Source organism: Burkholderia sp. Se-20373 (assembly GCF_017104705.1).
In the GTDB taxonomy this organism is placed as follows: domain Bacteria; phylum Pseudomonadota; class Gammaproteobacteria; order Burkholderiales; family Burkholderiaceae; genus Burkholderia.
This window is the reverse complement of sequence record NZ_JAAGPH010000043.1, coordinates 1-55225: the sequence shown is the minus strand read 5'-3', so window position 1 is coordinate 55225 and position 55225 is coordinate 1. Positions and strand designations below refer to the sequence as shown.

The following is a 55225-nucleotide window of genomic DNA, read 5'->3' as shown; positions in this document are numbered from 1 at the left end:
TTTCAGCAGCAGAGAAGCGAGATTATGAACCGTGTTTCGCAGTTCGTCAACAACTTTTTACACTGCATCGTTGCGACTGCGGGGCTCAACTTCCAGGCCAGTGGCGCGCTCCAGACTCCAGCACACCATCAACCCTGCTTCCCTTCTCCCGCGCCGCGTTTCCGTTAGCGCGAAAGAGGCGTGATTCTAAGCACCCGCCCCCGTCTACGCAAGCCCCTTTGTGAAAATATTTTTGAAAAAGCCCCCGTGCGCTACCGCGCACGGGGGCTTCAGGCTCGGCGGGCCGCGTGACGCAATGCGAGCCACCCTCCATTGATGTGACGTATGCCTGTCGTCCCCCTATATATGAAGTCGCGGAACGGACAAGGAAGCGGGTGCCGTCGAGTATCATGCCGCGACCGAACCACGCACTCATATCCACGATGGACAGCACCACTCAATCCGGCGACGCCGACCTTCGCGACGAATATGCAGCGCTGCGCGAGCGCGCCATCACCCTGGAAGAACAGGCTCCCCCGCTTCTGCAACGCATCTCGGATGTATTGCCGCGGATCAGCGGTGAATCCGAACTGGCGGACGAGCATCGCGAGCGACTCGTCGGTGCGCGCAACGCAGCGATGGTCTCGATCGAAAACTATCAGCAGGCGATTCCTTTCCTGCAGACGGCCGACTCGATCATCGAGCAACTGGACAAGACGCCCGAGCGCGACGAAGACATCGAGTGGCGTGAGTCGCTGCTGCAACGGCTCGACGAGCTGATCGACGTCGCAGTCGTGATGATCGACGATGCCGAAGGCTACTTCGAACAGGCGGACGCCTGCGATCTGTCCAGCATACCGAAAGCCATCCTCGAGGATTGAGCGACGCCGCTCGGGATCGCGTAGCGCACCGGCATGATGTCGTGTTCGCCAGCCATCCCGATGTTTGCCGGCCTGCAGTCCCGGCCTGAAGCCTTCGCCGTCACGCGGGCCGCCGCCCTCCCGCAAAAGCTCACCTTTTCGCGCCCCCCATCGCCCGGGTCGCGCGACACGACTACAGTGCGCCGAGAACGATCGTCTCGCTCACGATCGGCACGCGGATATATCCGCCCTCCGCATCGCCATACGCGTGCGCATTTCCGTCGATGACGCATTGCGCCGTCAACGCGCAAAGGGTCGCGTCTCGCGCATCGACGGACTTCAGCGTCGACACGTCGACGCCCAGCCGTTCCAGCAATTGCCGGCGCTGGTTGCGTTTCTGCTTCGCCGATGCGACGGCCCTCCCCAGCATCGCGCAGGTGATCGCATAAGGATAAGTTTCGAAGCTCGCGCGCCCGCCCGCATAGCGGGCGCCGGTCAGCAGCGGATAGGCATCCGCGAGCGCGCGGTAGACCCGCTCTCCCATGAACATCCAGTCGAAGAAGCCTGACGTGCTTGCAACCGCCTGCTCCCGCGACGGCGTCGGAAAGCACGAGATCCGTTCGCGCGCGAGCGCCTGTTCGGCCGCGCGGCGCCCACTCCCCGTCCACCACAGGCTCGGTGCGTCGACACCCACAGCCACGACGTCATGGGCGAGGCACAGCGCAGGCACCGCCTCGGGTGCGATCCGGTCCTCGCGGCAGACGACTGTCCGTCCGCGCAGGATCACGAGATCGCACTGCTTCTTTTCGCCACCCACATCGACACCCGCCACGGCCGGCGATTGCCACGTCCCGGATCCGAAGGATCGAGCGGATCGCATGCGGGCGCCTCAGTCCGCCGGCCGTGCGTCGTAGGCGGTGTCGAAGATCGCCTCGAGACCGGGATGCACACCGCGCATCGGGTCGACGACCGACTTCGCCCAGTCGAAATACGCCTGCTTGCGCTCGAGCGGCCAGTCCGCGGGTGGGTGCCGCGCGATGTCGCGCAGGTTGCAGATCTTGTCGGCCAGCTTCACGAGCTTCGCGCGCCGGCTGATGGTCGCCGCATGCTCGACCTGCAGGCGCTTGCGCTCCTCCTTCGGCAACGACTTGTCGTCGGTGACTTCCATCACGATGTCCGCCACGTCCTTGCCGAACAGCCGCAGCAACTCCTGCTCGGTCGTCTCGGTATCCTCGACCGTGTCGTGCAGCACGGCCGCGACGATCACGCGCTCGTCCTCGACGCCGGCCTCGTTGGCCAGCACGTCGGCGAGCGCGATCGGATGATTGATGTACGGCGACGCTTCTTCGTCCTTGCGCCGCTGATTGCGATGCTTGTCCGCCGCGAACGCGATGGCGGCTACCAGCTTTTTCATATTCCCCCCTCGTGTGGCCTGACCCGCGACCGGCAGAACCGGCCGCGTGCATTTCGGAATCGCACATACTACCTGTTCGTGATGACCCCGCCCGCGCGCCGGCATTCACGCACACCCTGCGTCACGCGCCCACCGGTGCGCGCTGGAGCTCGACCACGTTGACCCGCGCGCCGAATACGTCCCTCACGAGCGGCAGCAGGTGGTCGTGGTGCGTCAGGAACAGCACCTGGGTTCGCGTCGACAGATCGCGCAGCGCATCGAGGCCGGCCTTCGCGCGCGCATCGTCGAAGTTGATGAACAAGTCGTCGGCCACGAACGGCAGCGCGGTCCGGCTGCCGAGCTGCAACTCCAGCGCCGCGATCCGCAACGCGAGGAACAACTGGTCGCGCGTCCCTTCGCTCAACCCGGCGACCTCGACCGACGCCCCCTGCGTCCGTCGTGCATACAGGGCGGGCGGCGTCCGTTCGGTATCGACGGTCAGCCGCGCGAACTCACCCAGCGTGAGCCCCGCGAAAATCTCGCCGGCCCGCCTGAGCATCGGCCCCTGCTTCTGGTCGCGATAGCGATCCGTCGCCCACTTCAGCAACCGGCTCGCCGTGGCCGCCTCCAGATACTGTTCGGCTGCTTCGCCCATCGCCGCCAGCGCTTCCTGTCGCTTCGATTCGGCAACGGCCGCGTTCGCCTGGCCGTCGATCGCGCCGAACGCCTGATCGGCCACGACCTGCTGCTGAGCAAGCTCGTTCAGCCGCTTGCCGACGTCGCCGAGCGACTGCTTCACCGCTTCGAGGTGTGTGGGTACGTCGGCGATGTCCTGTTCCGCGACTTCCGCTTCGACGGCGGACCGGGACAGGCCGTCACCATCGCGCACCAGTGCCTCGTGCGCGGCATCGACTGCCTGCCGAAGCTGGCGCTGGCGATCCGAGCGTTCGGCCAGCGGCAGCGCCGCGTCGATCGACGCCACGCCTGCCAGTTGCAGCAGCGGCTGGATGCGCGCATCGGCACCGGCCACCGCGGCGGCGGCATCCGCGACCTTGCCGTCGGCCTGCCGAACGGCTTCATCGGCACGACCGATCGCACGCGCGATTTCCTTTGCAGTCGAAAGGCGCATCGTCAGTCGGCGTGCGACGTCCGGCCAGTCGCCGCTCGCCAGCCATTCCGGCGCGAGCGCTTCGGCAAGCCGCCTTGCGCCCGCCTCGAGCGCGGCCAGCTCGGCGCGAATCGCGGCGATCCGGTTGCGCGGCGCATCGGCATCGGCCAGTTCGACCGTTACCGCGTTGGCGAGCCCGAGCGCACCTTCCGCGGCGGCCAGCGTAGCCGCGCTCGTGGACAACTTCGCCGCGCCCAGCGCGTCGCGCCATTGCACCTGCCACGCATCGTAGGGCGCCTGTGCGTGGTCGACGCGCGATTGCACCGTCGCGCATCCGCGTTCGGCTTCACGCGCACGATCCTCGAGGCTGTCCTGCTGCGCGAGTGCTTTCTCGGCCGACTGTACGAAGGTCTCGGCGATCGCGACGAGCGCCGCCAGGCCATCCGACTCGCCGCCTCGCGACACGGTACGCAATGCCGTGCGCAGCGTGGCTTCGGCACCCGCCCGCGCGGCGCGAATCGTGTCGAATTCGCGGCGCTGCCGGTCGAGGTCGGCCTGCGCGGCGAACACCGTGTCGCGCTTCGCCAGCCAGTCGCCCATCGCCGCCAGCGGCATGCCGGGCACCGCGCCCGTCGTCGCGAGCGCGGCCCATGCGTCGCGATGCGCGGCGAGCTCACGCTCGCGCTCGTCCAATGCGGCCTGCCTGCGCGTCACGCCGGCACGCGCGGATTCGACCTGCTGGCGCAGCGACTGCAATGTCGCCGCCGCCTGCGTCGCGCCGAGCTGTGCGTCGACGAGTTCGTCCGCCAGGCGGATCGCGTCGTCGACCGCAGGTGCGCCCGTTGCGAGATCGACCGCGCCGCTGCGGATATCGCCCCACGCGCCGTCGCGTCGCGCGCGCGCCGCCTGCACGTCGGCGGTCGTGACGACCTTGTGGTTCTCCGCGAAGTGCTTTTCCTGCAGTTCGAGCCGCTCGAGCTCTTCGAGTGCGCCGTCCCGCGCGTCGCGTGCAGCAGCGACGGCGCTCGCGCACGCGCTGTCTTCCTTCAGCAGCGTGCCGAGCCGCGCCGCCGACGGCACGTCGAGCGCACGCAGCGTATCAACCGGCATGCGCCACTGGCCGAGCGCATCGAGTGCCCCGGACAACGTGCGTTCGGCGGCGGCGATTTCCTGTTCGAGCGCCTGCTCGCGCTGGCCACTGTTGCGAAAGCCCTGCGCATCGGCCAGCGCCGCACGCAGCGCCTCCGGCACATCGACGGTCGACAGGCGCGCCTGTTGTTCCTGCACCTGCGCAAGCTCGCGCGTGCGTTCGTCGAGCGATTCGCGCGCGCCGGCAAGCGCCTGGTGCAGCGCACCGTGTTCGCGCAACAGGTTTGCGACGGTCTTCAGCGACAACGCGGTCGGCAGCGACGCACGCAGCGACGCTTCGTCCGTCGGCCAGCCGAGTTGGGCGGCCGCTGCAAACGCGGCGGACAGGTGCCGCTCGACATCCGCGCCGAGCAGCAGCAGATCCTTCGCGTGATTCATGCACGCGCCGCGCAGCCGGTCGAGCACTTCGATGTCGGCTTCGAGCGCCAGCGTGTCGGCGTCGGCTTCGATCGCATCGCGCGCCTGCCGTTTTGCAAGCAGGTCCGCACGCCGTTCCTCGAGCACCTTCTGTTCGGCCGCGAGATCGCCCTGCGCCTTCAGCAGGTCCGCATACGCGGTGGGCGGCAATTCGACGACCGGGCCCAGTTCCGCCAGCGCGGCGTCCTTGACCGTCAGTTCCTTCAGGTATGGCGCGAGCCGTCGCACACGTTCGAGCTTCGAGCGCAGCGCTTCGAGCCGACGCTGTTCGGCGCGTGCCTGCTCGATCTGCTGTTCGACCGCTTCGCGCGCGTCCTTGCGCTCGACCCAGTCGCGCGTGCGCACCTGAACCGTCTTCAGTTCGGTCACGGCTTCGTTGAACGACGATTCGGCGAGTGCAAACGCACTGCCGCTGCGGCGCGGCGCCCAGAGTTCGGCCGAACGCGCCTCGAGCTCCTCACGCACAGGCCCGAGACTGCCGACACCGGCAGCCGATTCGAACAGCACCTGGCCGAGCTTGTCGGACGCGTCGAGAATGCTCCGGCCGCCGTCGACCAGACGCCCGTGATCGAGCCCGAACATCTGTTCGAAGAATTCGCGCGTGGCGCCGTCAAGGACCGCGGCCAGAAAGTCGTCGGGCAGTTTGTCGTCAGCGGGTGTGCGCAGCGGACTGCGCCCGCGCGCGCGGTGGAACGCGAGTTCGCCCGTGCCGCTCTCCAGCACGCCGCCGATCCGCAGTTCGGGCGTGCTGTGCAGGAAATCAAGCGGTGTCTGCAGCTTCATCCCGAACAGCAGCTCCGACACGGCCGTGCGAATCGTCGACTTGCCGGCCTCGTTCGGCCCCACGATCACATGGAAATCCTCGCCGGCCGACGGGAAACGCAGCGTCTCGTTGGTGAATTTGCCGTACTTGATCAGATCGAGCTGGTTGATCCGCATCGCTTATTCCCCCCTCGCCAGCCGCGCGAGCAACGCGGGCCCGACCTGCTCGACGAGTGCGGTCAGCTCACCCGCGCGCGCCATCGTCAACAACGGCACCTCTTCCTTCACGTCGCTGCGCACCTTGCCGACGAACGGCTTCAGGTCGCGTTCGAGCAGTTCGAGGAAATCCGGGTCGCGCGCGGCGTCGGCCAGGATCTGCTTCAAGTCCTCCAGCGCTTCGAGCTGCTCGCTTTCGCCCGGCTGATGATCGGCCGCGGACGTCGCGAGCCGGACCTTCTCGAGCCACAGCCGCTCGTTGCCGATGATGCCGATCTGGTTCAGCACCTCCGCGCGCAACTGCGGCGCGCGGCCGAAAAAAAGGCCATGCGCGGGGGTGCGTCCCGTAACCGTCACGCGCACCGCGCGCGGCACATGGCCGTCGACGGTCAGCAGCGCTTCCAGCGACTGGCCGATTTTTCTCGAGAGGTCGGCGACGGTAAGGCAATCGGACGCGTCGACCGACACGGCTTCCCAGCGCAGCACGTCGAGATACAGGCGCTCGACCTGCGTGCGGCCCTGCTCGACCGTCACGAGCACCGCGCCGCGGCGGCCCGTCTCGCGGATATGGCGCCCCTGCAGGTTGCCGGGAAACACCACCGTGGACGGCCCCGACCATTGCTGGAATTCGTGCACGTGGCCGAGTGCCCAGTAGTCGTAGCCTTTCGCGTGGAGTTCGGCCAGCGTGCACGGCGCATAGTTCGCGTGCGCCGCATAGCCTTCGAGCGCCGTGTGCAGCACGCCGATGTTGTAATAACCGGGCACCGGATCCGGATAGCCGATCGCGAGATTGTCGACGACAGCCTTGTCCTTGAAGCTCTGCCCATGCAGCGCGACGTCGAATTCGGGCAGCTTGTGAGTTTCCGCCTTGCGGTGGCCGAACACGGTGACGTTGTCGGGCAGCGTCAGCTTCTTCGTCATCTCGCTTTCGGCATCGTGGTTGCCGCCGAGGACGAACGCGCGGATGCCGGCCTTGCGCAGGCGCCCCATCTGCTGACCGAAGAAGATGCCTGTGTTGTGGCCCTTCCAGTCGCCGTCGTACAGGTCGCCGGCGATCACGAGGAACGCGACTTCCTCTTCGATCGCACGATCCACGAGCTGCCGCAGCGCCTCGCGCGACGCGTTGCGCAACTGCGCGGCCGGCGCGTCGGGATAGGCGCTCAGGCCGTGCAACGGGCTGTCGAGGTGTATGTCTGCCGCGTGGATGAACTTCACGAAGATTCCTTTGTTTCATGACGATGGGGCCAGCGATCGATGTGCGGTGCCGCCAGCCGGGCCATCAATCGCAATCCTGGTAGCCGCCGAGTTCGCCGCAATGGATGCAGCGAAACATATACGCGGTCGGCGAGCCGTCCTTGTCGAGTACCGCGAAGAAGCGCTCCCATTCGGCGTCCTCGTCGAGTCCGGTTGATTCCCGAATCGACGCAACGGCCTGCGGGCCGAACGCGGTCAGTTCGCCTGCACCTGCCCGGCCAATGAACTGCGCGCCATCGCCGCAATGCGTCCACCACCGTTCCTGCTGCCAGCCCTGAAAGCCCGGCGTGCCGCAGGCGATTTCGTCGACGACCGCGTCAGGCACCTCATCCCATTCGCCGCCGCCGATGCCATAAGTGTCGGTAAAGACTGCATCGAGCCGCGCGTGTGCCGAACCGTCGGCGATGCACCACGGGCAGATGCTTCGCTCGTACTCGTCGACCGCATACACGGGGCCCGCGTACACGTCACCACGTGCATCGCCGCAACACACGCAGCGCGCGTCCGAGCGGATCACGCTGCCCGTTGCCAGCGGGTCGGGATGGTACCTGAAAGCGGGTAACGACATGAGGCTCTCCGTCGATCCGGATGGTGGGGGCGCACGCGATGCGAATTCGAACGGCCATTGTGCCGCAGCCCGGCCGCGTTACCGCGGAATCTCGGTCTCGACAAACGTGCCGTTCACGAAACGATAGACGCGATGCGTTGCACCGCCGTGAGAAAGAAATTCCCACTGGATGTCGATGCCGACCGGGTCGTCGCGCCACGCGATCGCCAGGTAGGGCGATTGCGCGCCACCGTCGGTGTCGAGCGAGAAACGCGGCACGGCATGGGCGCCGTGCAGCTCCAGCACGTACAGCGCCCCTTCTTCACCCGCGCCGTAATATCCTGTCGGGCGGCTGCTTGACTCACGACGCACGCGGCTGATCCACGAGGTGCCGTCACTCGCCGCGCGGCACCGGCGGCGGTGCATAGCCATTGTCATTGCCGGGGAACGGATTCGCGTTGCGGCGCAGCGCTTCCTCTTCGTTCTCCTTCTGCGCGAACACCGCGACACCGATCACGCCGACGTTCGCGGCATCGCCATACTTCGAATTCGCGACATAGCTGTCGGGCACCGCCGCGAAGCGGAACGCGGCGACTTCGTCGCGGCTCTTGCGGAAACCCTCGATCGTCAGCGTGCGGCCCGGATACAGCACGTAACCGCCGTTCGTATAGCTGCCGGGCCGCCCCGACAGCACGTCGAGCCCGTCGACGCTCGACACGATCTCGAACGTACGGCGCCCCTGGTTGCGCAGCACGATCATGTAGCGCGAACCTTCGACGCCCGCCATGTGCCAGCGGCCGTCGCTGCGCGCCAGACGCAGCGGCGCGCCCTTCTCGTCCGTGAACGACAGCGCGATGTCGCCGTTGGCGAGCGCGACGCGGGTCGGCAACCGGCGAACCAGGGACGCGGGAGGATGTCCGGGCAACGCGTCGTTGTAGTAGACCGACGCAAGATCCGTCGGCTTCGCCGGATCCGCGCGTTCGAAATCGACCTGGCGGGTTTCGGATCGCACCGACTCGCCCCATGCAGTGCCGAGCCCGCGGCGTTCGCTGGCGTCCGGTGCGGCGGCCGACGCGCTGGTGCTGCCGGACGGCGGGGGCGGCGCTGCGCAGGCGGCCAGCCAGAGCGCGCAGGCAAGCGCGAGAAGACGGAGCAGGATGGTCATGACGTGGTGCCTCGGAATGTTATCGGGCCGCGCCGGGCTGGCCGGAACGGCGTTTTGGTGTCGTCTGTCGCCTCGATGTCGATCGGACATGCTTGCCCGTGTCGGCCGGCGCCGCGATCGCGGCAGCCCGGCAACCGGGAGCCTCGCTATTTAAGCATGGCGGAAGGACGATGGGCAGGGGGCGCGCACGCCGCCCGCTGCCGGTTCGTGCGGGCGGGCATCAGGCCCGTCGCGTCGCCGGACGGGTGGCGAACGCCGACGCACCCCGGCATCGAGGACGGGTTGAACGGCGCGCCGCGCGCGCCAATAAAAAACCCGGCCCGCATCGAAGCGGGCCGGGCTCTGTCGGGAAGCGTGACGCTTACAGCGCGCCGCCTTGCGCCGACGCCGAACCCTTCACGCCGACCGATGCGCCACCCTGCACCGAGTTCGTCGCGCCTTCGAGCGCCTCGCCGGCCTTCGCCTTCGCGCCGCCTGCGACGTCACCTGCCGTCGACATCGCGCCTTGCGCATGGCTCTTTGCCGTGCCGGCGACGTGCTTCACGTGCGATTTCGTCGAGTGGACGGCCGATGCGGCGGCATCCTTCGCGGTGCCCGCTGCCGAACCGACCGCATGCATCGCACCGCCAACCGCGTCGCCGGCTGCCGAGCCCACGCCGCCGACCGTCTTGCCGACGCCGTTCAGCGCGCCGCCGACGGCGTTGCCCGCGCCCGAACGCGAGCCTGCCGCATTCGCGCCGGCACCGGCCTGTACGCCCACGCCGCCACCGAGCAGCGGCGTCTGAACCTGCGCGCCGACGCCTGCGGAACCCTGGGCGCCGGTCTGGGCCGTCTGTGCGAACGCAGCCGAAGTCGCCATCGCCGTCAGTGCAGCACCCACCAGAATCGTACGAATCTTGTTCATGGTCATTCTCCCCAAAGACTTTGTTGCTGCGGGCCGCCTTCGTGCGGCTTGTCGCATGCCTTGCCGCGACGTGCGGCAGGTGGAGCTAATGTAGCGGCGCGGACGCGCAAAACGACTGATTTGCGGGGACTGTTACTTCAGTTGCAAATGCTGACGATTGCCTCACATAGTTTGACAATCGGCGGCTTGCGGCGGGATTGAGCGGTGGACGGGGTGACGCTGGAGACGTGCCGCGCGGAGCATGACACGACGGCGACGCGGCCGATCGCGGCGGATCGCGGCGGATCAGGAAAACGGGCAGGGAAACCGGCCGCTTCGATAAGCATTCCAAAGAACGTGAATCGCCCAGCCGTCGGTGCGGCCCGACAACCAGCTCCTCGCGATAAGTTCGATATCGTGGAATACGCATGCCGCCACACCGGCGTTCCCCGCTGCGCCAAACGCGAGCTTGAACGCCTTTTCCCTCGGCGCGCTCACGGCCGGCCGGTCGACCGCCGTGCCTGGATCGCCGTCGACTTCATCGAACGACGCCATCCACTGCGCGTCGAACGGCTCGGCATCGCGACTGTCCCGCGCGCGATCGCCATCCAGGTCGCCGAGGAAATCGAAAAAGCCCGGCACCGACAGGATGGCGTCCATTTCAAGCAGATGCGCGTTCGTCATTGCGACGCCTTCACGATGCGCGGCCCCGACCGCCCGTTGATGCATGCAGGCAGTTCGGGGCCGCGCGTCCTGCCCGGTTACGGCCGGAACGTATCGCCGAGCACAACGCCTTCACGCCGCGGATCGGTGCCGCCCTGCAACGCGGGCGACTGGCCGACCGTTACACGCATCACGGTATTGACGCCGCTCGCCTGCGCGGACGTCGATACCTTGTGCCCGAGCGCGAGCAGCCCCGTGATCAGCGGATCGTTCGCCCCGTTGTTCGCCGGGTTGACGTTCGGGTGCTCGCCGCCGACCGTGGTCGTCGGGCTGTTGCTCGCGCCGAAGTCGACGAGCCCCGCCGACTGCTGCGCGTCGAGCCCCCAGTCGAGCGCGCCGACGAGCGTCTTGACCACATATTGCGGTATCGTGCCGCCACCTGGCGAACCGGTGGCCATCACGAAATCGCCGCGCGTACCGTCCGCGGCCTGCCCGAACACGATCGTCGGCGCCATTGAGCTGCGCGGCCGCTTGCCCGGCTGCAGGCGGTTGGCCACCGGATTGCCCGCGCTATCGACCGGGTTCGCGGAAAAATCGGTCAGCTGGTTGTTCAGCAGGAAGCCGTTGGTCATGTGGAACGAACCCATGCTCGACTCGACCGTCGTCGTCGCGCTCAGTACGTTGCCGTCACCGTCGACGATCGTGAACTGGTTCGTACCGTGCTCGATCAGCGTCGTGTCGACACCAAGCGGCACTGCACCCAGATTGCCGGGTTGGGCGGTGCCCATGCTCTTGGCCGGATCGATCAGCGCCGCGCGCGATTTCAGGTACGGCTTGTTCAGCAGCGTGTTCCACGTGCCGCCCGGCAGCGGCACGAAATCGGTATCGGCCACGTACTTGTCGCGGTCGGCATACGCAAGCCGTTCCGCCTCGGTGATGAGGTGCACGCCCGCGACGGTCGGCTTGCCGCCTTCGAGATCGATCGCCGTCGGCTTCAGCGACTTCAGGTCGTAATTCTCGAGAATGCCGAGCGCCGACGCGACCGCGATGCCGCCCGACGACGGCGGCGGCATCCCGCACACCCAGTAGCTGCGATAGGTCGTGCACACCGGATCGCGGCGCTTCGCCTGGTACGCGGCCAGATCGGCGACGGTCGTCTTGCCCGGCGTGAGCGTCGACCCGTCCGCGCCCTTCGTCGTCGCGATCTTCGCAACGATGTCCTGCGCGATCTGCCCCGTGTACAGCGCGTTCGCACCCGACTGCGCCATCTGCGTCAGCGTGCGCGCATAGGCCGGATTTTTCAGCACGGTGCCGAGCGTCTTCGGCGACCCATCCGCGTTCAGGAAATACGCGGCGGCCTCGGGGTCGCGCTTCAGGTTCGCGGCATTCGCCGCGATCGCGTCGGCGAGCCGGCCACCGATCGGGAAGCCGTTGGTCGCGAGCGTGATCGCATCGCCGAACAGGTTCTGCCACGGCAGGCGGCCGTGATCCTGCTGCAGCGCCTCGATCAGCCTCGGCACGCCGATCGTGCCGATCGAGCGGCCGCTCGCCCGTGCGTTCGGCAGCGGTGCGGAGTGGTCGGTCGCGTCATCGACGTAGCGCAGATAGTTCTCCGTCGCGGCCGCCGGCGCGGTTTCCCGGCCGTCGTACGCCTGCAGCGTCTTGCCGCGCGCATCGTAGTAGAGCAGCACGCCGCCGGATCCGAGGCCTGTCGCCTCGGGCACGGTCAGGCCGAGCACGGCCTGCACGGCGACTGCCGCGTCGGCGGCCGTGCCGCCCTTCTTCAGCACCGCGCAGCCGGCCGCGCTCGCGTACGCGTTCGACGTGGCCACCAGGTAGGTCTTCGCATAGACCGGCTTCAACCCGGTGCGATAGCCCGACGATGCCTCCGGCAATGACGGGTCGCCCGGCTGGTTCGAGCCCACCACGACCGTCGCGCCGCTGTTGTCGACCGCGAGGCAGCTCGCATCGGTGGAAGGTGTCGGCGTGCGGCCTGCGTCGTTCTCGACGTCGCCGCCGCACGCCGTCAACAGGGCGGCCGCGAGCAACGCGGACGCATACGGAAAAATCGCTGTTCTGTTCATTGTCTGCCGATGTTCTCGTAGGTCGTTGCGATGGACATCACGCTGCCTGCGACCCCCTCGGTGCGCCGGCAACGCGTTCGATAGTCCCATGAACAAAAAATTTTCCGCAATAAGGGATTGGCGTAGCGCGGCCGGATGTTGTGTGCGCAACGTCACCGATTACGCACGCGGGTTCGCGTGTTGCACTGCATCGCAGTGCGATGCGCCCGCGCGGCCAATGGCGTTACTTTGCTGCCCGACGGCGCTTGACGGCTGCCCCGCCGTCGCGCGCGAAGCCGCGCTCCATCGCTTCGATCGCCTCGGAGAAGAACTCGAGAAACATCGTCATCGCGACGGTCGCGCTCATGTCGGCCCGCTGATAGATGCAGCTGAACGAGCGTGCCCCCGCATCGGCAAGCGGCGTCCACGCGAGCCGGCCGGCGGCCACGTCGTCCGCGACGTTCTCGGCGATCAGGAAGCCGACACCCGCGCCTTCGGCCGCGAGGCGCCGCACCATCGGCACCGAGCCCGTCTCGATCAGCGGCCGCACGTTGCGCGGCTGCCGCGCATCGATCTGGTCGAACATCGCGCGCAGCTCCGTGTCGGGCGTCATCAGGATCAGCGGATGCGCGAAACAGTCGCGCAGCCGCACCTTGCCGCCGGACGCCGCGAGCGGATGGCCGGGCGCCGTGACGACACCCAGCGGCTGAGCGAATGCGCGCACCTCGACGACGCCCGCCGCCGCGCGCCGGCGCAACGCATAGCCAATGTCGGCCTCGCCTGTCTCGACCCAGCGCACGATGCTCTCGCCGTTTCCAGAACGCACGCTGTACGTGACGCCCGGATAGCGCTGCATCGCGGCGAGGATCGCGTCGGGCACGAGCCTTTCCGCGGTCGACGCGGGTACCGCCAGGTTCACGTGCCCGCGACGCAGCGCACGCAGGTCCTCGACCTGCGTGAGCGCGTTGTCGAAGTCGCGCTGGCCGCGCCGCACGGCCGCGATCACGATCTCGCCGGCGAGCGTCAACTGCATGCCGCGCGGCAGCCGGTCGAACAGCGGCACGCCGACCTGGTCCTCGAGATTGCGGATCTGCTGGTGCACCGCCGCAGCGGTCAGGTGCAGCGCGTCAGCCGCCTTGCGAATCGAGCCGCGCCTCGCGACCTCGTCGAAACAGCGGAATGTCTGCGATATCGAACGCATAAAAGATCCGTTAGATTTTTCCGAACAGGCCGTCAAGAATAATCCGATTTTACTGACCGTCCGGATCGTCTAGATTCCGCTGCATCCCCGCATCCGATTCGAATGGAGACTGCAGTGACGACCGTCGACCAGATTACCCAGCGCCGCCGAGGCGTCGGCCTCATCGCCCACGATCCCGCCCTGTCCGCGGGCGGCTATACGCTCATCGCGCCGCAGACAGCCGACGGCAACGTCTATCTCGTCGGCATCGACGGCGAAGTCGTGCATCAGTGGAAGATGCCCGTGCGCCCCGGCCGCCATGCGGTGATCCTTCCGAACGGCAACCTCGGCTACAACGGCAACCATCCGCAATCCGAATCGCGCTATGCACCGTGGTCGATGTGGCATGGCGGCGACTTCTACGAAGTCACGCCGCAAGGCGAAACCGTATGGCGTTACGAGGATCCCGCGCACCACCACGATGCGCAGTGGCTGCCGAACGGCAACCTGCTCTACGCCGCGTGCGAGCCGGTCGACGCCGCATTCGCGCGGCGCGTGCCGGGCGGCACGCCGCACGGCGACGACGAAGTGATGTATGCGGACGTAATCCGCGAAGTGAACCGGGCCGGGCAGATCGTCTGGGAATGGCATGCGCGCGACCATCTGCGGCCCGAGGATTTCCCGATCGCGGCCGGTTTCGGGCGCTATCACTGGCCGCTCGTCAACGGCCTCGCGGTCGATGCGAACGGCCGCGTGCTGATGAGCCTGCGCACGACGTCGGGCATCATCGGCGTGAATCGCTCGACCGGCCGCGTCGACCTGCGGATCGGGCCCGACATCGTTTCCCACCAGCATGCGCCGGTGCCGCTTCCGAACGGCAACATCCTCGCGTTCGACAACGGCAATTTCCGCCACGGCGCGCACGTCGTGTTCTCGCGCGTCGTCGAGATCGATCCGGCGACGCAGCGCGTCGTGTGGTCGTATGCGGATGATGTCGTGAACCTGTTCTACACGCCGTTCATGGGCAACGCGCAACGCTTGCCGAACGGCAACACGCACATCACCGAATCGTCGACGGGCCGGCTGTTCGAAGTGACGCCCGCCGGCGAGGTCGTCTGGGAATACGTGATTCCGTGGTTCGCCGAATACCCGGACGAAGCCGCGCGCAAGACCGGCCCCGGGCAGCTCAACAGCGTATTCCAGACGTTCCGCTACAGCGCCGAGCAACTGCCCTGGCTGCGGGCCTGACCTTCCGTTCACCGCCGTTTCCGGCGCTCGTCGCCGTTCGCATCCTGGGGGCCTGCCGTGTCGCACGATCCGATCTCACCGCCCGTCGACGCACGGCTGCCCGCCTGGCAGCTCGCGCTGTTCGGACTGCAGCACGTGCTGTCGATGGCCGCGTCCCCGATCACGGCCGTGTTCCTGATCGCAAAAGTGCTCGCGCTGCCGGCGGACCTGACGGTCCAGTTGATCGGCGCGACGTTCTTCGCGTGCGGGATCGGCACGCTGCTTCAATCGCTCGGCGCCGGGCCGATCGGCGCACGCATGCCGTTCGTGATGGTGCCCGGCGGCGCACCGACGATGCTGTTCGCCGGCATCGCCGCGCAATCGGGCCTGCCGACGGCAGCCGGCTCGGCGTTGCTCGCCAGCGCGTTCTACTGGGTGCTGTTGCCCGTCTTCACGCGCTGCCTGCGGCTCTTTCCGCGCATCGTCGTCGGTGCGATGCTGCTGCTCGTGTCGGTCAACCTGATCCGGATCTACGCGACGATCGTCGTCGGCCAGCCCGGTTCGGCCGACTTTGCCCAGCCGCGCGCGCTCGGCCTCGCGCTGGCCACGATCGTCGCTACAGTCGTCGTGGCCGGTGCGTTTCGCGGCACGCTCGGGCGTCTCGCGGTGCTGATCGGCCTGATGGCCGGCGCAACGCTCGGCTGGGCGCTCGATGCGATGCCGGCGCTCGCCGACGTGTGGCACGGCCCGCTGTTCACCCATCCGGTATGGCTGCCTTTCGGGATGCCGCGCTTCGACCTGCTGGCCGCGCTGCCGCTGCTGATCTTCACCGCGATCTCGATGGTCGAGGCCACCGCGCAGACGGTTGCCGTCGGTGAAACGTGCGGCAAGGCGATCTCGCTGTCGCGCGACGTGCCGAAGACGATACGCGGCGATGCGCTGGCGTCGCTGGCCGGCGCGCTGTTCGGCACGCCGTTGATCGTGACCAGCGCCGAGAATATCGGTGTCGTGCAGACGACCGGCGTGCGCTCACGCTACGTGACGGCCACCGCCGGCGCGATCCTGATCGTCATCGCACTGTTCGCGCCGCTCGCGCGGCTCGCGTATGCGATCCCGGCCGCCGTGGTCGGCGGCACCGCGCTGGTCGTGTTCGCGATGATCGGCGTGATGGGCATCCGGCTGCTCGCCAGCGTCGACCTGCACGCGCGCGCCAACCAGTACACGCTCGCGGCCGCGCTCGTCGTCGGCCTCGCGCCGATCCTGGTGCCGAACCTGTATCGCCATTTCGGCTCACCGGTGCAGATAGTGCTCGGCAACGGCATGGCGGCCGGCACGCTCGCGGCCATTGCAACGCAACTGGCGTTCGCTGCGCTGGCGCGATTGAGCGGACAGGCGGGAACGGCAGCGGCAACCGCGCCTTCGCGCGACGCCTGACGGCGACGGGCGGCAGCGCGACACGCGCGCAGCTCCCGCTTGACGACTCCCGTAGTTCAACCGACAATCGCCGCTCCCTCCTGGCGCGGGCACTCGATCCAGCCGGCGCGTGCGTCTCCTCGACGCCGCCCCGGCTTCAGGTCTTCCGGTCCCGATCTCCGCGCCGCCGTGCCTCGCACGCAAACCGCCGGCCCCGCCGGACACGCTCACGCAGGTATCGCCCCGAACGCCGGCTGATCGCCGCGCGGTCGCGCTTTCGCCTGCCCATTCATTTCGGAGTCCATTATGATGGTTCGTCTTTCCAAGTCGGCGATGGTGCTTGCCATGGCCTTTTTCGCGTCGCTCGTCGCGTTCGGCAACCTCACCGACTACGCGACGAATTTCGCGTTCGTGCATCACGTGTTCCTGATGGACACGACGTTCCCCGGCAACGGGATCATGTATCGCGCGATCGGCACGACGTGGGTTCATCATGCCGGCTATATCGGCATCATCTCGATGGAAACGCTGACGGCCGTGCTGTGCTGGATCGGCGGTGCCCGCCTGCTGCGCGCACGAAGCGCCGACGATACGGCATTCCGCGCGGCCAAGGCGTATGCGATTGCCGGCCTGACGCTCGGCTTCCTCACGTGGCAGGTCGCCTTCATGTCGGTCGGCGGCGAGTGGTTCGGCATGTGGATGTCGAAGCAATGGAACGGCGTGCCGGACGCGTTCCGCTTCTTCATCACGCTGTTGCTCGTGCTGGTCTACCTGACGATGAACAACGACGGCATCGACGACACGCCTACCGCGCACTGACACGTCGCTTGCATCGGTCCGGGCGGCCAATAGGCCATCGGGACGATTGCCGGCGTGACCGCGTCCGGCTATAAATCGTGCATGGACACGAATCGCTGGATTCACGACCCCGTCGGCGCCTTCCGCGCGTGGCAGGAAACCACCGCGACCGGCGCCGATCGCCGGCCGTTCGCGCCGCGATCGGTCGTGCAGCATGTCGCGATGTTTGAACGGTTCCTGCGTTATCTGATCGCACGACGCGTGTCGCTGGCCACGTTCGGACCCGACCACGTCGCGGCCTTCCTGGCGGAACTCGATCGCACTTGCGCCCCCGGCACGTCGACCCGCGTGCGCTACGCGAAGCTGATCGACCGGCTGGGCCGGCATCTGGTCGAAGTCGGCGTGCGCACGATCCATCCGGCCGGCCGGACGACGCGCGATCTCGCCTGGCCGGACGGCGAGCCCGAGCCGTGCTATCTGCCACCCGATGCCGACGTGGCGCTGCAGCGCCACGTGCAGCCGCAAGCAAACGACACGCTCACCGACTGCAGGAATCGCGCGATCGTCGCGCTGCTGCTTGCGAGCGGCATCACGTCGGCCGAGATACGGGCGACAACCAGCGACGCGCCCGATCTCGACGCGCAACCGCCCGCGCTCGCCGTGCCGCGCGATCGGGCGCGGCCGGCGCGTCGAATCACGCTCGCCGAATTTGCGCTGGCGCCGCTCGCCGCATGGCGGGCGCGCTCGGCAGACACGCCGCCCTCCGCGTTGCTGTTTCCCGCGCCGCGCGGCGGTGGCGCGATGAACGACATGTTCCTGCTGCTCGTGGTGCGCGACGCGCTGACCGCGATCGGTTTCCACACGACGGACATGAGCCCGCGCGTGCTGCGCAATACGTATGCGCGCCGCCAGTTGCTTGCGGGCCACGCGCATGCCGACGTCAGTGCGATGCTCGGTCTCGTCAGCACGCGAACGGTCACGCGCATCCGGCAGACGCTGCCGCCCGATGCGGCCGCGGACCGCGCCGCGCACGAGCGCTGACCCGGCCCGTGCTCGGCGCGGGCTGCGCGTCGTTCGGCGCCCTATTCGCCCGGCGGCGACTGGATCAGCCGCAGAATCCGCGTGTCGTACGGCGAATGCATGACTTCGGCGATACGGACCTCGGAAGCAGCCGGATGGAGTGGATTCAGCAGGAAGTTGTGCGCGTGCGGCACGACGACGCTCGGCACGCGCAGCAGTGCGCTCGGCTGCGTATGCAGCCACTCGGTGCCGGCGCTGCGGGTCCAGTCGACGTTGGTTCGCCAGTCCTCTGGCGCGTCGCCCTCCGCGATTTCGGCGATATCGACCGAATCGGCCACCTCGATGCGAAGCAGCTGGTATCCGCTCGGCAATTGCGCGACCGTGGCGATTTCGAAATGAACGAGCGTCTCGAGCAGTGCGAGCGCCGGATGCTCGGCGAGATACACGACGGGCTGCCCGGCAAAATGCCAGCGCCCGCCGGCGCGCAACCCGCCGATCCCTTTCAGGTCGGCGAAATTGCTGATCCGCCACAGCGTCGTCAAGCGAAGTACCCCTCGTCGATCTGTGTGAGGGCTTCCTCGACGAGCCGCGCGCCATGCTCGGTGCTCGCCATGTCGAGCGACGTGCGGCCACCGAAGCGCTGAAGCCCGTTGCGCAGCCACGCCATCGCCTTCTCCTGGTCGCCGAACGTGGCGGTCGCCTGCGCGACGATGCGCGCGAGACGGATCGCCTTGTCGGATTCCTCCTGCGACAGGCGTTCGTGCGCCTGACGACGATGGCTCAGCGTGCGACGCGGAATGATGAAGGCCAGCTCGTCGGATTTCAGCCCGCGCTCGGACAGACGGTCGATCACCGAGACGTCGATGCGGGCGCTCGCCAGCTCGGCAAGATCGGCCCCCGATCGGACACGGATCGCCAGCAGCTGTTCGAGAATCGTGAATTCGGCCTGACGCGGATGCGCGACGCCCGAAGGATGGAAAGCAATGGTGCTCATGACCTCTCCCGGCAATTTGCCCAATCATTATAGGCGTTTTGCCGACAACCTGCGGATGCGGATGGTGGGGGCGCCTGTGGTGCTCGTAGGGGTGCCTTTGAAGGCGAGGACGACATGCTCCATCCACCTGGAGGCAAGTTTCTGTGGCCGCGAATCGAAGATTCGCCAGGGGGATAGGGTGCAATTATTCAGTATATAAAGTCTCGATAAACGTCGTACGGTTGTCACGTAACAACTTTTTAAGTGATTTCGCTTTCGCCGAATTCGCCGGCTCATCCTTCCGGACAAGGTCGATCGGTTCGATCAAGACAAGTAGATGTTCTTCAAGCGCGCCCCCGCCATCAGGAACGCCGCTCCCGACGATTCACCGTCCGTCGCGACGGAATCGCATCGCCGTGCACTCGTGACGGATACGTTCCCATATCGCGCGTTTCTCGTCATCGTTCATGAACACCCAGTGCGAGACCTCGTCGGCCGTTCGACCGCATCCCTGGCAGACATCGTCGAACAAGGTCGAGCACACACCGACACAGGCGCTGTCGGGTAAGTCATGAAGTGTGGAAGCCATTGGAACGCTCGTCTCGGTTGAAAATTCGGCAGCGTCGAATCGCGCTCCCATATACGGGTACCTTTCCGCCCGGGCCAGCTGTCCGAATGATGGCGTTGTCGCCGTACGATGCGGCGTTCACGTGTGCCCGGGTTCGATCGTGCGATTGCCGTATATACAGTCGCACGACTTAGTCATCCAGGAGCCACGATTCACTTTTCGCGCACGACCTCCGCTCAATATCCGGGATCGTGCGCCATGCCGCGAGCGATCAGCCGGCCCATGCGGACGACCGGATCACGCTGCAGAAATTGCCTGCGTGGAAATGCGGATCCTTGTCTGCGAGCACATCGGCCTTCACGTTGCCGAACGTCGTATCAGGCTTGTGCTTGATCCCGTCGTAGAACGCCTGAATGATGTCTTCCTTGAAGTGCGGCGTACGCGGATGCGCACGAACGACGGCCTCGCGCTCCACATCGCTGTATTCCGGATACGTCAGGCCCAGCACATCCATCTCGACGCCTGCGGTAACGAGCGCGATCACCGGATGCATGTGCTGCGGGATGCCCGGCGTGGTATGCAGCGCGATCGAGGTCCACACGACGTCGATATCCTGCTGCGAAATGCCCTTGCCCTTCAGGAAATCGCGTGCGGCGTTGGCGCCGTCCACCTCGAAACGCTCGCACGCGCTGCTGTGTTTGTGCGTGAGCCCCATGTCGTGGAACATGCAGCCGCAGTAGAGCAGCTCGGGATCGTATGTCAGCCCGCGCCGCTGGCCCGCAAGCGCCGCGAAATAGAACACGCGGCTGGAATGATGGAACAGCAACGGAGACGCGGTATCGCGAACGAGCTCGGTGATCTCGCGCGTCAATTGGCTATCGGGAATGGTGATGCCTGCAACGTTCTCAGTCATGATCGACCTCCATTGAAAACACCCTCGATTCTCCGGCGTCCGATAGCTGTCTCCAATAGACGTGTTACGTCAAATCCTGACATTTTGCGCGACGGACGGACACGGCGCCCGTGCAGCAGGAAGAACCCCGGAAACAGGCCCGTCTGCAAGCATCGTGCGCCACCGGCGCCTCTATACTGCTACCCGTCACGTTCGACACACCACGCAATCGATCATGCCGAAGGTTGTAGGAATTTTCGCCGTTCCGGGCGTTCAACTGCTCGATGTCTCCGCACCGCTCGACGTCTTCGCGCAAGCGAACGCCGAATGCGGGAAGCCGTTCTATACGTTGCGGATCATCGCCAGCGAGTCCGGTCCGATCCGCAGTTCGTCCGGTGCGCAGTTACTGCCCGACTGGATCGTTCCCGACATTCCTGAGCGCATCGACACGCTGCTGGTCGCCGGCGCGCCGAGCGCCGGCCGGATAGCACTGCGCACCGACGTCCTCGCGTGGCTGCGAGCGGCGGCCGTACAGAGCAAGCGCTACGGCTCGATCTGCACCGGTGCGTTCATCCTCGCGGCCACCGGCCTGCTGAAAGGCCGTCACCTGACCACGCACTGGGCGGCGGCCGATGCGCTTGCCGAAGCCTATCCATCGCTCGCCGTCGACGCGGACGCGCTGTACGTGCGCGACGGCAAGCTGCGCACCGGCGCCGGCGTCACGGCCGGGCTCGATCTCGCGCTCGCGCTGGTCGAGGAAGATCTCGGCCGCGAGATCGCGCGGCGCGTCGCCGCTCAACTGGTCATGTTCTTCAAGCGCCCGGGCGGACAACTCCAGTTCAGCCGCAAGGGCGAGGCGCGCCCTGCCGGACGTTCGGTACTGCAGGAGGTCCAGCGCTGGATCGCGGCGAATCCGGAACTCGAGCATTCAGTGACGGAGATGGCGAAGCATGCAGGCATGAGCCCGCGCCACTTCGCACGCCTGTTCCGCGCGGAAGTCGGCATGACGCCGGCCGCATGGGTCGAGGCGACCCGCATTTCGGCCGCCCGCCACTTGCTCGAGAACGGTCACGACACGCCGAAACAGGTCGCCGCGAAATGCGGGTTCGCGAATGTCGATACGCTCAGGCGGTCGTTCACCCGGCACGTCGGCATCACCCCCGCCGAATATCGGAAACGGCAGGCAGTCCTGGTCGAGTGACGCGGCCGTGTGCCACAAATGCGGCACGAACGATATAAGCAGCCTCGCTCAAATACTTTGGAATGCGATTTAACCGATCGTCTTTTTGGCCCCGACCGATCGACGGCATCGCCCCACTCATGGCTCCGTCCGCAGTCCCTGTCAAGCGCCGGACGGCGTCGCAATCATCGGATGAAATGCGCGCCGCCCCGGATCGTTTACCCAGTTGCAATAATTATTCGCTGGAACGCGTATTTCCGACCGGTAACGCGATCGCTACGATGCAATCAACCGCTGAACGCAACAAGCGAAGCGCGAAATCAATGAAACCGGAGGTCATCATGAAGTCGTTCATCTACGCTGTCGTCGCCGCAACCGCCCTGTCCGCCTCGTACGGCGCATTTGCACAATCGAATCCGTCGGGCCAACTGACGCGTGCCCAGGTGCGCGCGGAACTCGTCCAGCTCGAACAGGCCGGCTACAAGCCCGAAGTCTCCGATCAGTATTACCCGCGCGCGCTGCAGACCGCCCAGGCCCGCGTGACGAACGCCGATGAAACCGGCTACGGCGCGCAAGCCTCCGCTGGCGTACGCGCCGGCCGCGCGATCGCAGTCAAGCAGGATGGCCGCGACTCCGTGTATTTCGGCCAGTAAGCCGGACACGCGACTGCGTATTCCGATACGCGCGCAGCAAACGAAACACCCCGCTCCCGTTCGTCGGGGCGGGGTGTTTGTTTTCCGGTCGTCCTCGCCCGGAACGGATTGCGCGCCTCGATCGATGCGATCTTGCGAGTCGCGTGCCGCGCGGCTCCGTTCACGACGGCAGCCGGTGTTTGCGCATAGAATGGCCGCGTGGTCGGTGCCGGCCGAAACGAACGCGAGCGGAACCACGACGCCCGGCTTGCCCGATCGTCGCCGCGCCCGCAGGCCGGCCCCGATGCCGCACTCATCGCATTTTTCGAAAAGGAGCGGTTTCATGTCTCAAACATCCGGTTCCATGATCACGTTTCGACGCCCGGACGGCCAGGAACTGCAGGGCTATCTCGCCACGCCGGCGAAGACCGAAGGCGCGCCCGCGGTCGTCGTCATCCAGGAATGGTGGGGGCTGAACGACCAGATCCGCGGCGTCGCGGATCGCCTCGCGCGCTGCGGCTACTTCGCGCTCGTGCCCGACCTGTATCGCGGCAAATCGACGGTCGAGGAAGAGGAAGCACACCACCTGATGACCGGGCTCGATTTCGGCGATGCGGCTTCGCAGGACATTCCGGGCGCCGTGACGCATCTGAAGACGCTTGCCTCGCGTGTCGCGGTGACGGGTTACTGCATGGGCGGCGCACTCACGCTGCTGTCGCTGCAGTTCGCCGATGCGGACGCGGGCGTCACGTGGTACGGCCTCCCGCCGCTCGACTACCTCGATCCGGCGAAGCTCAAGGTGCCGCTGATGGGCCACTGGGGCACGCAGGATGCGTTCTTTGCGATCGACCAGGTCGATGCGCTCGAGAAGAAGCTGACCGATGCGAAGGTCAATGTCGAATTCCATCGCTATCTCGCGCATCACGCATTCGCGAACGAAACGGCTGTCGGCCCCGGCCGCATCGCCGGCACGCAGTTCGATCCGGTGTGGTCGCAAATGGCTTGGGATCGCACGCTGACGTTCTTCGGCCGCACGCTTTGGGAAAAGCAGGGGTAACGTAACGCCGCTTCCGACGCGAGCGGCTACGTAGACTGCGGAAAAAGAAACGCCACGGATTTTCATCCGTGGCGTTTTCGTTTTCGCGTCGGGCAACTTCCGCGACCAGGGGTCATGGCTTGCCCCTGCCCTTGGTCTTGCTTACCCGGTCGTCGCCGTTGCCGACGCAGGTGCCGCAGCGGCCGGCAGCATCGTGATGCCCGCCCTCTCCGAGCAACGCTTCACGGCTGCGCCGGATACCGACATGCAAACGCCTGCACGACCGGCTCATGTCAATCGCAAAGCCGCGAGCCGCGTGGCGGGTGCTGAAAGCACGCAAAAGTATCGTCGAGACGTGCCCCGGGTCATCCAGGCCGCGATCGATCTCTCTGGAGACACACGAAGCGCACTCTTCCGGTATCGCAATGCACCCTTGCAGACGCTCGACTACAAGACCGCTGAACGGGCGGCCACGATGAAAATTGCGCTTGCCATATTCATACTCCCACCTCACAAGCACGCTATGATGTGATCCTAATCAATACGCCGCGCATTCGCCCAAGCGCCCCATCGCCGCATTTTCCGACGCGCCTTCTCATCCCGAGAGAACGAGAAAAATGGACCACGCACAGTACTTCAACCAAAGCTCGATTCAAGCCGCGAATCTTCGCCTGCACTATCTGTCGCAGTTGCTGCGTGAGCAGACTGGCTCGGTTGTCCAATACGGCATCCTTCGCGGGTATCCCGTCGGTGTCAGTCAATGGGCGGAGGTTGCGGTGGGCGGCTACCTGCTCGGCACCTACGAGATCGCCATTTGCGCGATTCTCGAGGCACTCGGATCTCCCGAAAAGGTGCTGGTCGACCTGGGCGCGGCCGACGGGATTTTCGGCATCGGCCTGGTCAGAAACAACGTCTTCGCGCGCAGCCTGTGTTTCGAGATGGACGAACAGCGCCGCCAGGCCATCCAGCATCGGGCAGCGGAAATGGGGCTGGCGGACCGGGTCGCCGTCTACGGCCAGGCCGATCGCAACCTGCCGGCGACCCTGGCGGAGCACGGCGGCACGCCGGCCGAGCGGGTCATCCTGTGCGATATCGAGGGCGCGGAGTTCGAGCTGTTCGACGATGCGCTGCTGGAACAGCTCTCTGGCAGCCACGTCATCATCGAAATTCACGATTTCCTGCTTTCCGACCCGGAGCAAGCCGCACGGGCGTTCGATGCGTTGTGCCAGCGCGCCGGCGAGCATTTCCACGTGTACGAGATTCGCGACGGGTTGCGCGACATTCGCAACATCCCGTTGCTTCGCCACTGGTCGGACTGGGACGCGTGGCTGATGTGCGTCGAGGCGCGTTACCGGATGATGCGATGGCTCTGGCTCGAGCCGAAAAGCCAGCCGCGACGCTCCAGCCACGACGTCGATCAACTGATCCTCGACTACCAGCGCCGGATTTTCGCCGTCTGACGCACGCGAACCGGCGCGCCATTCAAGCGCGTCGGATACCGGTGTGCAACGAGCCCGCCACTCCCGCGGTGCCAGAACCTCGGGAAGCGTGGGCAGGCAGAGCGTCGCGCACCTCAACCACGATTACGACGGTCGATATCCGACGCATCCGATCGCATCATGACTGGCCGGAAGCGATCGGGACAGCCCATGTAGTGAATCATGAAACTGTCCGCATCATAGAGAGACGGATGCGAGTTCAACGAGACGCAGTCCGAAAGCGGAATCGTTGCGTTTCCACCCGCGGCCTCCCACGTGGACACAAACGCCATCTGGTCTCCACCCGACGAGTAGACTCAAAGTTTATCGGGCACGGCATGCTGTCGATCCGGAACTCGTACGACAGGGCGGGTTTGGCATCTTCATCGCGTCATCCCAGCCGCCCCGTCACCGGATGTGCCATGCCCTTCGTTGCGACATCATGCGTCCGCCTCCCGCATCACGATATCCCATGCGGCATGACACGCCTGCCCGGGCAGCGAGCGCGCACTCAGCGCCACCCGATCGTTCTGCTTCACGTCGAACTTGAAACTGTGAGGCAGTGCCAGCGGCTGCACTTCGCCGTTGTGTTCGATCCAGGCGCACATGGCCGACGGCTGTCCGGTCAGATGCGACAGGCTGACGTCGATTTCCGCCCGCTCGCACGTCACCGCGAACTCGACCCGGTGGGGCGCCCACGCATTGAGTGAGCAGCCTTGCGGATTCCGGAACGAGACGCCTGCGGCGAGACGCGGCAGGTTCGGCAGCACGTCCTCGTGCGCGGCGACGAGCGCCAGCCCGATCGCGGCGAAACGCTCGACGTGCGGCGCATCGAGTGCGGCCGGTTGTTCGCGGGCGTCGGCTTCGAGCGCCAGCGCAAACACCTGCCCGAGTTCCATCGCGCGCTGCGCATCGCGGCTCAGATAGCGCCAGCGGTTCAGGTAACGGATGTCTCCCGTCATGTGCAGGCCGCGAATGCGCGCGCCGCGATGCTCGAGCACGACCTGCCCCGTATCGAGATCGTGACGCTCGTGAAGCCCCCACTTCGTGACGAAGTTCTGCTCGCAACCCACGAGCCGAACGTGACCGAGCCCGGCCCACAAATGCAGGAACGTCGTATCGAGCCCGTAGATCGCGGCAAAGTCCTGGCCGATCTTTCCCGCCTGTTCGTGAACGTGCTGCGCGAACCGCGCCCAGGCCACGCGGCCGCCCACGACGAGCCCCGCCTGCAGCGGATGCTTCAGCCGGTCGAGTACGTCCTGAATGCATTGGCGCTTCAACGCCTCCGTCCGCTCGCCGACGATCGGGCTCGTCACGAATTCGCAGAAGTGTGCGTCAGGCGCGACATGCAGGTGATCGTCGTCGGGGACGACATCGAAGATGTCGAAGTGCGGCCCGGGAAACCAGATGTCGGCATCGTAGAGTGCGAGCGTGCGCAGCTCGGGGCTCGTGTCGAAGACGGCGGCCGCCGAGATGTAGCGGTCGTAGGGCAACGCGCCCGCCCCGACCCCGGTGTAGACCTCGATACCGTTGTCCAGCAGCCGTTGCTGTTTGTCCGCGGACAGGCCGTAGCCGATGACGCCGATACGGCCCCGGTAGTCGGTCGCGCGCAGCGACACGATGAACGGGATGACCATCTCGTACCAGGCTTGCCTGTTGTCGTCGATCGCCAGGGCGACGAGGTGGCGACGATGCGGCTCGCGGTTGTCTGGTGTGCTCATAGGTGTGATCTGGCATCGAGCCATGGGTGCCGCGGGCTCCGCGTTGGTTTTTCGTCGCGAGAAGCGGGTGATTTGATTCACGTCGGTGCGCAATTTTCCGACTGCCCCTCGATAGAATCCTCGGAGGAAATGATTCGAAACCCCGCCCTACGTGCATTTCGGTTGGCGCAGCCTGGTTGATTGTAATGGAGTTCAAATGCACCCAGTGGGGTCGGTGGAACCGACCCCGAACCGGAATGAGTCGCGCTTGGAACTGGAGATTTACGGCCTGGTTGAATGATCAGGCGAGGCGGATTCCCTTGCATGACGGGCGAATTTGGCGGGCGTCATCCGCTGCAATGCGGCAGCGGCGACGACTCTCGTTTTTGAAGTCCAAGACGAGTGGCCATTTCCGACGACAGCTCGCGGCGTTATCCGGATCGCGTTCGGCACGCCGCCGCACTCATGGCAGTGGATTGCGCAAGGCAAGACACCGCTCGCGCACAAGGGCATGCTGCTGGCAGCGAAAATGATGGCCGCGAGCGCGAAGATCGGCGGTGCCTCACCGACGTCGCCGAAGTCGATCGATCCCGCGTTCAGTGCCTCGAGCTGCGGCGGCCCCGACGGAAACTCGGTCCACGTGACGGTCACGCCGAGAGTCGCAAGCTTGCTCTGCAGCGTACCGCGTGCCTTCAACAGGCTGAGCGGTCCTTTCCGATAGCCGATGCGCAACGTACGCGCGCCGGCGGTGCTCGCCAGCGCGAAGCCCGGATGCGCGGCGGCACCCGCCGCGATCGCCAGGCCGGCATGCAGGAGCCGGCGGCGGGTGGTGGAGTGTTGGTCTGCCATGTCGTATCGGGTTCGATGAAGAGGATGCAGCTTCGCGCACGCATGCGATGAAGCCGGTCGAACCGATTCTAGGGGGTTGGCGCCACACACCGAACCAACGATGTCCGAGAACGAAAGCAAGCGCTCTCATAAGGGCACGCCGGTCATCCGGGCGTCATTGCCCGGGTCGGTGGTGGGCATGCAGCCGATATCCACGCAAAACAGAGGACTACCCATTATTTTATCGTTTGATACGCTGCCTTGGGCTCACATGCCAAAGGTTCGACTTCAGGACTTGCAGGAAGCGGCCAACGCAGCTTCGTCGGCAGCCAGCAACTCCGGCACGCATTCGCGCAGGAAATCGACGAACGTGCGGATCTTCGCGTCGAGATACTGACGCGATGCGTACAGCGTATAGACCGTCAGCTTCTGCAACCGGTAGTCGGGCAGCACGCGCACCAGCGCGCCGCTCGCGAGCCCGGGCAGCGCGGCCGACATCGGCAGCGAACCGATGCCGAGTCCGGCACGCAGCGCGGCGCCGAGTGCATCGGCGATGTTCACCTGGAAATCCGGCAATGGCAGTTCGAACGTTTCTCGTCCGTTGGGGCCATCGAGATGCCAACGGTCGCGCGGAAAGAGCGGCGTGACGATCTGCAGGCACGCATGCCCGTCGAGGTCGCTCACCGTGTGCGGCGTGCCGCGCGCCTTCAGGTATGCGGGTGACGCGCACAGCACGCTGCCCACGTCGCCGAGCCGCTGCGACACGAGCCCGGAATCGGGCAACTCGGTCGTGCTCAACTGCAGCGATACGTCGTAGCCTTCGTCGATGATGTCTGGCACATGCTGCGACAACGTCAGTTCGACCGCAACCGACGGATAGCGCTCACGGTAGCGCACGACTGCGGGCACCACGTAGGACTGGCCAAAACTCGTCGTCGCGTGAACGTGCAGCCGTCCCGACGGCTTCGCCTGTGCGTCGGCCGCCTCGGCTTCCGCTTCGTCGATATAACCGAGGATGCGCTGGCAGCGGTCGAGATAGCGCTGCCCGGCGTCGGTCAGCGCGATGCGGCGCGTGCTGCGGTTGAGCAGGCGCGTGCGCAGGTGCGTTTCGAGCTGCGCGACCGACCGCGATGCGTAAGCCGTCGTGATGTCCAGGCGCTGGGCTGCGCTCGTGAAGCTGCCCTCTTCCGCCACCCGGACGAAAATGCGCATCATCTGTAACGTGTCCATCGACCTGTCCCCGGGATTGAGATCACGTCGCGCCACCGCGCGGCCATGGTGCCGGCAGCGCCGGCGCAGGCCGGTCTGGCGCGAATTGTGCGGAACAGTACAGCAGCCGTGCAGACGTGTCCAGTTCGCCGTATGCGGCGTGATCCGGACGCCGAATCGTGTCACCGAGTCGCCGTGCGCACGGGGTATGGACCGCACGCATACGCGCCCGTCGCACCGGCACACGACCGGCATCGGATCGGCAAAAAACTACCCGGCACCCCCGATGCCGCCGAGCGATTCACGGCATGTGCGACGTATCAGGCCCCGGCGACCGCATCGAACGGATTGCGCAACACGATCGTGTCGTCGCGTTCCGCGCCGGTCGTGATCATCGATACCGGTGCGCCGGCGACCGCTTCGACGCGCGCAATGAAATCCTGCGCGGCGCGCGGCAGCGCCGCACGTTCACGTACCCCCTTCACGGTGCCGCGCCAGCCGTCGAACCGCTCGTACACCGGCTTGGCGCGCGACTGTGCATCGAGGCTCGTGGGCAGATGATCGACTCGCACGCCATCGAGTTCGTAGCCGACGCACAGCTCGATCGACTCGAAACCGTCGAGCACGTCGAGCTTGGTGAGCGCCAGCGAATCGATGCCGGAGATCCTGACGGCCTGACGCAATTGCGCGGCATCGAGCCATCCGCAGCGGCGCGGCCGGCCGGTATTCACGCCGAACTCCTTCCCCCGCGCACGCAGTGTTTCGCCGGTCGCGTCGGACAGCTCGGTGAGGAACGGGCCGCCGCCGACCCGCGTCGCATACGCCTTCGCGACGCCCAGCACGTGGCCGAGCTTCGACGCACCGAGCCCTGTCCCGGCCGCCGCCGCCGAGGCAACGGTGCCGGACGACGTCACGAACGGGTACGTGCCCCAGTCGATATCCAGCATCACGGCTTGAGACCCTTCGAACAGGATGCGCTCGCCGCGGTCGGTCGCGTCGTTGAGATCGGCCCAGACGGGGCGCACGAACGGCAGGATCCGCGGCGCAAGGTCGACCAGCGTCGCCAGCATCGCATCGCGGGAATACTCGTCGAGCCCCAGGCCGCGGAACCACGCGTTGTGATGGTCGACGAGCACATCCAGTTTGGCGGCGAGCTGGCCCGGTTCCGCGAGATCGCCGACGCGCAGCCCGCGACGCCCGACCTTGTCCTCGTAGGCCGGTCCGATCCCGCGCAGCGTGGTGCCGATCGGCTCACGGCGCAGACGCTCCTGAGCCTGGTCGATCGCGCGGTGGATCGGCAGCACCAGCGTCGCGTTCTCGGCGATCGACAGGTTGTCCGGCGTCACCGACAGCCCAAGCTCGGCCATCCGCCCGATTTCCGCGAGCAGCGCTTCCGGATCGAGCGCGACGCCGTTGCCGATCACGCCGCGCTTGCCGCGCACGACACCGCTTGGCAGCAGCGCAAGCTTGTACGTCTTGCCGCCCACGACCAGCGTATGACCCGCGTTGTGGCCGCCGTTGCAGCGTGCAACGAGATCGGCCTTTGCCGCCAGCCAGTCCACGACGCGCCCCTTACCTTCGTCGCCCCATTGGGCGCCCACGACCACCACGTTCGGCATGCTCCGCACTCCATGTGAGAAATTCAGACAATCGTTCGGCCGAGCCGGCCGTTTGTGTGCCATATTGGCGAAGCTTGAGCACCCGATCAAACGATTAAACCTGAACCATCGTGTGAGTAAATATCACACGAACGATGCAATGGCCCGACGACTCCCCCCGCTGAATTCGCTGCGTGCGTTCGAAGCCGCCGCGCGCCTCGGCAGCTTCACGCTGGCCGCGGACGAACTATGCGTGACCCACGGCGCGATCAGCCGGCACGTGCAACAGCTGGAAGCCTGGCTCGGGCGGCCGCTGTTCGAACGCCATAACCGGCGGGTCGAGCTGACCGACTCGGGCCGCGCGTATCTCGCCGAGGTCGGCGCGTCGTTCGACCGAATCGCGCTCGCCACCGCACAGCATTTCGGCCACGCGCAGCAGCGCGTGTTGCGCGTTAGCGCACCCGCGACGTTTTCGTTGCGCTGGCTGGTGCCGAAGCTGTCGTCGTTCCAGGTCGCGCATCCGGCCATCGAGGTGCGGCTGTCGACGTCGAACGAGCCGATCGACAAACTGCGCGACAAGGTCGATCTGATCGTTCGCGGCGGCCCGCAGGCCATCGACGGTTACGTTGCCGAGGAATTCCTGTCCGAAGTCCGGCTGCCGGTGTGTGCGCCGAAGCTGCTGGAGGGCCGGCCGTTGCATACGCCTGCCGATCTGGCCGGCTTCACGCTGCTGCACGCTGCCACCTATCCCGGCATGTGGCCTGAATGGCTCGCGGCAGCCGGACAGCCGAATCTCGTGCCACGCCACTCGCTCACGCTCGAGCATTTCTACCTGACGCTGCAAGGCGCGCTCGACGGGCTCGGCGTCGCGATGGGACCGATCGCGCTCGTCGCGGACGACATCGCAGAAGGTCGGCTGGTGCAGCCGTTCAGCGAACCGGCACTGCCTCCGTGGCGCTATTTCACGTACGTGGCCTCGGCACGCGCGAACGACGAAGCGGTGCGAGCATTCAAGGATTGGTTGAAGGTGGCGGGAAATACGGCCGCGCCGGGCGTGCGGAACTGACTGCGTGATGTGCGGTTCGCACGCGCCACGACAGACAGGAATGCGAAACAAATAACGCAAGCGCCTGGATCGCGTTTGCCTTCTCGATGCCGGGAATGCTGTATTCGATGTGCGCCGCGGAGCCGCGACGCACGCGGCAAGCCGCGGATCGAACCGTGGCTTGCCGCCGAACGGCGCTTACTGGCTAGCGCCGGCGGCTTTCTTCTCCGCGTTCTGCAGGTTTTGCGGATAGTTCGGATCATTGGCCGCGGGCTTGTAACCGGCGTCTTCGAGTTTCTTCAGCTCGGCGTTGTTCTTCGCACGCGCTGCCTTGTGCTCTGCCTTGCGTTGGGCCCGGGCCGCCTTGCGTGCCTGGCTCTTCGCCGCTTTCGCGTCCTGTGCCGCGGGTGCGCTGGCGTCGGTCTGCGCAAACGCAGGAACTGCCGAGCCGAACAGGAACGCGGCTGCGGTAGCAGCCAGCGTGAGTTTTCTGATCTGGATTTGCATCGCTGAACTCTCTTTTCTGGTTTATCACGGATTGAAAGACCATCGAGATACCGCCCCAGCCCCGATCGGTTGTCATGCCGCGTTCGGGACCTGTGCATCATAACCGCGCAGCGAAAAATGTGGCGCCAACGTGGGAATGGAATTGGGGATACACGTATGGGAGAAAACGTGGATGCCGGTCGACGGTCACGGACAGGACGAACTGTGTCGCTCGTATCGATGTGTGTGCCGACCGCGCTGCGGCGGCGACAGGAAGCAGTCGGTGTACCCGCGATTCAGCGCGGAGGATCGGCGACGTACGCGCGGCACAGTGCGAAGTGAGTTACCCGGGACTGTTTCACAAGTGGTGTTGTCGGCGTGCCCATGCCTGATGTGACTGTGATCAGACCATTCGCGATCGCGGCATCAGCAGTCGAACTGTGTGCCGCGTGGCCAGTCGACACGGCTCAAGCGGCGGTTCCTCCCATAAACGACCACGATTCGGTTTTGCAGCGATCAACGCATGCACGATTGCATCACCACGGCGCGCAGCATCCGATCCGGCAACCAATCGCCGCCCTGTGATGCCGAGCGTTACCTGAGCCGGTACAACGCGTCACCGCGTGGTCCTGTGGTCCGTATGACGAATGGTGTGAACACATTGCGTGCGGTGAAGACATCGGCTGGATTCACTTCACGGCTGCGCCGACGGTGCCGCACCGATGTCGCCGCGCTCGTCTGGCGCCCGTGGCACGCTGGGTTGCGATGTCGCGGCCACGCTTGTGAGTCGTCCGATTCTCCTCAGGAACGCATCGCGCAACGTGTGCGAGTCACAGGCTTTTCAGTCCGCGGCTTGGGCTGTCCGGCATCCGGGCGGGTGTCCGTGCCTGCACAGCATGCCGATTCCCTGGGGCCTCCTCTGGTTGGTGAGCTTTTACAGGATTCGAAACGGTCGAAAGGTGAGCATGTTCGGGATCGTTGCTCGAATTCGATTGTGGTGAGCTGCGTGGTCGCCCGCATCTTCACGTTGGTTCGCGACGTGCCGTAGATCGACCCAGGAGCCGGCGGTGCGTGCCGACAGCGCGACCCACCCCGTTCATCTGCGGGAAGCCGTTCGAGAGCCTCTCCCTGTGAGCGTGGCGCACAGCATCGAAATTGGGTTGATGGCGCCAAAGGTAGAAAGTTGGAAGACTCCCGAGGCGGCCAAGCGAACGACACCTATTTCCTCGGCACACAGTCCACAGGCTAAATTTGACGAGAGACGCGCGCGCACGAACGGAAAAACTTGTCCATGGACAGCGAAGCATGAGTGCAAAAAACCCTTCGGCTATCGTCCCGGATGATTTCAAACTGCTGTGAACGAAACCAGAGAGATTCGTGTTTTCGGATCGTAGATCTGCTTTGCGGGTCGACAACGGGCGCCCTGGAGGTCACGGAGCCGCTTTTTTGATCCCATAAATGGGAACCTGTGCCCGGTAACGGGGCTTTCTTGCCGTTTTTCTCCCATAGGTTTCTACGTTTCAGGCTCATGTGAGTGTGTACTCACCTCTTGCGGGAGCCTTGTCGGGCCTGAAGACTGTGTAGAACAGGGCGCCAAGTCATTGTTTCCAGGTGTGAATCGAAGGTTTGAGATGCCAGGGACACCATAGACGGCTCCCATTGGTAGCGGTTTATGGGGTTCGTCTTTCTGTGGAAGCGCACGTGTGTTTACATCTTTTGTAAACCACGTTTACTTCTTTAATTACTTTTAGACGGCTCACAGCCTTATCTGACAAGGGTTTGAGGGGTGTTCGGTACCCATTTATGGGAGCACAGGTGTAAGGGCTTGGGAGTTAAGGTCTGTGGATTTGGGGATTCGGGTACCGCGTTGTGGGGAATCGGGGTTGTGGATATGGGGCAAGCGTACCCGGTTATGGGAAATCGGCCCGGAAACGCGTTGGGTAGTCGTCTATGGGGATGCCGGTGGGTAGCCTTTTATGGGGCGTCTTTGGGGATCAGTGAACGCCGGGTCGCACAGTGATTTTTCTTGGGTAGCCGGTTATGGGGCACCTCAAAGGTAGCCAGTTATGGGTGACGTTTGAGGCAGCTCGATTGCCTTTCTCCAGGATTTCCTGTGGTGGTCTCCCATAGACAGGATCGATGGGACCAAAAGGTAACCTTTTATGGGGAAAACAATGGGTTGCCGTTTATGGGAGCGATGGTTGCCTTCCGGGCTGAAATCAGCGCAGCCAACGCGGCCGGAACCTGTCGTAAGGTACCCTCCTGTGGGAATCGGCGAAGGTAGCAGGTTATGGGAAGAAAGTCGGTCTGTGCTGCAGGGCACCACGAATTTGCCCAACGATCCCGATTCTCTGCATTTGCTCCCCATGGATGGTTACCTTGCCAAGGGCAAATCTCGTGCCGGGTTTCCACGTCCCGACATGAAAGGTAGCGGCTTGTGGGAAGCATTTTTGTCGAAAGGTAGCTGGATATGGGGTTCCGCAGTGATCTCATGATTGTAAATTTTCCTTTTATATCTGCGGGTTAGCGGAGATAGTGCAAGTAAAGCGGGAACAAGGACGTTGCTCCGCGGCGCGAAAAGGTATAAAGTCCGCTCTCAACAAGGTCACCTTATCCGGACATTACGATGCCGCGCAAGCCCGCAAGCAAAGGCTCAGACAAACAGGTTTCACTGTTTCAGACACCCGAGCCTCCCGACTTGCTGCGCAAGGCGGTCCAGGCGATTCATATCGCGCCCAAGTCCGGAAAGATCGGTCTGCAGCAGCGCAAGATGTTCAGTTCGCTGATCAAGAACGCGCTTCGACAGGAGGCGTTCGAGCCAGGCCGGACGAGCTTCTCGATCTCGCTTGCGTCGCTTTCGCACGAGAGCGGGTTGAACAGCAACAATACGAAGTACGTGAAGGACACGGTCAACTCGCTGATCAGTACCGTCGTCAACTGGGACTATCTGGCTGCGGATCGGTCGACCGTCTGGAAGGCGTCGGGCCTGCTTGCCGGCGCGGAGCTCGAGCAATCGGTGCTGAAGTACAGCTTCTCCGACCAGATTCGCAGCGAGTTGCTCAACCCCGAGATCTACGCACTGATCGATATGCGGATCGCCCGCGAGTTCCGGCGGTCGCACTCGCTCGCGTTATGGGAAAACACGGTGCGCTACGAGGGGATCGGCATCACCGCGAAGATCCCGCTGCCGAAATTTCGTGACCTCATTCTCGGCCAGGACAAGGCGTCGCAGTCGTACAAGGAATACAAGCTGTTCAAGAGCAAGGTCCTGGTGCCGTGCATTCAGGAGGTGAACGAAGTTTCGGATCACACGCTCGAGTTGATCGAACACAAGTCCGGCCGGAGCGTGGAGGCGGTTCAGTTCAAGGTGACGCGCAAGCAGAGCACCGATACGGTGGAGGATGGCGACGTCAAGAACGAAGCGCTGGTCGAAGAGGTCGCCAAGTTCGGCATCCCGCGCTCGGAAGCGCGCCGGCTGATCACGCAATATGGCGTGCAGCGCATCAAGGCGGCAATTGCCTATACGCTCAATCGGACTACGAAGAAGAATGCGGCCCCGGTCGACAATGTGGCCGCGTATTTCCGCAAGGCGCTGACGCACGGCTACACGCTGTCCGATGGGCAGGGAACGGAAGCGGCGGCTCCGGCGAAGGAATCCGCGCAGAGCAAGCAGGAACAGATTCGCGACAAATATCTGGCGGCGAAGGTCGAGGAAGCCGGCGCGTATTTCCGCGAGCTGGAGATCGACGACCAGACCAAGCTGATCGAGCGTTACAACGAGACGGTGGCAGGCTCGAAGGACCTGACGCTGTCGCCGAAGAAGAAGGCGAGCAAGCTCGCGCAGACCAGCTTCTTCCGATGGCTCGCGCTGGATACGTGGGGCGAACCGACCTCGGACGACTTGCTGGAATTCCTGCTGAAAAGCAGTCTCGCCGGCAACTGAACCAGGCCTCGCAGACGGATGTATGTCGCGCGCCGGACGTCGTCGTCCGGCTTCGCGGTGCAACGCGGATGCGGGGCCTTCTGCTTTTCGCGCGTTACTGTTGCGTGGCCGTTGCCAGTTCGGCAACGTACGCATCGATGACGGTCTTGAGCTTGTCGGCGAGCGCTTCCTGATGCGATGCGTCGACGCCCTTGAGCTGCAGATCCAGACGTCCGTCCGGATAGGTTTTCAACTGGCCGATCGCTCGCGATTCGAGCGCGAAGTCATGGCGAACGCTGTAACGCGTACGTCCCGCTTTCTTGCTGCCGTCGCTTTGTGCGCGCAGGAAATTCTCCAGATCACGAACCGACTTTTTCCGGTCGATCACGGCCGTCAACAGCCGGTCGGCAGTCGGCTCGCCCAGGCGTTCGAAGATCAGCTTCAGGAAGTACGCCGCCTGCAGGCCGACCACGTCGTTCGCGCTCGCCATCCGTTCCAGGAGTGTGTTCGGGAGTGCGTTGAGCGACAGCGTCTTGCTGATCGATGCCTTGTCCTTGCCGATCTTTTCCGCCAGCGTGTTCTGGTCGGAAAAGACTTTCTCGTCGAGGAGACGCTTCCACGCGACCGCATCGTCGAAGATCGTCTGGCGTTCGTGGTCGTGGTTCGCGCGATACGCGATCGTGTAGAGCTGCTCAGGCGTGTGATCCGTGCGGAACGTGGCGTTGATGGTTTCATCGCCGTTGATGCTCGTCGCGCGGAGCCGGCGTTGCCCGTCGATCACCACGAGCTTGCCGGGAAACTCCGGGAGCCGCGTAACCTTGATCGGCTCGATCTGCCCTTCCCGTTTCAGCGTCAGGGCGAGCTCGTGCAGGCTCGACTCCGAGTAGAACACGCGCGGGTTGAACGGGTTCGGAATGCAATCCTTGACCAATACCTTCTGAGGCGCGCCAAGATCAGGTGCGCTGGCCGGTGTGGCTGCGGCCGGCGCGCCGGCGGGCGCTGTTTCGCCGCCGACGTTCGGTGCAGCCGCCGGTTCGGGCAGCCGCGTTTCGAGTGCCGCATTCTCCTGCGCGAGTCCGCGCAACAGGCCAGCTGCGAGATGCAGGTTGCCGGTCGGCTTCTTGTCTTTTGATGTGTCCTTAGCCATGGGCGGCTCCGGTAGCGCGCGTCGACGCGATGTATTGGGCCATTTCCGTGACCAGCTTTTCGATTTCCGCACGGGCTTCTTTCAGGCCCTTCAGATAGCGATTGTGGTGATGGATCGTGGTGCCGAGTGCAAACGTCTGACGGTAGACCTCGCGCTGCGCGATCTGGCTGTCGAGCAGATGCTCCCCTATTTCTTCAGCTCTTAGAATTTTTAAAATTTCTTCACGCATTTTAGTTTTTCCATTAACACTATTCAGCATTAATGCGGAAGAAAGATTCGGGTTACGGACGGACCGCATCGACTCGATCATGCGGATCATGGCAACCGTGCTGTAGAGATCGGCTGGCGATGGTGACAGCGGCACGAGGCAAAAGTCGGCGACTTCGAGTACGGAGGCGATTCGCGGGTCTTCGAGGTTGCCAGGACAGTCGACCACGATCACGTCGAAGTTCGCGTCCTGTTTCTTGATCTCGCCGCCGATGCCGCGACCGGCAGGGGCCAGAGAGAGAACCGTCATCGGCAGCGTGTTCTCGCCACTCGTCACCCACCGGACGGACGTGCCTTGAGGGTCGGCATCGATCAGCGCGACCTTGTTGCCGCCGGCTTCGAATGCAGCGGCGATATTGACGGAGATGGTTGTCTTTCCAGTCCCACCTTTTTGATTACTGACGGCGATCTTGAAAGCCATTAAATTCCTCCACGGAGTTTTGCGTAATATATGCAGTTATTGCCAGAATGTCCAGAAAAGCCTTCGATGCGATGTATGCCTTAAGGGGCGATGTGTTTGTCACGTGACAAGTGGGCCGAATGGCTAATGAGTCAGTCGTGATTGATGGTCGAATAAAAATAAAATTGACGACCGAGATCGAAAGGTACGCACGTAGATCGAGAAAAATCGATGGATCTCAATATCGATGGCTGCGTTGGCAATGGAGATGAAGGCCGGGCGCTTGACGTCGCGGTGTTCGCGGTAAAAATCACTACGGTTTCCGCTAGTCAGTTGATGGGCGTCGCAAGGAAACTAGGTTGTCACGTGACAAATAACGGGGGTTTGCTCCTTCTCGACGTAGTCCGTTGCCAGGAAATCTCTCCTTCGGTTGCACTTAAACCTATGGCGTGATCATTCGACGCTCGAGATCTGGCTTTTGGTTTTGGCATGGCCGCTTCTGGCTCGATAAGTTGTCACGTGGCAATCGGTGCGGTGCGGTGCGGTGCGGTGCGGTGCGGTGCGGTGCGGTGCGGTGCGGTGCGGTGCGGTGCGGCAGGTCGCGTCGGTGCCGAATTGCTCCCCAGGACGAGTTGTGATTGGACTTCATAGAGCATGAGCGCATGGATCGCCAAAGAAGAGATTCGCATCGCGATCTCGTCGAGACTTGCAGTTTCCAGGGTGAACTGGCTGGGGCGTTGTCACGTGACAACTGAAGTGTTGTATCGGGGAGGTTGCGTGTCGAAGCGGCGGGTTGCGCCGCGTGTCGGGGTCGCCTATGTCGAAAAGCCTTAGTCACGAGTTGGTCTGCAGGCACGAGCTACATCGCTGACTATCTGCAATCGCGTACCAGAAGAGGGCGCTGGTCAGCTTGCTAGGTCGCGCCCACGAGTGAGTGCAATTGACGCCATTGATATGGCCCTATTTTCTGAGGCGGTCAGACCACTATTGCGCGTGCGTTGTCCGGAAGGGGAGGGTGCGGGCTGCCGCGCGTACCCATGAGTTACATAACCAGTACAGTCGAGAGCTTCTGCTCGGCAGCTATGCAAACGAGGCTCCGATTTGCGGCGAACCGCAGTGTTGATGGCCACCTAACAACTCAAACGGACCGGATCGTGAAACATTTCCGAGAAATTCGGTGATCGCGGAAATCCTTATCTGGCAATGGGTTGCGCTATATTCTTCATGTTGTTTCACGCCAAATCGGCAAGATCAGCCTCGTAAATAGGGGCGTATGGTCATTTCGCATTGTTCGAGCCAGAGCCGGCGTGAATGTGGGTCAATATGTAGTTAATGATACGTAAAATGTTGTATTTAAAACGTCTTCGGTCGAATTGATGCCGAGATAAATCGAACTGAGGCGAATCGGATGCATCTGGACAAGGCATCGAGCGCTTTCTTAGGCGCCTACGCGGATTTATCTGCGAGTTGTCACGTGACAACGCACTCTCTCACCCCGCAAATCGATGGTTCGCAGCGTGGCGCGAGACTCCCAGCACTGCAGCGTTTGTGGACGAGCGTCCGGAGGGTGCTAAGACGACTTGGTTGCGGAGACGGCATAGTCCTCATCAATTCATGAGCTCGATATGAGATGACTTGCCTCTAGCCGATGAACTCATGCGATCTCGGATACAGGTCCGACGCCGCGAGGTGCCCACGCACCGTTCGATACTTAATTTGAATTCGCGGTGGGCTGCCGAGCAATCAACCGGGAGATAGCAACAAGCGCGTATCTCGCTGAGCTCGTCTGGCTCAAGTAGGTCGCCCCTTCACGCGTGAAGGGGCGACCCAAGCATTCCGCGGATACCTGCGCCGCCAGATCGTCGATCCGAAGCGACTCGTCGTAATGGGTCCGCAACCACTGGATCGCGCGCGACACGCGGTTGCCCTGACTGCGGCGGGCGCAATCTGACGCAGGCGGGCACCCTGGTCGCTGGTCAACAACCGGTAATAGATTTCCCGCTCGACGTACAGTGCGAGAACTGCGATGGCGTTCGGATTATCCAGCAACGCCAGCAAGCGATTCACCGCGTCGTAGAGCGGTTCGTTCATATCGCCGACGACGAGGCCGCGGCCTGCCGGGGCTTCCTCGTGATCCGCTGCGACCTGCGCCATCAATTCAGCCATGACGAGAAAATCAAGCTTGAGCCCGATTCCGAGAAATGGCCTTTCGCGGCTGGCTTCGATGACCTGTGTCGAACCCGGCAAGTCGAGGGACGTGATCAGAAAGCGGTTGGCGTCGCAGAGATACAGATCGCCGCTCTGAATGAGCCGCTTCGTGCCCTGGACGACGAGACCGAAGCTCGGCTCGACCATGCAGTCCATCGGTTGCGTTGTCGTCTCCCGTCGATGGAAGCTCAGGTTCGGAATGGCGTGGTGAGGTGATCGAAGTATTCCGTCCATCTCGCGACACGCTCTGCGAGCATCTGCCGCAGGTCGCTCTCCCGGCTATGGCTCGTCGATCGGGGGGCAACTGGGTTGAATGCGGCGATGGTGGCGTTGTCGACGGGGTGGCCGGGAGCGTATCGGACGGGCGCCGGATGCATGACTTCTCTAATCAGGTAATCGGATCTACAGACAGCCCGTCGACGTGCGGGTACGCCGGCAACGCGCCTGCCGGAGCCGCGGCCTTGCCGCGCCGCGCTCCGGGGAAAAATGTACAACGATCGGCGGTTTTTACTTCGTGGCCTGCGACGCGCAAAGCGTCCAGCGGCGCGATTTCGTGGCAACGGACGTCACGCGCTCGTCGACCGTGCGCCACCACCGCTCGCCGCGATGCGGTTCGTCGAGTGCGAGGCGCTCCCCCATCCTGGGCGTCGACAGATCGACGCCTCGCACGATCGCCAGTGCCGTGACACGCTCGAACGGTTCCTGCCAGCGATGCATCGCGAGATCGAACGTGCCGTTGTGAATCGGGACCAGCCAGCGTCCGCGCAAATCGATGTGCGCCTGTACGGTCTCTTCCGGCTGCATGTGCACATACGGCCATTGCGCGTCGTATGCGCCTGTTTCGATCAGCGTGACATCGAACGGCCCGAGGCGCTCGCCGATCGTCCGGAAGCCGTCGAAGTAGCCGGTGTCACCGCTGAAGAACACGCGCAAGTCGTCGTCGACGATGACCCAGGACGCCCACAACGTACTGTTGCCGTCGAACAGGCTGCGCCCGGAAAAGTGCTGGGCAGGTGTCGCGGTCAACGTCAGGCCGGCCACGTCGACGCTTTGCCACCAGTCGAGCTGGCGGACTTTCTTCGCGTCGATGCCCCATTCGATCAGGCGGTCGCCGACCCCCAGCGTCGTCACGAACACACCGGTGGTGGCCGCAAGCGCGAGCACCGTGTCGCGGTCGAGATGATCGTAGTGATCGTGCGACAAGATCACGCCGCGCAGCGGCGGGAGATCTTCAAGCGCGATCGGCGGCGCATGGAAACGCTTCGGGCCGACGCGCCGAAACGGAGACGCGCGCTCGGCAAACACGGGATCGGTCAGCCAGAATTCGCCGCGCAGCTTGAGCAGCAGCGTCGAATGGCCAAGACGGTACAGGCTGCGATCGGGCGCCGCGTCGAGCGCGGCGCGCGTCAACGAATCGACGGGTAGCAGCCCGGCGGGCACGGTATTGCGCGGCTTGTTGAACAACATGTTCCAGGCGATCCCGAGCGCTTTGCCCAATCCCTCGACCGGGCGAGGGGCGACATTGCTGAAGCGCTCGCCATCGTGCTGCGGCGAGCCGCCGGACAGCGCGCGGCCGCGCCGGGCGGCCGCAAAACCCAGAATGCGATGAATCAAAACGAGAGGCGATGCCATGTCGGTTCGTCCGGAAGATAAAGTACACTAAACAGTGTAGTTTATTTCTGGGATAAGTAAACTACCCGGTGTAAAATTTCTGGATGGATACCAGCACTCCCCCTCAGCGCCTGACCGATCGAAAGCGCGCGGCCATCGTCGATGCGGCCATCGAGGAATTTCTCGCGTCGGGTTACGACGCGACCAGCATGGACCGCATCGCCGCGCGTGCGGACGTGTCGAAGCGCACGGTCTATAACCACTTCCCGGGGAAGGAAACGTTGTTCGCCGCCATCCTGCAAAAATTGTGGGACGCGACCCGGACGGGCAGTTCGCCAACCTACCGTGCCGATGTGCCGCTGCGCGAGCAATTGCTCGCATTGCTGGATCGCAAAATGCGTCTGCTCAGCGACGAGGCATTTCTGTCGCTCGCACGCGTCGCGATCGGTGCGGCCATCCATTCGCCGGAACGTGCGCGTGACATGGTCGAGCGCCTCGGCGAACGCGAGGAAGACATGACGGTCTGGGTGCGGACGGCCGCGGCGGCCGGACGCCTGTCCGTCACCGATCCGGTGTTTGCCGCGCATCAGCTGCACGGTGTCGTGAAGGCATTCGCGTTCTGGCCGCAGATAACGATGGGCCAGCCGCCGCTCGCGGAGCCGGCGCAGCAAAAAGTCGCTGAATCCGCCGCCGACATGTTTCTCGCGTACTACGCGCAGCCGGAACATACCGACGCATCGCGCGGCGTAACGGACTGACCGTGTGTGTATCCGGTCGAACTTGCGCGAATCGAACCTGGCGCAACGCGCATGATTGATGCGTGCGTCGCACCGACGAAGCGGCAACCGGCAGATCCTTGGCAGCGAACGCGGGATTGCCTCATCGGATCTCTGGCCATTCAGCGGAAATCGGCGATGCCGTCAGCGCACCTGAACCGAACGTGAGCAACGACGAATGAAGACGCTGTTGATCGTCTATCACACGATGACCGGAGGCACGCAACAGATGGCCGAAGCGGCCGCCGTTGCTGCGCGCGAGCAAACCGGCGTCGACGTGAGGCTGCAGCGCGCCGATGCGACGAGCGCGGACGACGTACTGGCCGCCGACGCCTATCTGTTCGCCACGCCGGAGAATCTCGCGGCAATGTCCGGGCTGATGAAGGATTTCTTCGACCGCTGCTACTACGCGGCGCTCGATCGCGTGAACGGCCGCCCGTATGCGGTGATGATCTGCGCGGGAAGCGACGGGCAAAACGCGCTGCGCCAGATCGACCGGATCGCGACCGGATGGCGCTTGAAGAATGTGGCGCCGGGCCTGATCGTCTGTACGCACGCGCAGACGCCGGAACGCATCCTCGCGGCGAAGACGATCGACGGCGACGATCTCGCGCGCTGCGCCGAATTGGGCGCCGGGCTTGCAGCGGGACTCTCACTGGGCGTCTTTTGATCGCCGGCGCGGCGACTACGATGGCCGGTCGACGCACGACGCGAGCGTCCTCGAGCGGCAACGATCGTGTGGTGCACGGGGCTGGCCGAATGCCCGGCCCTTAGCTGCCCTTTGCCGCCTCGGAAGGCCGGTGATATTCGGGCCAAAGACGTTTCACGAGATCGCGCGATGCGCCGTAGGCATGGCAACTATCGATCTTGAGCGGTTTCCCGTCGCTGTCGCGCGCCTCGAGCGACGACTTCCGCATGCCGACCATCGTCTGATAGGCCGTGGTGGCGATCGGACCGAGCAACTCCTTCAGGTGCGTGCACGTATCGCAGGACGGCAGGCGCTTGCGAATCTCGCTGTTCCAGCCCGCGCCGATGCTCAATCCGACGAGCGCCTGCAGCGAGTCGCCGCCGCCCGGGCACTGCGCGTACGGATGCGACCGGAGGAACGTGGACACGGCGCGGACGACCATGTCGGCGTCGAAGACCAGCGTCACGCCGAGGTCGTGGATCGGCGACAGCGCAGCGACCGTCCGCGTGCCGCCCGGCGGCGTGAAATCAAAGGTTTTGCGGTCCGCGAGGCAGGCCGTTACTTCGAACCGGCCGTCGCTGCGCCGATAGCCGCGCATGTCGATTTGCCGATGGTGAATCTCCTCGCGCGTGATGCCGTCGTGCGGGATGGCGTGTGGGGGAACCATGTCTCTGCTCCGTTTCGTACAACCGGTTCGTTCTTTTACAGGCAAGCCGGATGTCGGCGGGTCGCCGGTGGGGCTCGGCGAAACCGGCTGGGGTACGCTGCCGACGACATCGATTCGGCCATACTACGCACTTTTCTGCCGTATCGTGCGCCACGGGATGGGTGCGGACGCAACGAGTCGTGTGCGGGCACCGATGCTGGCGAATGGGCACGGCACTTGCGCCGATCGATTGCCGTGATCGTTGATTCGCACGCAGCCGACGCCGCTGCCCGGGACGCAGAATCGCAGCTGGGGCCGAGACGCGCCGATGCGGCGGGATCGCGTTCGACGTCCCAAGGCGGAATACCACGTGCCGGGCGTCGATCGGTGTTGCCGGGGTAATCACAGCACGGAAATGGCCCCGATTTCCGCCGACGAGCGTGAACGGCGTGACTTCCGGAAACGTATCCATATAATGCGCAACACGACCGCATGGACGCATTTCCGGTACCCCGAATCGGGCCAACGCAGACCAGTGAGTCAACCGGCCGCCGCGCGTACCGGTATACTTCCACTCCTGCCTTGTCCGGCATCGTGGCCGGGTGCCTGAAAACAGAGTGGCGTGCGCGATGCGGCCCCGTAGTGTTCCGCATCGGCGGCAGACGGGTCGCACGCATGGCGGCGAAGCTTGTGCGCCGCGCGGCATGGCCGCACGAACCACACCTTATATTCCTGGTGGATTGAATTTATGGGTTTTGAACAACTTGCCGAATTGCGGGCGCAGCTCGCAGCGAAGGCCAAGCAGGAGCGCAACGCGAAGCGGCCGGCAGCGCCGGCGGACACCGGCGCGAAGCCGAAGTCCGGCGACCAGCCGCAGCGTGGCGCCAAGCCGGCTGCGGCCGGCGGCAAAGCAGCGCACCGCGCGAAGCCGGCTCCGGCGAAGCCGTCGGCGCCGGTCGATCCGGTCATCGTTGCGATCGGTAAACTGCAGCGTAAGTTTCCACGTGCGTTCCCGAAGAATCCGGCCCCCAAAGTGCCGCTCAAGGTCGGTATCTGGGACGACCTCGCACGTGAAGCACAGGCCGTCGGGCTCAACGAAGCCGAACTGCGTGAAGCGATGTCGACGTGGTGCCGTGGCAACCGTTACTGGTCGTGCCTCGTCGAAGACGCCGTGCGGGTCGATCTGCAGGGTAACGAAGCAGGGCGTGTCACGCATGACGATGCAGCTCGGGCGCGCCGCCTGAAGGCTCGTCGCCCCGGCAACAAGGGCGCGGGGCAATCGGCCAAGGGCGCGCCGCAGCAGCCGAAGGCGGAGCCGCAGGCCGAGGCCGCCGCCGAGCCGCAACCGGCTAACGTGGAAGCACAAGCCGACGCAGCGCCGCAGGTCGAGCAGCAAACGGCCGGAAACGCGTAACCCGCACCGCGCCGCTGCATACCGCACGGCGCTGTCCCGCAGGCACATCGCCTGCGGTGAATGACCCGACAGTCTGACCTGCCTCGACCGAGGCAGGTCGGGAATGCTCCCACCGGTGCTCGACGTGCCGGGCGCTTATCTATCCCACCTCGAACAGACCACGCGACCGGACGAAGAAAGTTCGCCGATCGATGCTGCACGCGCGTTGTTTCGACTATGTCGTTTGCGCATGAACGGTACGCATGCCGCGCATACGGCGACGCTTCATTCGATTATTTCGTTTTCCTAAAATAGAGGCATGCCGAAACCATCGACTGGCGCGTGGACGATCGCACTCGGTCATCGTGACATGATGACGCGCGATAATCTCGTCGACGTCGTCAGGTCGCACGCACGCTCGCCGGCTGCCATGCAGCTTGCATTGCGAAAGGGTCGAAAAGCCCACCGCGACGCAACCCGCTGCGACGGCCAGCGTCTTTCAACGTCAATTCGAACCGGATCATGCACTCGAGACATTCCGCGATTCTCGTCGCGCTTACCGCTGCCGCGCTGTTCGGTGCCGCGACACCGCTCGCCAAGGCGCTGATCGGCGCGATGTCGCCGTTCATGGTCGCCGGCCTGTTCTATCTCGGCAGCGGCGTCGGGCTCGGTATCGGGATCCTGCTTCGTCGCCTGCACAACCGGCATGCGACGACCGCAGGCGCCGCGCCGCTGCAGCGAGCAGACCTGCCTTGGCTGGCCGGCGCGATTGCGGCGGGCGGGGTGGCCGGCCCGGCGTTGCTGATGCTCGGGCTGTCGAGCACGCCAGCGGCGACGAGTGCGTTGCTGCTCAATCTCGAGGGCGTACTGACGGCCGTCATCGCATGGGTCGTGTTTCGCGAGAACGTGGATTCGCAGGTGTTCCTCGGGATGGTCGCGATCGTCGCCGGCGGCACGCTGCTGTCGTGGACGCCGGGCCACGCAGGCGTGCCGGTCGGCGCGCTGCTGATCGTCGGCGCATGCCTGTGCTGGGCGGTCGACAACAACCTGACCCGCAAGGTGGCCGCAAACGATGCGATGGTCATCGCGTGCGCGAAGGGGCTGATCGCCGGCCCCGTGAACATCGGCATCGCGCTGGCGACCGGCGCGACGCTGCCGGCTGTCCCGGTCACGGCTGCCGCGATGCTGACGGGGCTCGGCGGCTACGGGATCAGCCTCGTGCTGTTCGTCGTCGCACTGCGTCATCTCGGCAGCGCGCGTACGGGCGCATATTTCTCGATCGCACCGCTGTTCGGCGTCGTGCTGTCGCTGCTGATCTGGCCCGCGCTGCCGCCCGCGACGTTCTGGATCGCTGCCATGCTGATGGCACTCGGGATCTGGCTGCACGTTCGCGAACGGCATGAACACACGCACACGCACGAGCCACTCGAGCACACGCATCGGCATCGGCACGACGAACATCACCAGCATGCGCACGATTTTGCGTACGACGGCAACGAACCGCACACGCATCCGCACGTGCATCTGCCGATCACGCACAGCCATGCGCATTTTCCGGACATTCATCACCGGCACCGGCATTGAGCGCGTCATGACCAGCAGGCGATACGGTGCGCAAGGTAACCGTTTATGGGGCGTGCGGCGCTTCGCGCGCGCATCTGTTTGCGGCGCCCCGTTGCCGAGCGTGATCGATCGCGGTGGTCATCGTACGCATCCGACCGGCAGCCGCACGGCGCGATTCGTGTGAATGCGCGGTGCCAGACGGATCGCCATCGTGATCGTCACGCGTTCACTCGACGCCGACGATCACGCTCGATGCCTTGAAGATCGCGGACGCGGCCGTGCCGCTCGCGAGGCCGAGCCGATCGACGCTGTCGTTGGTGACGATCGCGACGATCTCGGCGCCGCCCGCGGCCTTGATCACGACTTCCGAATTGACCGCACCTTTCGCAACCGACGATACGGTGCCCGCGACGCAGTTGCGGGCCGACACCTTGTTGCTGTCGACGTCGACCATCACGATCACCGACGACGCCTTCACGAGCGCGAATGCCTTCGAGCCGGCCGCGAGGCCCAGCGAAGCCGCACTGCCGTGGGTGATCACGGCGACGATGTCGAGGCCGTCCTGCGTGCGGAGCGTGATTTCGTCGTTGACCGCACCGGTCTTGACGGCGCTGACCTGGCCGGCGAAATGGTTGCGGGCACTGGTTCGCATGATGGATCTCCGGGTGGATGCCGCTACCTGTTCGACAGCGGAAGATGAATGGAAATTCATCGGCCAGTTTACCGTCAACGTGGGTGTTCGTCGTCCTTCCGGCGCTATGACGCGCATCAGGAAAGCCCGCCGCCGCCGAGCGTTCCGCCAGGTGTGCGTGATGTCCTGAAGACGACTGCGCTGCCGTGATTACTCGCCGGTCGCGGGTGTCGCGGCGGTGCGCGCGGCGTCGGGACGGGCGCCCGGTGCGGCCGTCGTACCGTCGGATTCCCACCCCCCGCCGAGCGCGAGGAAAAGCCGCACCTGGTCGGCCGCGACCTGGCCTTCGGCTGCCGCCACCTGCGCCTGCGCGCTCGTCAGCGTGCGCGTCGCGTCGAGATCGGAGATGAACGACTCGCGGCCGGCCAGATAGAGGCGATGCGTTTCGTCGGCGGAATTGCGTGCCGATTCATACGCAGTACGCAGCGCTTCCGTGCGCTGCACGTCGGCCGCATAGGTCGCGAGGCTCGACTGCGTTTCGCGCAGCGCGTTCAGCACGACGCCGTCGAAGTGCGCGAGCGCGCCACCTGTCGCGGCTTCGGCCTCGCGTACGCGCGCACGCTGGCCGTTGACCGGGAACGACCAACTGATCAGCGGGCCGAACGACCAGCGATTCGTCGTGGACGAGAACAGGTCGGCGGCGACACCGACCGAGCCGGCCGACGCGCCGATGCTGATCGACGGGTACAGCGCGGCGGTCGCCACGCCGATCCGCGCGGTCGCGGCCGCGAGTTGCCGCTCGGCTGCGCGCACGTCGGGGCGGCGGCGCAGCAGCGCGGCGCCGTCGCCGATCGGAATCGGCTGGCGCAGCCTCGGCAGGCGCTCGCATTCGGCAACGGCCTTCGGCAGGTCGGCCGGCGAACGTGCGAGCAGCGCGGCGAGCTGGTATTGCGCGACCTTGCGGCGGCCTTCGAAGCGCGGGATATCGGCGGCGAGGGTACGCACCTGCGTCACGCCGCGCGTCACGTCGGTCTGGTTGCCGCGGCCGGCATCGCGCAGCCGCTGCGATAGCGCGACGCGCTGCTTCTGGAGCGCGAGCGACTGCTTCGCGACAGCCAGCTCGTCGCCGGCCGAGCACGATTCGACGTACGCACGCACGACGTCGGCGACGACCGTGATGCGCGCCAGGTCGCCGGCGGCCCTGACGGCTTCGCTGTCCGCGCGCGCGGCTTCGACGCCGCGCCGCAGCTTGCCGAACAGGTCGATCTCGTACGACACGTTGATGCCGACCGCGCCTTCGTTGACGATCGGCAGCTTGTTCTCGAGCAGGTATTGCTCGGCCGACTCCTGGGCGCGCTGCACGGCGGCTTCCGCGCCGCCCGAGAAGCCACCCTGCTGGCTTGCGACTTCCAGCGCCGCGCGCGAGCGCGCGAGGTTGGCCGCGGCGACGCGCAGGTCGGTGTTCGACTTCAGTGCATCGCGCACGAGCGCGTTGAGCACGGGGTCGTCGTAGAGCTGCCACCAGTTGCCGGGCACGGCGTCGCGCGACACGAGCGTGCCGTTCGCATCGTCGAGCGCATGGTTCGCGAGGGGCGCATTCACGTACGCCTGCTGCGGCAGCGTGTAATCGGGGCCGACCGACTTGCACGCGCCGAGTGCGAGCGCAAGCGGCGCGAGCGTCGCGGCGAGGCGCAGACCGTTCCGCTTCATTGCAATGCTCCGGCCGCGCTGGCGGCCGTGCCGGAAGCCGTCGATACCGGTGCAGCGACCGCTGACGCGCCGGCCGCCGGCTTCGCCTGGTCGTTGCGGCGCGTGTCGGCTTCGCGCATCGAGACGGTCGCGGTACGGCCCGCGATCATCCGGAAATCGTCGGGCACTTCGTCGAGCACGACGCGCACCGGCACGCGCTGCGCGAGCCGCACCCAGCTGAATGCGGGGTTCACGTTCGGCAGCAGGTTCGCGCCCTGCGTGCGGTCGCGATCCTCGATCGCGGCGACGATGCTCTGAACGTGGCCGCGCAGCGCACGCGGCTCGCCCATCACGATGATGTCGACCTGCTGGTCGATGTGGATGCCGCGCAGCTTGGTTTCCTCGAAGTAGCCGTCGACGCGGAACGAATTGCGGTCGACGACCGACAGTACCGCGCGGCCGGCCGGCACGTATTCGCCGACGCGCGGCGCGCGGTCGTTCAGGTAGCCGTCTACGGGACTGACGATCGTCGTGCGCTGCAGGTTCAGCTTCGCGGTGTCGAGCGACACCTGCGCATCGGCGACGGCGGCTTCGCCCTGCTCGACGCGCGTGCGGCTTTCCTCGACCTGCTCGCTCGCGACCAGGTTGCCGAGCTGCAGGTTGCGGGCATACTCGCGTTTCGCCTGCGCGAGCGTCGCGCGGCGCTGCGCGAGCGTGGCTTCGGCGAGCCGCTCCGCGAGCGTGTAGCGGGCCTGGTCGATCACGAACAGCACCTGGCCGCGCTTGACCTCCTGGTTGTCGGCGACCTGCACCGACGTGATGAGGCCGGCCACGTCCGGCGCGACCTGGATCACGTCGGCGCGCACGTGACCGTCGCGGGTCCACGGCGAGAACATGTAGTAGTTGACGATGCGCCACAGCACGATGGCCGCCACGACGACGACGATCAGGGTGAGCAGGATTTGCCCTGCCGAGAGCCAGGTTTTTTTCACGTTAGGTAGCCACGAGATGGTGGGAAACGATCACGACGGCGGCAAACACGAACACGTAGATGCCGAGGTCGAAGATCGAACGGTGCCAGACGAGGCGGTAGAAGCCGACGCGCTCGAGCACGGCGCGCACGACGATGTTGATCAGGTAGGCGATCAGCATCAGCACGAGCGGGGCCGGCACGAATACGCCGAAGATGTCGATTTCGCCGATCATGGTCGCGGTCGGAAGGACGGATGGGAAAGCGGGATCATGCGCGTGCTCCGTCCGCCGCCTGCGGCGGCTGCCCGGCCGCGGCCGGATACAGGGACAGGCGCAGGCCGACGAGCGCGTGCAGCGTGTCGCGCAGCCGGCGATGCGTGGCGGGCGTGGCCGGTGCGGCGGGTGCGGTGGGCGCCGTGCCGTCGTCGGCCGGCGCGGCGCCCGGCAGGTTGCGGCCGGCGACGCGGCGCAGCGCGTCGTCGTACGTCGCGGGCAGCGCGGGCGGGGGCCGGTGGCGCGCGTTCGCGGCGGCGCAGCGTTCATAGTGATCGGTGACGCCGGCCAGCACGCGGTCGATCGCATCGGGCACGTCGCCCGACAGCCGGCGGCGCGAGCGGCGCAGGTCGAGCGCATTGAGCGCGATGCGCAGGTCGCGGAAGCTCTCGATCGACGGGTGGCGGTGATCGTCGGACGCGCCGAGGCGCGGCAGCAACTGCGTGACGCGATCGAGCATGCGCGACGCGTGGTTGCGCTGGTCGTCGAGCGGCTGCGTCGACGCGGAGCGCGCGACGTCTTCCCAGCCCGAGCGCAGCAGGCGCCGCACCGCGAGTTCCGCGCCGAACGGCCGCGTCGCACGCGTCCATACATAGGCAAAGAGCAGCCCGGCGACCCCCGCGAGGTTGCTGTTCAGGAACACGAAGAAATCCGCGTCGTACGCACCCTGGATGCTGATGAAGGTGGCCGTGTTCACGGCGACGAGCATCGTCACCATATTGAACTGCGGGCGCGGCAGCAGCGTGCCGATCAGGATGAACGGGCCCGCGAACATCACGACGAGCATCGCGAAATCGTGCACGTGCGGCAGCACGACGAACAGGTACAGGCCCGCGAACACGACGCTCGCGGTCGTCGCGAGGAAGAACTTGAACACCAGCGGCGCGGGCTCGTCGAGCGCGGCGAAGAAGCTGCACGACACGGCCACGAGCGTGACGGCGGCGGCACCGTCGTGCCAGCCGGACGCGATCCACAGCCAGCTCGCGAACACGATCGCGGCGACCACGGTCAGCGTCGAGAACAGCATCATCCCGCGATCGAAGAAGCGCTCGGTGCCGCCAAGCCGCCAGTGCCGGTAGCGCGGCTGCCAGACGCCCGCTTCATTGCCGATCAGCGCGCGCAGCGAGCGGCAGTCCTGCCAGATGTCGATGACCTGGCGCAGCCGCCACAGCGCGTTCGACAGCAGCGCGCCGTCCCAGCTCGCCAGCGCGTCGTCGGCCGGCTGCAGCGCGGCGATGCGCTCGCGCAGGCGTTGCGCGACCGGGTCGTCGGCCATGTCGCCATCGGCGCCGGCCTTGACGGCCGGCAGCGGCGCGTCGAACCATTTCGCGGCATCGGCAAGCAATTCGTCGAGCCCGGCCGGCCGGATGTGCAGGTCGCGCATCAGCGCGATCAACGGATCGGCGAGCGACGACATCAGCGGCAGGAACAACTGCATCCGGCCAGCGAGCGCCTGCGCCCGCGCGAGGATGCGCGGGTGCGCATGGTCGTAGCTCAGCTGGCTCAGCAGGAATTCGAGGCCCGTGATGGTCGCCGCGAGGCGTTGCCGGCACGCGGACAGCGCCTTGCCGGCGATGTGCCCGGACAGCGTCTCGCGGCCGTAGAACGCGGCATCCTTGAACCACGCGTCGGTGCGCTCGATCAGCGTCGGCGCGAGCCGGTTCGGGAAGATCGCGCTGCCCACCACGCTCGCGCACACGATGCCGAGCACGATCTCCTCGGTACGCGCGATCGCGACGTCGAACACGGTGGACGGATCGGTCACGGTCGGCAGCGCGACCAGCGGCATCGTGTAGCCGGCGAGCATGAACACGTAGCTGCGCGCGGTACGATCGGAGATCGCGAGGTAGAGCAGCGTGCCGCACCAGGTGGCGACGATGATCGCGAACAGCAGCGGTGTCTCGACGAACGGCGGCACTAAGAAGATCGCGGCGGCCGCGCCGAGCGCGGTGCCGAGTGCGCGATACAGCGCCTTCGAGCGCGTCGCGCCGACGAACGGGTTCGACACGATGTAGACGCTCGCCATCGCCCAGTACGGGCGCGGCAACTGGAAATACAGGCCGAGATACAGCGCCAGCATCGACGCGGCGAACGTCTTGCCCGAGAACAGCCAGTCGCGAAGGCTCGGGTAGGTCATGACGTGGCGTCACCGGTGTGGGAGGCGCGCGCGGCGGGCGTGTGCGGCTCGGATGCGTTGAATGCATCGAGCACGCGCAGCGTCGCTTCGAGATCGGCGCGCGTGACACCCTTGAGCACCTGCGCGCGCAGCACGCGCAGGTCTTCCTCCATCTTCGCGGTGACCGCGCGGCCGGCGGCCGTCAGCGATATCGTTTTCGCGCGGCGGTCGTGCGGATCCTCGTCGCGGCGCGCGAGGCCGGCCGCGCACAGCTGGTCGAGCAGGCGCACGAGCGAGGGCCCCTCGATGCCGACGTATTCGGCGAGCGTGCCCTGGCGCACGCCTTCGCCGAGGCGCCCGGCGATCAGCAGCGGCGTCGCGCACGCCTCGGACACGTTGTACGTCGTCAGCACGCCGTCACTGGTGCGGCGCCACTTGCGCGCGGACAGCACCAGAAGGCTGCTGACGGCGAGGCGGAGGTCGTGCAGATTGGTCATGGGCGAGATGATAGGGGCAAAATAATTCGATAGCAAACTATCGTTTTCGTCACCCGGATGACACGTCGCACGCGGCGCGGCAGGCCCGTCTGATGCAATTTAGGCGGCGTGCCGGGGATGGTCAAGCTGTAAGGTTTTGCCGGCACGGGGGGCGTTTGGCGGCTGCGATCGAATGGTCAGATGAAAACCGTCCGGCAGGGCCGCTCGCAGGTCAGGCGGGTTCGAAGCCGGGGTTCGGCAAATCCGTCTTCGCGAAACGGCGAGCGGCGTGCATATTGAGGCCGTTGCAAGCCACCCGGAGATTCCGCACGTGTCCCCTTCATCCTCGCAGCCGCCCGCCCCGACGTCGCTCGACGCGTGGCTGGGCAAGACCGAAACGCTCGGCGACGACATCACCGCGTTCCCGCTGAACGCGCTGGCCGCCACGCTCGACCGCCCGTCGCCCGGCGACGTCGTGCCGCCGATGTGGCACTGGCTCTATTTCCTGCCCGTGGCACCGCTGGCCGAAGTCGGCGCCGATGGCCACCCGAAGCGCGGCGGCTTCCTGCCGCCCGTGCCGCTGCCGCGCCGCATGTGGGCCGGCGGCCGCCTGACCTTCCATGCGCCGCTGCGCACGGGGCGGCGCGCGACGCGCGAATCGACGATCGAGAACCTCGAGGACAAGATGGGCCGCAGCGGCCGGCTCGTCTTCGTGACGGTGCAGCACCGGATCGAGTGTGACGGCGCGTTGTGCGTCGAGGAAGAGCACGACATCGTCTATCGCGATGGGCCGCAGCCGGGCGCGCCGGCGTCGAAGCCGGTCGCGGCGCCGGCAGGCGAGACGTGGTCGCGCACGGTCACGGCCGACGCGGTGATGCTGTTCCGCTATTCGGCGCTGACCTTCAACGGTCACCGCATCCACTACGACCGCAGCTACGTGACGCACGAGGAAGGCTATCCGGGGCTCGTCGTGCATGGCCCGCTGATCGCGACGCTGCTCGTCGATCTCGTGCATCGCGAACGGCCCGACGCGACGCTCGCGAGCTTTGCGTTCCGCGCGGTGCGCCCGACGTTCGACGGGGAGCCGTTCACGCTATGCGGCAAGCCGTCGGATGATGGCCGGACAATCGAGCTGTGGGCGAAGGATCGCGACGGCTGGCTGACGATGCAGGCCACGGCGACGCTTGCGTGACGGCCTCCGTTCCGGTCACCCGCGTGCGGCAAGAGCCGTACGCGGGTGACCGGTGTCGCACGCAGCAAGCCGGCCGGAGGTGCGCTCGGCCAGCCCCGACGCTCGTCGGCAAACCCCTGTAAGCTGCTGGCAGGTCGCGTGCCGTTCGCCGGACCAGGCGATGCGCGGCCGGGCCCTTTCCCTTTCCACGCAGCGCATCAGGAGCACGCATCTTGGCCACCTACATCGTGTTTACACGCGAAAGCATGCAGGACCAGCAGGAATTCGACCTCTACCAGAGCAAGGTCGGCGCCACGCTCGCCGGCCATCCGGTGAAGGTGCTCGCAGCCTACGGGCCGCAGGAAACGCTCGAGGGCGAAGGCCCGGAAGGCGTCGTGATCGTCGAGTTCCCATCGAAGGAAGCCGCGCACGCGTGGTATCACGGCCCCGAATACCAGGCCGTCGCCCAGCACCGCTTCAAGGGCGCACGCTATCGCGCCGTGCTGGTCGAAGGCGTCTGAGCGACGTGCATCGGGTGTGTCCGACGGCGCGCCGCGACGCCGGACGCCCGTCCCGCCGATGAAACCTTCGACTCCCTCCACCGCGCCCGTTCGCCTGCCGATGGGGCGCGCCACGACCGTGTTGCTCGCGATCAGCGTGCTGTTCTATCTGGTCGCCATGTTCACCGCGCCGTTCCGCACCGGCGCGCCCGCCCCGCATCCATGGGCCGACGGTTGGCAGGTGCTGTTGACGGGCTGGATGGGCGTGCTCGCCGGCATTTATGCATGGCTCGCGAATCCGCTCGTCTTTGCCGCGTGGCTGCTGACGGTGAAGCGCTACCGCGCGCAGGCAGTCGTGCTGGCGGTACTGGCGTTGCTGTTCGGGATGAGCTTCCTGTCGCAGCACCAGATTGCCGTCGACGAAGCAGGGAACGTCGAACCCGTGCATCTCGACGCGATCGGCTACTGGTGCTGGCTCGCGAGTTTCGGTGCAGCGGCGGTCGGTGCGGCGTTGTTGCCCGGGCGGACGAAAACGGGCTGATCGATTGCGGACGGTTCGATGCGAATGTCGGCGGAGGCGAAGCCGACCGGCATCGCAATGATCCACGGCATCGGCACGTCGCGCGCCATGGCGTCGTGCGTGCCGCTGCATTGAAGGCGCACTGTCGCGCCTTCGACCTTCACCCTTTTACGCGATGTGCGCCTGCAACGCACGCAGCCAATACGACACCGCCACCGCGCCGCCGTCCGGCGTGCCGATCGCACGTTCGCCGAGATAGCTTGCGCGCCCGGCGCGCGGCGTCATGCGTGCGGTTTCCTGCGCGCCGTGCTCGGCGGCTTCGACCGCCGCGGCCCACGCGCTCGCGGGATCGCGATCGTTGTCGAGCGCCCGCTCGAATGCCGCGACGGCCGGGACCAGCGCATCGAGCATCGTGCGGTCGCCGGCGTGCGCGCCGCCCAGTTCGCTGATCGAATCCACCGCGCCGCGGAACGCCGCGGCCCAGTCGCGCGCCGACGGCTCGGCGCTATCGGCCAGCCGGCGCGACGCGCGCAA

The 55225-nt window shown here is 65.4% G+C and carries 51 protein-coding genes and 1 pseudogene; 20 read left to right on the top strand and 32 right to left on the bottom strand.

Annotated features, from left to right (window positions below):
* The first annotated feature begins 422 nt into the window (after positions 1-422).
* Positions 423-860: an ATPase gene (locus G3N96_RS16510; RefSeq protein WP_241022671.1), complete on the top strand. Its 438-nt coding sequence runs from the start codon at positions 423-425 to the stop codon at positions 858-860.
* A gap of 172 nt (positions 861-1032) precedes the next feature.
* Here G3N96_RS16510 and G3N96_RS16505 read toward each other — a convergent pair whose 3' ends face one another.
* The 11 genes from G3N96_RS16505 to G3N96_RS16455 all read right to left on the bottom strand — a co-directional run bounded on the left by G3N96_RS16505 (position 1033) and on the right by G3N96_RS16455 (position 13660).
* Positions 1033-1719, bottom strand: a complete 687-nt coding sequence (locus G3N96_RS16505; RefSeq protein ID WP_206137850.1) for a DUF429 domain-containing protein — start codon at positions 1717-1719, stop codon at positions 1033-1035.
* A gap of 9 nt (positions 1720-1728) precedes the next feature.
* On the bottom strand, positions 1729-2253 hold the full coding sequence (locus G3N96_RS16500) for an HD domain-containing protein (protein ID WP_043185438.1): 525 nt from the start codon (positions 2251-2253) through the stop codon (positions 1729-1731).
* Between the two features lie 121 nt (positions 2254-2374).
* Positions 2375-5845 (bottom strand): YhaN family protein, encoded by a 3471-nt coding sequence (locus G3N96_RS16495; RefSeq protein ID WP_206137849.1) that lies wholly within the window; start codon positions 5843-5845, stop codon positions 2375-2377.
* A 3-nt stretch (positions 5846-5848) separates the two neighbouring features.
* Entirely contained in the window at positions 5849-7099 is a 1251-nt protein-coding gene (locus G3N96_RS16490) for a DNA repair exonuclease (protein WP_206137848.1), read from the bottom strand.
* A gap of 64 nt (positions 7100-7163) precedes the next feature.
* Positions 7164-7706: a CbrC family protein gene (locus G3N96_RS16485; RefSeq protein WP_206137847.1), complete on the bottom strand. Its 543-nt coding sequence runs from the start codon at positions 7704-7706 to the stop codon at positions 7164-7166.
* Between the two features lie 78 nt (positions 7707-7784).
* Positions 7785-8057: a hypothetical protein gene (locus G3N96_RS16480; RefSeq protein ID WP_206137846.1), complete on the bottom strand. Its 273-nt coding sequence runs from the start codon at positions 8055-8057 to the stop codon at positions 7785-7787.
* Between the two features lie 22 nt (positions 8058-8079).
* A complete protein-coding gene (locus G3N96_RS16475; protein ID WP_124578637.1) occupies positions 8080-8850 on the bottom strand; it encodes a hypothetical protein in 771 nt (256 codons plus the stop codon).
* 361 nt (positions 8851-9211) lie between these two features.
* Positions 9212-9754: a hypothetical protein gene (locus G3N96_RS16470; RefSeq protein WP_206137845.1), complete on the bottom strand. Its 543-nt coding sequence runs from the start codon at positions 9752-9754 to the stop codon at positions 9212-9214.
* 285 nt (positions 9755-10039) lie between these two features.
* Positions 10040-10417, bottom strand: a complete 378-nt coding sequence (locus G3N96_RS16465; protein WP_206137844.1) for a hypothetical protein — start codon at positions 10415-10417, stop codon at positions 10040-10042.
* Between the two features lie 77 nt (positions 10418-10494).
* Complete coding sequence (locus tag G3N96_RS16460; protein ID WP_206137843.1) at positions 10495-12480, bottom strand: gamma-glutamyltransferase family protein; 1986 nt, start codon at positions 12478-12480, stop codon at positions 10495-10497.
* Positions 12481-12703: 223 nt separating this feature from the next.
* Positions 12704-13660, bottom strand: coding sequence for a LysR family transcriptional regulator (locus tag G3N96_RS16455; protein WP_206137842.1), 957 nt, complete (start codon positions 13658-13660; stop codon positions 12704-12706).
* Positions 13661-13762: 102 nt separating this feature from the next.
* Between G3N96_RS16455 and G3N96_RS16450 the strand changes: the two genes are divergently transcribed.
* The 4 genes from G3N96_RS16450 to G3N96_RS16435 all read left to right on the top strand — a co-directional run bounded on the left by G3N96_RS16450 (position 13763) and on the right by G3N96_RS16435 (position 18118).
* Positions 13763-14887: an aryl-sulfate sulfotransferase gene (locus G3N96_RS16450; RefSeq protein WP_206137841.1), complete on the top strand. Its 1125-nt coding sequence runs from the start codon at positions 13763-13765 to the stop codon at positions 14885-14887.
* Between the two features lie 57 nt (positions 14888-14944).
* Entirely contained in the window at positions 14945-16300 is a 1356-nt protein-coding gene (locus tag G3N96_RS16445) for a uracil-xanthine permease family protein (RefSeq protein ID WP_206137840.1), read from the top strand.
* 285 nt (positions 16301-16585) lie between these two features.
* Positions 16586-17098: a DUF2165 domain-containing protein gene (locus G3N96_RS16440; protein ID WP_206137839.1), complete on the top strand. Its 513-nt coding sequence runs from the start codon at positions 16586-16588 to the stop codon at positions 17096-17098.
* Positions 17099-17179: 81 nt separating this feature from the next.
* Positions 17180-18118, top strand: a complete 939-nt coding sequence (locus G3N96_RS16435; protein ID WP_206137838.1) for a site-specific integrase — start codon at positions 17180-17182, stop codon at positions 18116-18118.
* A 41-nt stretch (positions 18119-18159) separates the two neighbouring features.
* On the opposite strand, the gene G3N96_RS16430 is transcribed toward G3N96_RS16435, so the two are convergent.
* From G3N96_RS16430 to G3N96_RS16415, 4 genes are all read right to left on the bottom strand, one after another.
* Positions 18160-18639 (bottom strand): RES family NAD+ phosphorylase, encoded by a 480-nt coding sequence (locus G3N96_RS16430; RefSeq protein ID WP_206137837.1) that lies wholly within the window; start codon positions 18637-18639, stop codon positions 18160-18162.
* On the bottom strand, positions 18636-19091 hold the full coding sequence (locus G3N96_RS16425) for an antitoxin Xre/MbcA/ParS toxin-binding domain-containing protein (RefSeq protein ID WP_089430054.1): 456 nt from the start codon (positions 19089-19091) through the stop codon (positions 18636-18638). Before G3N96_RS16425 ends, G3N96_RS16430 begins: the two co-directional genes overlap by 4 nt.
* Positions 19092-19455: 364 nt before the next feature.
* The gene (locus G3N96_RS16420; RefSeq protein ID WP_206137836.1) at positions 19456-19659 is read right to left on the bottom strand and encodes a DUF1289 domain-containing protein; all 204 of its coding nucleotides are present in this window, start codon (positions 19657-19659) and stop codon (positions 19456-19458) included.
* Between the two features lie 250 nt (positions 19660-19909).
* A complete protein-coding gene (locus G3N96_RS16415) occupies positions 19910-20551 on the bottom strand; it encodes an HD domain-containing protein (protein WP_206137835.1) in 642 nt (213 codons plus the stop codon).
* A 214-nt stretch (positions 20552-20765) separates the two neighbouring features.
* Here G3N96_RS16415 and G3N96_RS16410 point away from each other — a divergent pair, with 214 nt between their 5' ends.
* From G3N96_RS16410 to G3N96_RS16390, 5 genes are all read left to right on the top strand, one after another.
* Entirely contained in the window at positions 20766-21731 is a 966-nt protein-coding gene (locus tag G3N96_RS16410) for a GlxA family transcriptional regulator (RefSeq protein ID WP_206137834.1), read from the top strand.
* A gap of 320 nt (positions 21732-22051) precedes the next feature.
* Entirely contained in the window at positions 22052-22363 is a 312-nt protein-coding gene (locus G3N96_RS16405) for a DUF4148 domain-containing protein (RefSeq protein WP_222153302.1), read from the top strand.
* A 322-nt stretch (positions 22364-22685) separates the two neighbouring features.
* Positions 22686-23399 carry a dienelactone hydrolase family protein gene (locus tag G3N96_RS16400; protein ID WP_089430049.1) on the top strand — a complete coding sequence of 238 codons (714 nt, stop codon included), beginning with the start codon at positions 22686-22688 and terminating at the stop codon, positions 23397-23399.
* Between the two features lie 196 nt (positions 23400-23595).
* Positions 23596-23910 (top strand): hypothetical protein, encoded by a 315-nt coding sequence (locus tag G3N96_RS16395; RefSeq protein WP_124578666.1) that lies wholly within the window; start codon positions 23596-23598, stop codon positions 23908-23910.
* A gap of 85 nt (positions 23911-23995) precedes the next feature.
* A complete protein-coding gene (locus tag G3N96_RS16390; RefSeq protein WP_206137833.1) occupies positions 23996-24838 on the top strand; it encodes a hypothetical protein in 843 nt (280 codons plus the stop codon).
* Positions 24839-25296: 458 nt separating this feature from the next.
* On the opposite strand, the gene G3N96_RS16385 is transcribed toward G3N96_RS16390, so the two are convergent.
* From G3N96_RS16385 to G3N96_RS16370, 4 genes and pseudogenes are all read right to left on the bottom strand, one after another.
* Complete coding sequence (locus G3N96_RS16385; RefSeq protein ID WP_206137832.1) at positions 25297-26577, bottom strand: hypothetical protein; 1281 nt, start codon at positions 26575-26577, stop codon at positions 25297-25299.
* 513 nt (positions 26578-27090) lie between these two features.
* Positions 27091-27405, bottom strand: a pseudogene (locus G3N96_RS16380) (sulfonate ABC transporter substrate-binding protein); the annotation flags it as partial.
* Between the two features lie 267 nt (positions 27406-27672).
* Positions 27673-28614 carry a LysR family transcriptional regulator gene (locus tag G3N96_RS16375; protein ID WP_206137831.1) on the bottom strand — a complete coding sequence of 314 codons (942 nt, stop codon included), beginning with the start codon at positions 28612-28614 and terminating at the stop codon, positions 27673-27675.
* A gap of 299 nt (positions 28615-28913) precedes the next feature.
* Entirely contained in the window at positions 28914-30212 is a 1299-nt protein-coding gene (locus tag G3N96_RS16370; protein ID WP_206137830.1) for an adenylosuccinate synthase, read from the bottom strand.
* Positions 30213-30351: 139 nt separating this feature from the next.
* On the opposite strand from G3N96_RS16370, the gene gcvA reads away from it, so the two are divergent.
* A complete protein-coding gene (gcvA, locus tag G3N96_RS16365) occupies positions 30352-31257 on the top strand; it encodes a transcriptional regulator GcvA (protein WP_089476471.1) in 906 nt (301 codons plus the stop codon).
* 177 nt (positions 31258-31434) lie between these two features.
* Here gcvA and G3N96_RS16360 read toward each other — a convergent pair whose 3' ends face one another.
* Positions 31435-31743 carry a hypothetical protein gene (locus tag G3N96_RS16360; RefSeq protein WP_046547226.1) on the bottom strand — a complete coding sequence of 103 codons (309 nt, stop codon included), beginning with the start codon at positions 31741-31743 and terminating at the stop codon, positions 31435-31437.
* Between the two features lie 2605 nt (positions 31744-34348).
* Here G3N96_RS16360 and G3N96_RS16355 point away from each other — a divergent pair.
* A complete protein-coding gene (locus G3N96_RS16355) occupies positions 34349-35665 on the top strand; it encodes a replication initiation protein (RefSeq protein WP_039369202.1) in 1317 nt (438 codons plus the stop codon).
* Between the two features lie 94 nt (positions 35666-35759).
* On the opposite strand, the gene G3N96_RS16350 is transcribed toward G3N96_RS16355, so the two are convergent.
* A complete protein-coding gene (locus tag G3N96_RS16350; RefSeq protein WP_124578680.1) occupies positions 35760-36791 on the bottom strand; it encodes a ParB/RepB/Spo0J family partition protein in 1032 nt (343 codons plus the stop codon).
* Entirely contained in the window at positions 36784-37479 is a 696-nt protein-coding gene (locus tag G3N96_RS16345) for a ParA family protein (protein WP_011350423.1), read from the bottom strand. The genes G3N96_RS16350 and G3N96_RS16345 overlap by 8 nt, the downstream gene beginning before the upstream one ends.
* Before the next feature lie 210 nt (positions 37480-37689).
* Between G3N96_RS16345 and G3N96_RS16340 the strand changes: the two genes are divergently transcribed.
* Positions 37690-37911, top strand: a complete 222-nt coding sequence (locus G3N96_RS16340; RefSeq protein ID WP_206137829.1) for a hypothetical protein — start codon at positions 37690-37692, stop codon at positions 37909-37911.
* A 1338-nt stretch (positions 37912-39249) separates the two neighbouring features.
* Here the strand turns inward: G3N96_RS16340 and G3N96_RS16335 are convergent.
* The gene (locus tag G3N96_RS16335) at positions 39250-39822 is read right to left on the bottom strand and encodes an AraC family transcriptional regulator (protein WP_241022670.1); all 573 of its coding nucleotides are present in this window, start codon (positions 39820-39822) and stop codon (positions 39250-39252) included.
* A gap of 351 nt (positions 39823-40173) precedes the next feature.
* Positions 40174-41298 carry an MBL fold metallo-hydrolase gene (locus G3N96_RS16330; protein WP_206137828.1) on the bottom strand — a complete coding sequence of 375 codons (1125 nt, stop codon included), beginning with the start codon at positions 41296-41298 and terminating at the stop codon, positions 40174-40176.
* 83 nt (positions 41299-41381) lie between these two features.
* On the opposite strand from G3N96_RS16330, the gene G3N96_RS16325 reads away from it, so the two are divergent.
* Both G3N96_RS16325 and G3N96_RS16320 read left to right on the top strand, forming a co-directional pair.
* Positions 41382-42035 carry a TetR/AcrR family transcriptional regulator gene (locus tag G3N96_RS16325; RefSeq protein WP_124578686.1) on the top strand — a complete coding sequence of 218 codons (654 nt, stop codon included), beginning with the start codon at positions 41382-41384 and terminating at the stop codon, positions 42033-42035.
* Positions 42036-42231: 196 nt separating this feature from the next.
* On the top strand, positions 42232-42723 hold the full coding sequence (locus tag G3N96_RS16320) for an NAD(P)H-dependent oxidoreductase (RefSeq protein WP_206137827.1): 492 nt from the start codon (positions 42232-42234) through the stop codon (positions 42721-42723).
* 100 nt (positions 42724-42823) lie between these two features.
* Here the strand turns inward: G3N96_RS16320 and G3N96_RS16315 are convergent, their stop codons facing one another.
* Complete coding sequence (locus G3N96_RS16315; RefSeq protein ID WP_124578690.1) at positions 42824-43408, bottom strand: DUF2889 domain-containing protein; 585 nt, start codon at positions 43406-43408, stop codon at positions 42824-42826.
* A 727-nt stretch (positions 43409-44135) separates the two neighbouring features.
* On the opposite strand from G3N96_RS16315, the gene G3N96_RS16310 reads away from it, so the two are divergent.
* Together G3N96_RS16310 and G3N96_RS16305 are read left to right on the top strand one after the other, a co-directional pair.
* Complete coding sequence (locus G3N96_RS16310; RefSeq protein WP_206137851.1) at positions 44136-44801, top strand: ProQ/FinO family protein; 666 nt, start codon at positions 44136-44138, stop codon at positions 44799-44801.
* A 501-nt stretch (positions 44802-45302) separates the two neighbouring features.
* Entirely contained in the window at positions 45303-46364 is a 1062-nt protein-coding gene (locus tag G3N96_RS16305) for a DMT family transporter (protein WP_206137826.1), read from the top strand.
* Positions 46365-46569: 205 nt separating this feature from the next.
* On the opposite strand, the gene G3N96_RS16300 is transcribed toward G3N96_RS16305, so the two are convergent.
* The 6 genes from G3N96_RS16300 to G3N96_RS16275 form a co-directional block, all read right to left on the bottom strand.
* Entirely contained in the window at positions 46570-46995 is a 426-nt protein-coding gene (locus G3N96_RS16300) for a TOBE domain-containing protein (RefSeq protein WP_206137825.1), read from the bottom strand.
* Positions 46996-47184: 189 nt separating this feature from the next.
* Positions 47185-48684 (bottom strand): efflux transporter outer membrane subunit, encoded by a 1500-nt coding sequence (locus G3N96_RS16295; RefSeq protein ID WP_206137824.1) that lies wholly within the window; start codon positions 48682-48684, stop codon positions 47185-47187.
* Positions 48681-49655 carry an HlyD family secretion protein gene (locus G3N96_RS16290; RefSeq protein ID WP_206137823.1) on the bottom strand — a complete coding sequence of 325 codons (975 nt, stop codon included), beginning with the start codon at positions 49653-49655 and terminating at the stop codon, positions 48681-48683. Before G3N96_RS16290 ends, G3N96_RS16295 begins: the two co-directional genes overlap by 4 nt.
* A 1-nt stretch (position 49656) precedes the next feature.
* On the bottom strand, positions 49657-49869 hold the full coding sequence (locus tag G3N96_RS16285; RefSeq protein WP_011350409.1) for a DUF1656 domain-containing protein: 213 nt from the start codon (positions 49867-49869) through the stop codon (positions 49657-49659).
* A gap of 34 nt (positions 49870-49903) precedes the next feature.
* Positions 49904-52045, bottom strand: a complete 2142-nt coding sequence (locus G3N96_RS16280; RefSeq protein ID WP_206137822.1) for an FUSC family protein — start codon at positions 52043-52045, stop codon at positions 49904-49906.
* Positions 52042-52521, bottom strand: a complete 480-nt coding sequence (locus tag G3N96_RS16275; protein WP_206137821.1) for a MarR family transcriptional regulator — start codon at positions 52519-52521, stop codon at positions 52042-52044. The genes G3N96_RS16280 and G3N96_RS16275 overlap by 4 nt, the downstream gene beginning before the upstream one ends.
* Before the next feature lie 310 nt (positions 52522-52831).
* Between G3N96_RS16275 and G3N96_RS16270 the strand changes: the two genes are divergently transcribed.
* The 3 genes from G3N96_RS16270 to G3N96_RS16260 all read left to right on the top strand — a co-directional run bounded on the left by G3N96_RS16270 (position 52832) and on the right by G3N96_RS16260 (position 54712).
* A complete protein-coding gene (locus G3N96_RS16270; protein ID WP_206137820.1) occupies positions 52832-53692 on the top strand; it encodes a MaoC family dehydratase N-terminal domain-containing protein in 861 nt (286 codons plus the stop codon).
* Positions 53693-53904: 212 nt separating this feature from the next.
* A complete protein-coding gene (locus tag G3N96_RS16265) occupies positions 53905-54192 on the top strand; it encodes a DUF1330 domain-containing protein (RefSeq protein WP_039369252.1) in 288 nt (95 codons plus the stop codon).
* 58 nt (positions 54193-54250) lie between these two features.
* Positions 54251-54712 (top strand): hypothetical protein, encoded by a 462-nt coding sequence (locus G3N96_RS16260; protein ID WP_206137819.1) that lies wholly within the window; start codon positions 54251-54253, stop codon positions 54710-54712.
* 147 nt (positions 54713-54859) lie between these two features.
* Here the strand turns inward: G3N96_RS16260 and G3N96_RS16255 are convergent.
* Positions 54860-55225: DAK2 domain-containing protein (locus tag G3N96_RS16255; protein ID WP_206137818.1), on the bottom strand; the 366-nt coding region annotated here is incomplete at its 5' end.

Coding starts and splice junctions, on each gene's coding strand:
- G3N96_RS16510 (WP_241022671.1), top strand. CDS start 423: ATGGACAGCACCACTCAATCCGGCGACGCCGACCTTCGCGACGAATAT.
- G3N96_RS16505 (WP_206137850.1), bottom strand. CDS start 1,719: ATGCGATCCGCTCGATCCTTCGGATCCGGGACGTGGCAATCGCCGGCC.
- G3N96_RS16500 (WP_043185438.1), bottom strand. CDS start 2,253: ATGAAAAAGCTGGTAGCCGCCATCGCGTTCGCGGCGGACAAGCATCGC.
- G3N96_RS16495 (WP_206137849.1), bottom strand. CDS start 5,845: ATGCGGATCAACCAGCTCGATCTGATCAAGTACGGCAAATTCACCAAC.
- G3N96_RS16485 (WP_206137847.1), bottom strand. CDS start 7,706: ATGTCGTTACCCGCTTTCAGGTACCATCCCGACCCGCTGGCAACGGGC.
- G3N96_RS16475 (WP_124578637.1), bottom strand. CDS start 8,850: ATGACCATCCTGCTCCGTCTTCTCGCGCTTGCCTGCGCGCTCTGGCTG.
- G3N96_RS16470 (WP_206137845.1), bottom strand. CDS start 9,754: ATGAACAAGATTCGTACGATTCTGGTGGGTGCTGCACTGACGGCGATG.
- G3N96_RS16465 (WP_206137844.1), bottom strand. CDS start 10,417: ATGACGAACGCGCATCTGCTTGAAATGGACGCCATCCTGTCGGTGCCG.
- G3N96_RS16460 (WP_206137843.1), bottom strand. CDS start 12,480: ATGAACAGAACAGCGATTTTTCCGTATGCGTCCGCGTTGCTCGCGGCC.
- G3N96_RS16455 (WP_206137842.1), bottom strand. CDS start 13,660: ATGCGTTCGATATCGCAGACATTCCGCTGTTTCGACGAGGTCGCGAGG.
- G3N96_RS16450 (WP_206137841.1), top strand. CDS start 13,763: ATGGAGACTGCAGTGACGACCGTCGACCAGATTACCCAGCGCCGCCGA.
- G3N96_RS16440 (WP_206137839.1), top strand. CDS start 16,586: ATGATGGTTCGTCTTTCCAAGTCGGCGATGGTGCTTGCCATGGCCTTT.
- G3N96_RS16435 (WP_206137838.1), top strand. CDS start 17,180: ATGGACACGAATCGCTGGATTCACGACCCCGTCGGCGCCTTCCGCGCG.
- G3N96_RS16425 (WP_089430054.1), bottom strand. CDS start 19,091: ATGAGCACCATTGCTTTCCATCCTTCGGGCGTCGCGCATCCGCGTCAG.
- G3N96_RS16420 (WP_206137836.1), bottom strand. CDS start 19,659: ATGGCTTCCACACTTCATGACTTACCCGACAGCGCCTGTGTCGGTGTG.
- G3N96_RS16415 (WP_206137835.1), bottom strand. CDS start 20,551: ATGACTGAGAACGTTGCAGGCATCACCATTCCCGATAGCCAATTGACG.
- G3N96_RS16410 (WP_206137834.1), top strand. CDS start 20,766: ATGCCGAAGGTTGTAGGAATTTTCGCCGTTCCGGGCGTTCAACTGCTC.
- G3N96_RS16405 (WP_222153302.1), top strand. CDS start 22,052: ATGAAGTCGTTCATCTACGCTGTCGTCGCCGCAACCGCCCTGTCCGCC.
- G3N96_RS16400 (WP_089430049.1), top strand. CDS start 22,686: ATGTCTCAAACATCCGGTTCCATGATCACGTTTCGACGCCCGGACGGC.
- G3N96_RS16395 (WP_124578666.1), top strand. CDS start 23,596: ATGCCCGCCCTCTCCGAGCAACGCTTCACGGCTGCGCCGGATACCGAC.
- G3N96_RS16390 (WP_206137833.1), top strand. CDS start 23,996: ATGGACCACGCACAGTACTTCAACCAAAGCTCGATTCAAGCCGCGAAT.
- G3N96_RS16385 (WP_206137832.1), bottom strand. CDS start 26,577: ATGAGCACACCAGACAACCGCGAGCCGCATCGTCGCCACCTCGTCGCC.
- G3N96_RS16375 (WP_206137831.1), bottom strand. CDS start 28,614: ATGGACACGTTACAGATGATGCGCATTTTCGTCCGGGTGGCGGAAGAG.
- G3N96_RS16370 (WP_206137830.1), bottom strand. CDS start 30,212: ATGCCGAACGTGGTGGTCGTGGGCGCCCAATGGGGCGACGAAGGTAAG.
- gcvA (WP_089476471.1), top strand. CDS start 30,352: ATGGCCCGACGACTCCCCCCGCTGAATTCGCTGCGTGCGTTCGAAGCC.
- G3N96_RS16360 (WP_046547226.1), bottom strand. CDS start 31,743: ATGCAAATCCAGATCAGAAAACTCACGCTGGCTGCTACCGCAGCCGCG.
- G3N96_RS16355 (WP_039369202.1), top strand. CDS start 34,349: ATGCCGCGCAAGCCCGCAAGCAAAGGCTCAGACAAACAGGTTTCACTG.
- G3N96_RS16350 (WP_124578680.1), bottom strand. CDS start 36,791: ATGGCTAAGGACACATCAAAAGACAAGAAGCCGACCGGCAACCTGCAT.
- G3N96_RS16345 (WP_011350423.1), bottom strand. CDS start 37,479: ATGGCTTTCAAGATCGCCGTCAGTAATCAAAAAGGTGGGACTGGAAAG.
- G3N96_RS16340 (WP_206137829.1), top strand. CDS start 37,690: ATGGATCTCAATATCGATGGCTGCGTTGGCAATGGAGATGAAGGCCGG.
- G3N96_RS16335 (WP_241022670.1), bottom strand. CDS start 39,822: ATGGACTGCATGGTCGAGCCGAGCTTCGGTCTCGTCGTCCAGGGCACG.
- G3N96_RS16330 (WP_206137828.1), bottom strand. CDS start 41,298: ATGGCATCGCCTCTCGTTTTGATTCATCGCATTCTGGGTTTTGCGGCC.
- G3N96_RS16325 (WP_124578686.1), top strand. CDS start 41,382: ATGGATACCAGCACTCCCCCTCAGCGCCTGACCGATCGAAAGCGCGCG.
- G3N96_RS16320 (WP_206137827.1), top strand. CDS start 42,232: ATGAAGACGCTGTTGATCGTCTATCACACGATGACCGGAGGCACGCAA.
- G3N96_RS16315 (WP_124578690.1), bottom strand. CDS start 43,408: ATGGTTCCCCCACACGCCATCCCGCACGACGGCATCACGCGCGAGGAG.
- G3N96_RS16310 (WP_206137851.1), top strand. CDS start 44,136: ATGGGTTTTGAACAACTTGCCGAATTGCGGGCGCAGCTCGCAGCGAAG.
- G3N96_RS16305 (WP_206137826.1), top strand. CDS start 45,303: ATGCACTCGAGACATTCCGCGATTCTCGTCGCGCTTACCGCTGCCGCG.
- G3N96_RS16300 (WP_206137825.1), bottom strand. CDS start 46,995: ATGCGAACCAGTGCCCGCAACCATTTCGCCGGCCAGGTCAGCGCCGTC.
- G3N96_RS16295 (WP_206137824.1), bottom strand. CDS start 48,684: ATGAAGCGGAACGGTCTGCGCCTCGCCGCGACGCTCGCGCCGCTTGCG.
- G3N96_RS16285 (WP_011350409.1), bottom strand. CDS start 49,869: ATGATCGGCGAAATCGACATCTTCGGCGTATTCGTGCCGGCCCCGCTC.
- G3N96_RS16280 (WP_206137822.1), bottom strand. CDS start 52,045: ATGACCTACCCGAGCCTTCGCGACTGGCTGTTCTCGGGCAAGACGTTC.
- G3N96_RS16275 (WP_206137821.1), bottom strand. CDS start 52,521: ATGACCAATCTGCACGACCTCCGCCTCGCCGTCAGCAGCCTTCTGGTG.
- G3N96_RS16260 (WP_206137819.1), top strand. CDS start 54,251: ATGAAACCTTCGACTCCCTCCACCGCGCCCGTTCGCCTGCCGATGGGG.